A 57,671-nucleotide genomic window follows, 5' to 3' on the forward strand; every position below is an offset into this window, starting at 1 on the left:
AAAGAGCTTCAGGAAGACCTTGGGTTAGATCAGTATGATTAGGGGGCGAGGTTTTATGATGCTCAGATTGGCAGATGGCATGTAGCGGATCCGCTATCGGGGGAAGGCAGAAGGCTTTCTCCATATAACTATGGAGCAGATAATCCACTTCGGTTTATAGACCAGGATGGGATGCAGAGTGTAGCCTTCCAGGGAGCGGATGCTGTTGAGGTTTTTAAACAATGGCAGCAGATGGGAAAATCTGAAGGGGGCGGGACGATAAAACTGATGGAGATCAAGATCAAGACGGGGATGATGATAAAAAGAAGAAAAAATATCCGCCTCCTCAATATACAATATCGGAATACCATCCTGGCTTTTGGGAACAACTGAGGGACAAAAATAATATTGTTTCAAATTTTTTGTACTCTATGTTCGATGATGTCTATGTCGCAGCCCAAACTTTTCGAAATAGGGATGAAAAGCAGCATTTGGGTAGCGGCTGGGTAACCCCTAATGATGCTGTTGCAGGAATCGCAGGAACAGCTCTAATGTTTTTGCCTTTCGGGCCGGAGGCTGCTAAAGGAGAACGAGTTGTCAAGGTAGGGGTGGTTACTGCTGAGGACGCTGCTAAGGGGGGATTTTCTGTAAACCCTAGCAAATTTGATTACTTCTTTGGGCGTGTTGTAAGTGGCTCAGAACACAACATTGCTAGGTCAGCACAAAATTTAAAAGACTTAACAACTCTTGGGATTAAAAGTGAAAGTCAGTTAATGAATGTCTTTGGACAAGCTCTGGAAAGTGGAACAGTTATATCAACTAAGACTAGTCAATATGGAACAACTGTTATGAGAAGTATTAATATTGGAAATCGGGGAAGTATTAATGTCGGCTTCTTTTACTAAGGCGGAAATATGAGTGCTACACCTTCTGTTTCAACAATGATCCCTAAAATTTTTAAATAAAAATGGAGATAAGTATAAATGAAATATCAGAATCGGAGTTCAAAAAACTAGAGATTCCCGTCTTATTTGAGGATGAATCGATAGATAGAATCTTTGGAGTTATATCAGATGGCAAAAATGAATACAAACTAGGATGGCAAAGTGAAAATATTAAACCAGTAGTAAAGTGGATAAACACAATACTTTGTTCAATAGGTGTAGATCTAGTATTTGTAATATTTGAATTTAATACAGGTAGAATATTATATAAGCTTTCTTTGGATTACTATTTTTACGACACTAGAATATATAATGGAGCTATCTATGTAATTACTCAACTTGAAATCATTAAAATTAGCATTACGGATTTAACAATAGCAGAAACATATTCTTTGCCTGATTACTTTGAAAGTATTGAATTTAAACAAGGAATTCTAATAGTCAGATGTATAGGGAATGAGGTCGTAAATATAGAATGAACACAAAGCCGCTAAGGGGGGAAAAGAATTATTTAAGTTCACAGATACAGCCGCTAAGAATATGAATATGAAGCAGGGCGTATGATACCTATTCAGACTTTAGATGACATAATAAAAGCCCCAATGTCAGTAGTTAAAGACCCTCAGCGTAAAAAGGCACTAATGCATTATTCACAAATGTGGAAGAATGGCAAGCTATACAATGTAGAAGTGTTATACGACAAAGGAGCTAATACAATAATGCACTTTAAATATACCAAAAAGCCATTAGGTTCTTTACCTGCAATAAAGTGATAGTAAGTTATGTTTGAAAAAAATGATAAAAGAAGGTTGTATTGGCTTATTGACCAATATTTTTCGAAACAAATAAATGGTTGGACATTTTGTAATGAATATTACTACTCTTATAGTTTAGAGATTAAAAGCGATGATTTAACAGATATAGAACAGTCTGCATTTTCTGAATTGGATAAAATAAGCAGTAGATATACTGATGTTGAAGAAGATTTAATTAAATATCCAGGCACTTATTACAATGAAGAACAACTAAAACAAAAGATACTCGAAACCAAAGAGAAGTTACAAGAGCAAAGGAGAGTATGAAATAGATTGTGTAAACAGGTTTAAATAAAGATCTTATAGCCGACATCTATCTTCAAAGATAGTCAAAAATGGGAGTGTAAATCTAAGTGTGTCAGGGGTGGGTTCCTTCTGAGGGTAGTTTTGGTATTGGCCGCCAGCGGGTGACCAATACCAAAACTACCCTCAGAATTGCTTAAAACATTTTTACCTCGTCAAACATCACTCCCATTTTTTAGTTGTTCAAATTTATCTCTTTCGAGTTGCAGCAGACCGCCGTAGAGTTCGATGACTTTGTGGGGAGTGGTAATGAAATATAACCAGCGATGCCAATAAAAATATTTCCGGGATTGCCTACAATTATCTAAATTTACCTGAGCGTATTACGGTAACGGGTAACGGTACTGTTAGTTACATTTACGACGCATCTGGTAATAAGTTGCAGAAGAAAAACGTAGATAATTATGCATAACATGAGTTATTCTTTTTTTTTTGCAACGATGATTAAAATGCTAACAATTATTATACTGGTCTCATGGAGCGTAAAGCTTATACTTCATTTTCATTTAGATTTTAAAAGCAGCCGAATAAAAGGGCTCGCCCCAGCGGGTATGCTGCCTTTTTTATTATTTTTTACCATACTTTCAACCTTTAGCTGACAAATATTCAAATGAGGCAAAAATCTGCAATATATTTTATTTAATTGCTGTTGCAAGCACAATATTTTTTTTAATTATTAGAGGTTATTGATATGGCTGGGGAATACCTAAGGATGCAGTAACTGTACTAGCAGGCATTACATTAGAACAGGTCGTCAAAAAGGGACTGTTGCTACTGAAGGGGGAAATGAATTATTCAATTTCGGAAAAGCATCAGCAAAGCATATAACAGAGTAAGAAAGGTTGTTCCTTTTCAAATTTTAGAACAGGCAATTAAAGGTTCAAAAGGAGTTGCTATTCCTCAAGGTTCACGAGCTTTAGTGCATAGCTTAGAAATGATAAAGCCTATAAATTAGATTTGCTCTACAGTAAGGGGACTAATTCAATTTGGCATTTTCATTATAGTCAAATAAAACCGTAGCGAAAATGTACAATAAGATCGATAAACGAAAATTATATTGGCTTATATATTCTCCCAATAGAATCTACTGTTATAACAATTATCCGACGCTGGCATTTATAGAAACATTGAAATTAGAAAAGGTTCAGTATTCAGAACACCGTTCGTTGCATAAACGAGGCCGCTTCGCAAAGTCTGCCGGAAAATAATTGTTAGTAAATCCGTGAAGAGAACATGGAGGCTCTACCCTACCCCAGCTGATAGATCTCTTTTAAGTTCCGGCCCAGACCGTCATAGTCCAATCCATATCCCACTACAAATTTATTGGGGATAGAAAAGCATAGGTAATTAATATCAATCGGGTGTGTTTTTGCTTCCGGCTTGGTCAGCAAGGCGGCTAGTTTGATTGACGCAGGACCTTGGTGTTCTAATTGTGGCAGAAAACTGCTAAGTGTTTTGCCGGTGTCTACAATATCCTCAATAATGACTACGTGGCGGCCATTGATGTCTGCATCCAGACCGATGGCGGTCAGGACTTTTCCGGTTGATTTGGTGCCGGAGTAAGAGGCCAGTTTAATGAAAGAAATCTCGGCCTCAATCGTCAGTTCCTTAAACAGATCGCTGGCAAACATAAAGGCGCCATTCAGGATGGCAATAAACAGTGGCTTTTTATCTGCATAGTCCCGGGAGATGATGGTGGCCATTTCCTTTATTTTCTCCTTAATTTCTGTCTCAGATAAGTAAGGAACAAAGTTTTTTCCGTGGATTTGTACTGATTGGTCTGCCATATGCTTATTTAAGGAATTGAAAGGATGTATTGTACTTTATTAAATAATGTAATAAATTGAACTAAGCCTGTAAATCTTCTTTGGATAATTTACGTGGAATAGATTAATTGGAAAAAGTTTTCTGGAATACCTTTTCTTTCGGATTACCGGGACTTTTTGAGTCTTTTTATTTTGATAAGGTTTTAGGTGCCTCGTTGCTTTTTTCCCTTAAATAGACCTTTTGACCTGCGGCGAGCGGGGTTTCCGCGGCTACTTTATTATAACCGACCAGGCTTTTTAACGCAACGCCCTGTTCAGCCGCAATTTCCTTGAGGGTCTGGCCATACTTACTGTTTACATATTCTTTCTCCCCTTTTTTAGGCCTTTTTTCCAGGTATATCAATTGCCCGGGTGAAACGACGGCTGTTGGGCCTAAGTCATTTAATGTAAGTAGTTTATGGAAGTTTATATTATTTTTTGAAGCGAGCGCCATAAGAGACATTCCTTTAGGGGCGTATATTACCTTGGAATGATTGATGGAAAACGGAGCTACCGGGTAGCTGGGCCCCTGTACCATGGTCTGGGCTACCCGCATGGCGGGTGCACTGGAGCGGTTGGTTGTTGCAAATGAGGTGTTGTCATTTAGGGCGGCCAGACTATTATTGTTACCCGGCTTCTGGTCTTCGTCTTGCTGGTTAGCTCTGTTACCAGTTGGAGAAGCGGGCCGGCCTTGTTGAGCCTGATTGTTATTGAAGGCTATTCTGCTGTTTTCATCCTGATAAGGCTGTTCCCCGTTTTTTAATTTGGTGATGGCTAGATCCGTATAGCTCTCCAGATTATACGTTTCAATGAGTTTAATCAGGTTTTGCGGGTAATCTCTTTCTGTGGCATAGCCATCTTTTTTAAGGCCATAAGCCCACGCTTTATAATCTGTTGGATTCAGTTCAAACAGATCCGTATAATAAGGCCGGTTTTTTAAAAAGTCAGAGTGATCCTTATAGGAGTCCTCTACACTGTTATAGACCCTAAAGCACTCCCCTTTCTTGTCATCATCGTGGTAGGTTTTAGCACCAGTCCACTCGGTCTTGCATTTAATGCCAAAATGGTTATTGGAACTTTTAGCAAGCGTGCTTTGTCCACAGCCGGATTCCAGGATGCCTTGGGCCAGGGTAATGGAGGCAGGCACACCGGTTCGCATCATCTCAGAGACGGCCAGCGCCTGATATTGTTGTATATAGGCTTCTACCTGGGGGCTTCGGGTCTGCGCTTTTACGGCGTTAAAGGCCAGAGTGCCTAATGTCATTGAGAGTAGCAGGGCATACTTTCTCATGGTTGTATTTTGTTTAAGCTTCGACTTTTTTAATCATTAATAATCCGTCACGGATAGAGAGCAGTACTTGCTCGGTTCTGGGGTCCTTAGCTACGTGTTCATTAAATGCCTGAATAGCTTTGGCGCTTTTGCCTTTGACGGGTTCCTCAAATATCTGCCCGTGGAACAGGACATTGTCTGCCAGGATAATCCCGTTAGGATTTAATCTTGTCAGTACCAATTCATAATAATCAATATAACCGGTCTTATCGGCATCGATAAAAACCAAGTCCCACTGGCAATCTAGTGTAGGAATAATCTCCAGGGCATTTCCCTGATGCAAATATATTTTATTTTTATAATTACTTTGGTCAAAATAAGACTGGGCCAGCTTGGCATCTGCTTCTCTTAGCTCTAAGGTATGTAGTTCACCATGCTCCTGCAGACCTTCTGCCAGACAAAGTGCACTGTAACCGGTAAAAGTGCCGATCTCCAGAATATATTTGGGCTTTTGCATTTGACTCAGAAAAGAAAGAACCCTGCCCTGAACATGACCGCTGAGCATATGAGGTTGGTCATGGCTGGCATAGGTATCCTGTTCTATTTGCTGTAATAATGCATCTGGATGGCTGGTCATCAGATCCGTAAACCCTTCCACTTTTGGGTCAATCAGGTCCATGATATCTGGATTTAAGTTGCTGATTAGTAAATGTTTGTCATAAACATCTACCTGTATTTTTACTTTGTACTATAATACATGGCATTTCTCTGAATCGGATATGCCATTGAATTTACACAGGTAAAGGTACAATAATTCTATGGGAATCAGTTTTTTGTAGTACTTTTTTGAAGCTATTTTAAGCGGCGGGAATTTTATGGGTATCCATACCGGCTGACTCCCAGTCCTTGGTTTTGGAAGGAGTGGAAAACAGCCATAATCCCAGCCAGGTTAAAGCACCATTTATGACAATCAGCTCCAGTCCGATTCTGAACTCCCCGAATAATTGCGCTTGGTTATAATCAATCAGCATGCAGATGATGGGAGCCGCAAAACAGATATATGGTACAAATTTGTCTTTCACTTTCCGCCTGGTGAAAATACCGAATGCAAACAGCCCCAGTAAAGGCCCATAGGTATAGGTGGCCATTTTCAGGATAATGCCGATCATGGAATTATCATTGATCACTTTAAATACCAACACTAATATCAGAAAACTGAAAGCGACCCATAAATGCACTTTCTTACGGATAGACTGTTGTTTTTTTGTGTCCCATTTATCTTGACGCTTCATGCCCATGATGTCAATGCAGATAGAGGAAGTCAGCGCTGTCATGGCCCCGTCTGCACTGGGAAACAGGGCAGATATCAGGGCTATTAAAAAGATAATGCCAATGGAGGTCGGCATATGTTCCAGGGCAATGGTTGGGAACAGCAGATCGCCGGAGGCGGTCAGGTTTTCCCTTGCGCCATATAAATGGATGAGTCCGCCCATATATAGAAACAGGGTGATAACAATTAAAATGATGACAGAAAGCGTGACCATGTTTTTTTGCGAGTCTTTTAAATTGCTGACAGAAATACTTTTTTGCATCATCTCCTGATCGATGCCTGTCATCGTAATGGTAATAAAGGCCCCGGCCACTATTTGTTTGATAAAGTAATTTTTATCATTAAAATCCAGGCCAAATACCCTGGACAGGCCTTTTTCATGCATGGCCGTCAGACTGGCGCCTACACTCATGTCCATATGATAGAGCATATAAATACTGCAGATGATCAGTCCCGCCAGCATGCAGGTTGTCTGCAGGGTATCTGTCCAGACAATGGTTTTTACCCCGCCTTCATAGGTATACAAAATGATCATTACCAGAATGACTACGGTGGTCAGCCAAAACGGAACGCCTAATCTGTCTAAAATAATGGTTTGCAGGATGATGACGACTAAATAAAGCCTGGCGGTAGCCCCTACCCATCTGGAAACAATGAAAAATAAAGATCCCGTCTTATAGGAAGCCATTCCCATCCTGGTTTGTAAGTAACCATAGATAGAGGTCAGTTTCAGGCGGTAATATAAAGGAAGTAGGATAAAGGCAATGGCTATATAGCCGATAGCGTAACCCAGGGTTATCTGCAGATAACCAAAACTGTCATGGCCTACAGCACCCGGAACGCTGACAAAGGTGACCCCGCTTAAAGAGGTGCCAATCATTCCAAAGGCCACCAGCATCCAGTTACTGCTTCTGTTTCCGATGAAAAATGAGTCATTATTGCTGCCCTTGGAGGTCTTCCAGGAGACAAAAAGCAGTAAAAGAAAATAGGCGAAAACAATGGTCAGTAATAAAGATGCAGACATAGCTTTATATATTGAATAATATCATTTAATGTAACAAATATAGCTTTCTCTATTTAAAATCGGGATAGTATGGGGGATTGATTTAATTTTGCGGTATGGATTATACCATTCAAAGCAAAAAATTTGAACAGCTGAGCCTGATGGAACTGTACCGGATTTTACAGCTCCGAAACCAGGTATTCTATGTGGAACAACGCTGTGATGATCTGGATCTGGATGATAAGGATCAGCAGAGTTGGCATCTGACCATTTATGATGGGGATATCCTGGTGGGGTATGCCAGGCTGCTGCCTCCCGGTCTCAGCTATCCTGAAATGTCTATTGGCCGGGTGGCCGTTTCAGCAAGCTACCGTGGTCATCAGATAGGCCGATTACTAATGGAAAAGGCCATTGAACAGCTCGAAGTCTCTTTTGGGAAAGGACCTATCAAGATCAGCGGCCAGCGTTATTTAGAAAAGTTTTATGCATCTTTAGGCTTTGAGACCATCAGTGAGGTGTATCTGGAAGCGGGCATCGAGCATTTGAAAATGCTGCGGCCAGCCTTTTGATCCGGCTCCGGATAATTAGGTCGTTATTGGTCAGTATAGGATTTTAGTTTATTTGCTATTGAATTTCAATTAGATATTGAAATTCAGGTGGTTCCTGGCCCTTATTTATTATTATTTAGATTAATTTTTGGATGAAGCAGTTTAATGTTCCCAGTATATATAGAAGTGATTTAATCAGCGCGATTAAAAACAAAAGAAGGCTTCAGGATAAATTGAAAAAAGATTTCAGCCCGACTTTACTGGATTTTGGGACGGTACAGATTTTTTTAGCCCGTCATTTTGGTTTTTGTTACGGTGTGGAAAATGCCATAGAAATTGCTTTTAATATTATTGAAGCCCACCCCGATCGTCAGATATATCTGCTCAGTGAAATGATTCATAATCCGCAGGTAAATGCAGATCTGGCCCAAAGAGGCGTAAAATTCCTGCAGGATACCTATGGCAGGCAACTGATCGGCTTTGATCAGATCACCGCTGAAGATATCGTGGTTATCCCGGCCTTCGGAACGACACTGGAAGTGGAAGCATTACTACACAGCAAAGGGATTCAGACAGAAAAGTATAATACGACCTGTCCTTTTGTGGAGAAGGTCTGGAACAGGAGTGAACAGATTGCCAGAAAAGGTTATAGCATTGTGGTACATGGCAAACCCCGTCATGAAGAAACCAGGGCTACTTTCTCTCATGCCTCCGCTAAAACGCCTACGGTTATTGTCAATGATATGCATGAAGCAACTTTGCTGGCAGAATTTATCAGAGGTCAGCGTCCCAGTTCGCAGTTCTATGAACTGTTTAAAGGCAAATATTCTGAGGGTTTTGATGTAAATAAGGATTTAATGAGTCTGGGCGTCGTCAATCAGACTACGCAGCTGGCCAGTGAAACGCAGGCGATTTCAGATTTCCTGAAAAAAACAATAAAAGAGCATTATCAGTTAGATGACACCAATCTGGCAGATCATTTTGCGGACACGCGCGATACGTTGTGTTATGCTACCAATGATAACCAGTCCGCGGTTAGCGGTATGCTGGATACGGATGCGGACTTTGCCATTGTGGTTGGCGGCTATAATAGCAGCAATACGTCCCATCTGGTGGAGCTTTGTGCAGAAAAGCTTCCGACTTATTTTATCAATCATGCTTCCCGCATTCTTTCCGCCAGGGAAATTGAGACCTGTGACTGGAAAACGAAACAAATCAGCCGGGTGGCTGATTTTATGGGTGATAAAAGGCCTGCCAAAATCCTCATTACCAGTGGTGCCAGTTGTCCGGATTCCATTGTTCAGGAAGTGATTTACAGATTATTGGATTTGTTCAATTGCAAGGATAAGATTCATCAGGTAGCTGCCCAGTTTGGCTGAGCGGACCAGCGCTGTCTTATTGGTTAATAACGGGTTGCAGGTTGTTATTGAAATAAGGCTGGTCTTAGGTTGCATGCAGCCGGAAAAATCAGACTTCTTTATTAAAGTGCCTGATAATCAGATTGTTTGGATGAACTGATTTATGCACAATGGTTTATAAATATTAATCAATGGTATAACATTTATTGTTACCTTTGCGCCGATTTAAATGGAAACCTACTGGGTAGACCTTAATTTAGAGAGAATTATAGTAAGTTATTTAAAATATTTCATAGCTGACATGAGTGCTAACTAATGGTAGTATTTTGTGTGAATTATGGTGGAATTCTTGCAATGACGTGACTTTGGAGCCTCTACCTGGCATTACAGTTGCGTTAGTTTTCGGCAAGATGACGAAAAATGGCGATGAAAATTTTAAACTATTGGGTAACTTTAAAGAATACTTTCTATTTTTACGCATTATTTGAATGTTATCTTTTTATCCCATATAAATTATATGGATATATAAAGGACAGACTTTAGATAATCCTAAAGATTATGAAAGGAAATCTTAAATTTGAATAGGAAAAGCTGTTATTGTTCATCGCTTATTCAAATGAAAGCACATTATTCAAATTGTTCAACAACCGGAATTATTATTAATAAGATTGGTCACGGATGCAGAAAAAATTAAAATCAAAAATTGAGGCATTTAAAGATGCCACAATTATTAAAGAGAAGGGCCTTTATCCATATTTTAGATCCATTGAATCCGGTCAGGATACGATGGTGTATATAGAAGGTAAACCTGTGCTGATGTTTGGTTCAAACTCCTATTTGGGACTGACCAATCATCCTAGAATTAAAGTGGCAGCACAAAAGGCAGTAGAAAAGTATGGTTCAGGATGTGCCGGTTCCAGGTTTTTAAATGGAACCCTGGATATTCATATCGAACTGGAAAAAAGACTGGCGGCCTTTGTGGGTAAGGAAGACGCTTTATTATTCTCTACCGGATTTCAGGTAAATCTGGGGGTTCTTTCTGCTATAGGTGGTAGGAACGATTATTTACTGCTGGATGAGTATGACCATGCTTCCATCATTGATGGTGCGAGACTCTCCTTTTCCAAGGTATTAAAATATCGGCACAATGATATGGATGACCTGGAGCAGAAACTCAGAATTCTTCCAGAGGATGCCTTAAAAGTAATCGCAGTGGATGGTATCTTTTCCATGGAAGGTGATATCGTTAATTTACCGGAAATTGTAAAGCTCGCCGATAAATACGGCGTTAATATATATGTCGATGATGCCCATAGCCTGGGTGTTATCGGAGAAAAGGGTGCCGGAACGGCTTCCCATTTTGGCTTAACCAATGAAGTGGATCTGATCATGGGTACATTCAGTAAGTCATTGGCCTCTTTAGGTGGCTTTGTTGCCAGCGATGCAGAAACCATTGATTACCTGAAACACCGCGCCCGCTCACTGCTCTTTAGTGCTTCCATGACTCCTTCTGCAGCTGCCAGTGTGATGGCGGCGCTCGATATTATAGAAACAGAACCAGAGCATATGGAACGTCTATGGGCAAATACCAATTATGCGCAAAAATTATTATTGGATGCAGGATTTAATCTGGGACGTACGCAGAGTCCGATCCTGCCCATTTATATCAGAGATTCTGATAAAACGTTTCTGCTGACCAAAATGTTATTGGAACAAGGAGTCTTTGTCAATCCGGTGGTGGCCCCTGCGGTGCCTTCTGAGGAGTCTTTGATTCGTTTTTCATTAATGGCAACCCATACTTTTGATCAGATCAAGGAAGCCGTTGAGAAAATCTCGAATATTGCAAAACAGATTGGTGTAGAGCTGAGCGCGCATGAGGGGATGAAAGTATCCAAGAAAATAGTCTGACCTGAAAAACGCTATTTCAGCACGCTTTAACCAAATCAAAAAATGAAAAAAATAGTACTTGTCTCTTCTAAAAAGGAGTTGAAGGCTTTTGTTGATTTTCCACATGACCTGTATAAAAACGATCCGACCTATGTACCGGAGCTTTTTATCGCCCAAAAGGACTTATTATCGCCCTCAAAGCATCCTTTTCATGAAAATGGACAAATCCAGCTCTATCTGTGTTATGACCAGGACAAGATTGTTGGCAGAATCGCCGGTATTTTAAATGATAACCACAATAGCTTTAATCAGGCAAATGATGGTTTTTTCGGTTTTTTTGATTGTGTGAATAACCAGGAAGTTGCCGACCTGTTATTAGATACGGTTGAAAAATGGTTAAAGGAAAAAGGAGTTACCGGACAGGTTATCGGTCCCATGAACCCTTCAACCAATGAGACTTGTGGTATGTTGGTGGATGGCTTCTCCACTCCTCCTATGGTGATGATGACGCATAATGCCTCTTATTATCCGGCATTAGTGGAAGCGCATGGTTATAAAAAGCAAACAGATATTCTGGCTTATTTATATAATCTGGATCATTACAACGATGCGCGTGTCAGAAGGCTCCATGAACTCACGCAGAAAAAGTTAGACAACCGAAAAATAGTGATCCGCAAAATCAATATGAAGGATTTCAAAAATGAGGCGGATAAAATTAAAAAAGTATATAATTCGGCCTGGGACAAAAACCTGGGGTTTTATCCCATGACGGATAAAGAGTTTAATTATACAGCCAAGGATCTTAAAATGATCCTGGATCCCGATTTTTGTATTGTCGCGGAGCATGAAGGAGAAATCGTAGGCTTTGCACTGGCCTTACCTAATATCAATGAAGTGCTCCGCAAGATAAAAAGAGGCCGGCTGTTTCCAACCGGAATCTTTAAACTGCTGGCCGGTAAAAGTAAAGTGACCAGCATGCGTATTATCATGTTGGGGGTCATTGAAGGTTACCGCAAGATCGGAGTAGAGATGGCCTTTTATACTTCTATTATTGATGAAGTAGTAAAAAGAAAAAGGATTAAACAAGTGGAGGCTTCCTGGGTATTGGAAGATAATATTCTGATGAATAAAGCGATTCAGGATATCGGAGGGGTACCTTATAAAAGGTATAGAATTTACGATAAAGAAATATGATAGAAAAAAAACTATTGATTACGGGAGCCAATGGATTTGTAGGCTCACATCTTGCTAAGTTGGCCCTGGACAATGGTTATAAGGTATTTGCTGCAGTCAGAAAGACCAGTGACCTTTCGGCTCTGGAAGGACTAGCTGTTACACTGGTATATCCGGATTACCGAAATATAAACAGCATCACGGCACTGCTAGATCAGGCCGGCATCACGCATATTGCGCATGTGGCCGGTAAGACCAAGGGCCGGAACTTAGATGAATATATGGAGGCGAATGCCACCGTTACAGTGAGTCTGGCACGGGCAGCACTGGAGTGCAGACAGGTCGTGGAAAAATTTGTTTTTGTCAGCTCCATGGCCGTTATGGGGCCGGCCCCGTTTGGCAAAGAACTGACGGAGCTGGATGCGCCTCAGCCGGTTACCCTGTACGGAAAGAGTAAATGGCAGGCGGAACAGTATTTGGCAGACTATGGCAGTTTGCCATTAATAACACTTAGACCTACCGCAGTCTACGGTCCCAGAGATAAGGATATGAGGCTCGTTATCGATATGGTGGCCAAAGGATGGGAACTCTATCTGGGAAAGGGACCGCAGCAACTTAGTTTTATCTATGTCAAAGATCTCTGCCAGGCGATCTTACTGGCGTTGGCCAGTAAGTCTAACCAGCAGACTTATATACTTAGTGACGGCGTGAATTACAGCCGATATGATTTTGCAAATCAGGCAAAAAAGGTATTAAAACGTAAAACCCTTAAGTTGCACTTGCCGGTAGGCGTAATATCTTTTGCTCTGGGGGTTCTGGAAAAAGTATGGCCATCCAGGACATCCATCCTGAACAGGGATAAATTAAAGGAACTGACCGGCAATTGGGCCTGCAGTATCCAAAAGGCCAGAAAGGAACTGGGCTACTCGCCTGTATATCCTTTATCCACAGGCATGGAAAAGACCATTGCCTGGAACCAGGCCCCTGAAAAGGCTCATTAAAAACGCGACGTTTTTTTGTAAGTTTTAGATCATTGTTTAAACAATGTCTTAAAATTTACAAAAAGTCTAATTTAAACGTTTGTTTGTTTTAAACAATTGTTTAATTTTGCAGCGAACTTTTAATGACATGCGGATCTGGAAAGTTTTGGTTTGGTAATTTTTACTAATATAACACATAAAATAGTACTCAATGAAACAAAAAGTTCAACCCGCTGAGGGGAAGTTGGGAATACTCATTCCTGGTTTAGGCGCAGTTGCCACTACATTAATTGCCGGCGTTATTGCCAGCAGAAGAGGCCTGGCTGAGCCGGTGGGTTCCCTGACACAAACTGGTCATATCCGTATTGGAAAAAGAACTGATAATAACTACCCGAAAATAAAGGATTTTGTTCCGGTTGCAAAACTGGAAGATATCGTATTTGGTGGCTGGGATGTATACGAAGATAATGTATATCAGGCAGCCAGCATTGCTAAGGTACTTGATCAGCATTTACTGGATTCTATCAAAGACGAGCTGGAACAAATCGCTCCAATGAAAGCTGTTTTTGATAAAAGTTATGTAGAAAACCTGGACGGACATCATGTTAAAACCGGTGAATCAAAATGGGATCTTGCACAGCAGACCATCAAAGATATTCAGGATTTTAAAGAAAAAAATGGCCTGAACCGTATCGTTGTTATTTGGTGTGGCTCTACAGAAAAATACTTTGAGGCCTCTGAAATTCATGAAACCGTAGAAGCCTTCGAAGCGGCTTTAAAGGCAAATGATGACAGAATTGCGCCAAGTATGATCTACGCATATGCTGCACTCGTACAGGGTATTCCATATGTAAATGGCGCACCTAATCTGACAGTTGATACCCGTGCTTTGGTGCAGTTATCTAAAGATACCAATACGCCGATTGCCGGTAAAGACTTTAAAACAGGTCAGACTTTAATGAAGACCATCCTGGCTCCCGGTCTGGAAGCACGCTCTTTAGGCGTCAGAGGTTGGTTCTCCACTAACATCCTGGGTAACAGGGACGGGCTGGTACTGGACAGACCGGAAAACTTTAAAACCAAGGAAGTATCTAAACTGGGTGTATTAGAAGATATTCTGCGCCCGGATCTGCATCCTGAGTTATATGGTGATCTGTACCACAAAATCCGTATTAACTACTACCCTCCTCATGGTGATAACAAAGAAAGCTGGGATAATATCGACATCTTTGGCTGGTTAGGTTATCCTATGCAGATTAAGATTAATTTCTTATGCCGTGATTCCATCCTGGCAGCACCGGTCGCTCTGGATTTAGCATTATTTGCGGATCTGGCCAAACGTGCCGGCATGAAAGGCATTCAGGAATGGTTATCCTTCTATCTGAAATCTCCTCAGACCAAAGAAGGGCTTCGTCCTGAAAATGACATCTTCAAGCAATTGATCAAATTGCAAAACACGCTCCGCTATATGATGGGTGAAGAATTAATCACGCACCTGGGGCTGGATTATTATGAAGAAGATGAAGCCTAGTATTTAATCAATACTTGCGCTGAAACAAGGTAACAAAATGCATATGCCTTTAGGATTTCAAAATTCCTGATAGCATAGGTTTTTATAAGATAATTAAAAACAGTTGGACAGATCCGCCATCTGTTCAGCAAAGGGAATGGAGCCCTGCGCTGAAAATAACCTGGATGGCGGATTACCTTGTTTTTAAGAAGCTGTTTTGGACAGGAGTCGACTCGTATCTTTTTGACCCTTAATTATATTCGGGATCAGTATGATACACTTGATCTAAAAAGGGATTAGATTCATTTTATGGCAAGGGTTACATATCATGGCGTAAAATGAGGTAGGGCATTTGAGTAGTTTTTAATTGAAGAAAAAATCTTACTGAATTATCTGCCAGGATGATGCAGGTATGCGGCAGATAAAATATCCGGCGTTTGCAAGTAATAGGAAGCGCCGTTTAATAAAAGTAGTAAATTGGTATAATAGGTTGATAGTCTGTACTTAGGGCGGTTTAAAGAATTATTGGTTTTGAAAATAATCCAGCTCTTCCCCAATTTCTAGGTACGGTTCTTGAAAAATTATTTTACACCAGGTGATGACCGGGCAAATCAGTTGAGGATGACTCACGGATCAGGCAAGGGTGTTAAACATCACTACAACGTTAGAAGCAAAAACAAATGTCTTTTAAGATCAACATAGAAAGAAAACTTCTGTTATTTATCGTGCTGCTGGTTTTTGGCGGCGCAGTTCTGGCACAAAATCCCAGCGGATCCATTGTGATTAAAGGTGTCGTTACCGATGCGGCTGGCGGTGCTCCGATTGCTAATGTGAGTGTCTTTTTCAGTGGTTCTGCAGGCGTACTGACAGATTCCACCGGACACTATAGTTTGTTTGCCTCCAGACGATTTGTGAAGGACAATCACCTGAAATTTGTTTATGTCGGATATAAAACCGGCTCAGTAGACGTTAATTTTGATGTGCCTGAACAAAACGTGGATATGCAGCTGGAAGAAAGCGGCCACGCTTTGGCAGATGTCATTGTGAAAAATCACCGGGAAAAATACCGGAACAGAGATAATCCGGCAGTCGCCCTTATTAAACAGGTCATAGCACATAAGGACGAGAACCGTATGAATGCTTATAATACGGCTTCTTATAAACAATATGAGAAGATGTCCGTCTCTGTCAGTAATTTCTCAGAAAAGATTAAAAGCAAAAAAGCTTTAAAAAAATACCAGTTTTTATTAAATAATGTAGATACCACCAAGGTAAAGGGCCAGAGCCTGTTGCCTATTTATCTGGAAGAAACCAGCTCTGATAATTATTATCGCAATCATCCAAAGGATGAAAAAAAGATCATTACCGGTGCCAGAAAAGTGGATTTTGGTGAATTTATAGATACCAAAGGGGTGACTAAATATCTGGGGAGTCTGTATGCTGCCATTGATATTTATGATAATAATATAACCTTATTGTCCAATCAGTTTTTAAGCCCCATTGCGGGTTCGGCTCCGACTTTTTATAAATTTTATATCCGGGATACCGTGGAGCGAGATGGTATTAAAATTGTACACCTGGCCTTCTCTCCCAGAAATCCGCAGGATATGTTATTCAGGGGAAATCTGGATATCACCCTGGACGGTCATTACGCTGTACAAAGAGCCAGACTGTTCTCCCCTATTGGCATTAATGTGAACTTTTTAAGATCCATGAATATCTCTTTGGATTTTGTCAAAGCAGACAATGGCCGTTATCTGTTGACCAAAAGCGATATGATGGCTGATTTTGGTATTTCTAAAAAGGGAATGGGCCTGTACGGGGAAAGAGTCATCTCATTTACGGATTTTAAAACAGATATGCCACTGGCAGATTCTGTATTCAATGGCGGACAGATTGTGGAAGCAGACTCTGCGGCTCACAGGGATCAGCAGTTCTGGGCGGAAAACCGACTGGATACTTTAAGTACCGCAGAATCCAAAACCTATATGAACATTGACTCTTTAAAGAATATGAAATCCTTTAAAAGGACAATGGACTGGATTACTTTCCTGTTTGCCGGTTATAAACAGGTGGGACCTGCTGAAATTGGACCGGCCAATACATTTTACAGCTTTAATCCGGTAGAAGGGTTCAGACTGCGCCTAGGCGGCCGTACCACTACCCGGCTGAGCGACAGATTGTTTTTTGAAGGGTATGGCGCTTACGGGTTTAAGGATCAAAAATTTAAATATTTCGGGAGTGCCACTTATTCGTTGAACAATAAGTCTATTTATAAATTTCCGCAGCATTACGTTCGGGTAAGCTATCAGCATGATACAAAAATCCCCGGTCAGGATTTACAATTTGTGCAGGAGGATAACTTCTTCTTATCCTTTAAAAGAGGCAATAATGATAAATGGCTTTATAACGACTATTTTAATATTAATTATAAAAAGGAATTTGAGAATCATTTTTCCTATGATTTTAATGTACGCTACTGGAAACAACAGCCGGCAGGAACACTGGACTTTAATTACGCAACCAGTCAGCCGGGACTTTTAAAATCAGTCGATCAGGTAAAAACAGGGGAAGTAGGTGTAACCCTTCGATATGCACCGGGAGAAGTGTATTATCAGACCAAATTATATAGAATCCCTCTGATCAATAAATACCCGATTTTTCAGTTCAGGTATACGGCAGGTATTAAAGGGCTGTTTGGGGGAGAATATAACTATAACAATCTGGAAGCGAATATCTTCAAACGGTTTTATCTGTCTCAGCTAGGGTTTACGGATGTAACCGTGGATGCCGGTTATATTTCCGGAAAAGTGCCCTATCCGCTCTTATCGCTGCCCAGGGCCAATCAGACCTATGCCTATCAGCTGAATTCTTATAACCTGATGAACTTTTTAGAATTTGCCAGCGACCATTATGTTTCTCTGATGGCAGATCACTATTTTAACGGGTTCTTTTTCAATAAGATACCTCTCATCAGACGGTTAAAATGGCGCGAAGTAATTGAAGGGAAAGCCTTATTTGGCGGGCTGAGGGACGAGAATAACCCCATGGTGAATAACGACCAGATGCGCTTTCCTTATACCAATGGTATGATGAGTACATTTGCGCTTCAAAATGAGCCTTATCTGGAAGCGGGGTTTGGTATTACCAATATCTTTAAAATTTTAAGGGTGGATTATGTCCGCCGGTTTACTTATCTGGAACATAGTGATATTGCCAAATGGGGTATCCGGGTCCGGGTTAAATTTGATTTTTAATAATTTATAGTGCAGATAAAGCAAGCAGTTGGACTCCGTCAATCTTTCAACAGGGCGGCAGGCAACTTAAACAGAGGTGAAACAGTAATGGAAGGGACCGTACTTAGTGACATAAACTACAGCAGTGGCAGATCTTGTTTGCGCAGTAATATTTTAAGTTATAAAAGGTTGATCCATTGTATTTTATTGGTAGTTTGCGGTATGTTTGCCTTCAGCAGTGACTTGGATGCTCAGGCTACAATTTCCAGAGAAGGGATCAGCTATCCTATTCCGCCCAGTACCACCAACCGGATGTTCTTTTTACAAAGAACACCCAATACCAATACCATTGCCTGCGACCTGAATATGGGAAGTAACGGCCAGGTGAATGCCAAAAACCCGCTGACCACTTATTGGTTACGTTATGGGGACTCGCCCAAAGGCGAAAAAAAAGAACTGAACTTTGTACAGCGGCACTTTGCCTATGGTCTGAATATTAAACAGCGTGGCGACGGAAAATATGAGTTCTGGTTTGTATCCTATAAAAAGTACCATATGTACCTTTTACAGACCAAGGATGGAAAATGGCGGGTCTATGGAAAAATAAATGATAAACTCACGGTGCTTGGTAGTATCTTTATTTATATAAATGGAGGCTCTTTCTGGAACCCGCATGTTGATTATGTGGAACTCAGGGGCAAGGATCTCTCCAGTGGCAAGGAAGAGGTGGAAAGGCTGACAGACGTTAAAAAAGACCCCGATGAGGGGCATGACAAAGAAGGCTAGAGAAAATTGATTAAATTTGTAACAGCGAATTAAATTATAGGGTTATGGCAAAGAATTTCGTTTCAAACTCAACGGAGTCCATAAGGATGTTCAAGAGTAGTTTTTTAGAGCGTTTATCCAAGGTGCATTTCACCGTACCATTGTTTATTTTTATCCCTGCAATTGCCGTTTTTATTTATAGGGCTTTTGCAGTATATCAGGTTAGTTTTTTGTATTTTCTGGGGTATTTCGCCCTGGGTATATTTATATGGACCCTGACGGAATATGTCCTGCACCGGTTTATTTTCCATTTTCATCCCAGCTCTAGCTGGGGCAAGAGAATTCATTTTATATTCCATGGCGTGCATCACGATTATCCAAGGGATAAAAAAAGATTGGTCATGCCGCCTTCCGTGAGCATACCACTGGCGCTGTTGTTTTATTTCTTATTTTATCTGATCTTACCGGAAGGAGGTGCGCTTAGCAGCTTTTTTGCGGCATTCTTATTAGGCTACCTGGCCTATGATATGATGCATTATGCCATGCACCATTATAATTTTAAGAGCTCTTTTATGAAAAAGATCAAGCAGCATCACATGCTGCATCATTATCAGGATGAGCATAAAGGGTTTGGCGTGAGCAGCTCTTTATGGGATAAGATATTTATCTCGGGTTTTCCCAAGAAAAAAGACAAGGCAGTTACAGAATAATAAGGAGGTAAAAGGCTTTACAACCAGAAAGGCGTAGTGGAAAATATCTTTTCAGCTACGCCTTTCTGGTTTTTTATTTTTTAAATACAAAGTATTTAAGCAACGGGAAATTCCAGCCAAACCGGACAATCAGTCCTGTCCCCAACCGGCCTACAAATTTGTTCAGTCCCAGTTTATCCACAAAAGCATAGGTGCCGTAAGTGTTCAGGATTAAAGAACCAACCCATACGACCAGATAGCGCGCCACCTGATGACTTTTTTTCTGTTCGAAGCTTTTAAAGGCAAAATTACGGTTCATTAAAAAGTTGATGACTCCGCCACAGATCACTCCGGCACTGGTTGATACCACGATATTTAAATGGAAAACCACGGAACAAAGCGTAAATACCCCAAGATCCACGATGGTGGAACTCAGTGAGGACAGTTCTGATTTCAGGAACTGCATCACGGATACTTTTTTCTGTTCGTTGAGCTGTAATATTTTTTTTGCCATCCTATTGGAAAATATTTTGCGTGATTGGTAAGACTACTTTTGCCTTCTTTTAAACGGGATGCTTATAGCGCCAGAAGTGTTTCCAGTTGCCCTAAGGCCGTTATCGGTGTAACCTGGCAGCGGGCTGCCTGTTGTTTCGCTTCAGGGCTGATGATGGCCGGGTAGACACTTCCAGGGGTATCCTCCCACCCTTTGCCGATTATCCAGATCCCCTGACAGCCGATTTGTGTGGCCGGAGTCATGTCTTTGGTCAGAGAGTCTCCAATGGCTACGGTGGCACTTGGAGCTAAGCCCAGGCTCTGTGCACCTAATTGCCAGATTTTCGGATCTGGTTTTTTAACGCCTACAACAGCCGATTCTGTTACGGTCTCAAACAGATCTCTGATACCAAAATCTTGTAGGACCGTGCCCAGGTTACCATAGAAATTGGAGACCATGGCGATCCTGTATTTTTGCCTGAGCAATTTTAAAATGCCGGCATGCTGCTGGCAGTTGTCTAATGCCTGCTGATAAGCCTCATCTGCTATGAATTTCTGGTCGCGGATGGTACAGGCTATTGCCTGCTGCTTTAAAAAGTCCGCCTGGATGGCCAGTTTTTTTTCCAGCAGGTCTAAAAAGGTATCGTCTTGTTGAATGATTTTTTCCTTAGCCAGACTCCTTTCCCCGTGCGCAAAAGCTTTTTGATACAGCGCCGGATCTAAGCCGGGATGGCGCTGTTCCCATAGCGGATAGAGAACATGTACCCAGTGCAGGCCGCCGGTGTCAATCGTGCCTCCGAAATCAAATAATAATGCCTGTATGTTGTTCGTGTCCAGCATGGGCGGTTAGACGTTTAATAGATTAGGATCCTCAGGAGGCCCTGGCAGGGCTCAGTGCTTTTTTTGAATAGCTTTCCTGTCGGTTAATCAGGTACAGCATAATGGGATTTAAAATCAGGATATCAAAAACAAAATAAAGCCATGGCTGATCCATAAAAAGCCAGATAAATAAAAAGATCACCCGTGTATTGAACTGAATAATATTGGTATATTTCATTAAAGGCCGGTTGGCTTTTAAGAAACCTGCCCTGAGCTCCGGCGTCATAAACCCCGGATCTGTTCTGAGTTTAATAAGGAATTTCTGGAGCCATGGTGAAGTGCTCTCCTGTATTTTCGTATAGTTGTGATAGGTTTTCATGGCAAAGCGTTTAATGCCGGTAAATTCATTAATCTGCTTTTCAACATCCTTACTGTTATCAAATTCACTGCCCGTATCCCCTTTTAGGAAAAACAGATACAGGTTCCGGTAATAATCAGCCATGGCCGACTGGATGACATGTGACAATCCGGAGACAACAGCCAGTACCCAAACCCAGGGGGACCAACCTGCATGCATTAATCTAAGCGATAAAGCAATCGCGATTGCTCCGAACCAGAAATCTCCCGCGATACCGTCAAGGATTCTTCCAAATCGGCTTTTATTGTTGGTCAGCCTTGCCAGCTGACCGTCTGCGCTGTCCAAAGAATTGGCAAAGATCAACAGCAACATGCCGACTATATTTATCCAGATATTATCCCAGTAAAATAAAATGCCCGCAACCACCCCTATATATATGCTGGTAATGGTGACGGTGTTAGGCGTAATTTTTAATTTAGCGCATACTTTGGCAATACGCAGCCCAATGGGCCTGTAAAACCAGATATCAATTTTCTCTTCTGTATCGCGGCTTTTTAAGGAGGCGGCAAATTCACTGGCTGCCGCTTCGGCTTGTTCTTTTTGATCTATTTGTAATTGTTCTTCAACTTGTAGGCTCATCACTTAAAACATGTATTAGGATCTAACTTTGGGATATAAAATTTGAAACGGAGCTTTAGCTCAATTCTTGGTGTGCCCTGGCAGTGGGGCGGTTCATGGCCTCCAGTGCCTGAATCAACCGCCGGGTAATGGCTGATGCCGCCTGGTCCCTGCAAGGCGCAAAACTAGGCCAGTCATTAAAATCTATGATGGCGATATCTCCTTTGTCATTAATGACTGCATCCCCCCCATATATGGGGACTTCTGCTGCAACCGACGCCTGGTCTGCCATCGATTTTAAAAGCTGATGGTCAAAGTCAAAATAATGGGTAGCGCCATTAATGGCTTTAAATTCCTTGTATTTATAATGTCCTTTATCATAAGGATAGAGCCAGTGAAAGAAATTGGTACCGCTGACCCCGTAGAATTTGATCAGATCTCCTTCCAGATGCGTGGAGACGACTACTTCCGCAATCGATCTGCTATGAAAGTTTGCCAGTAATTGTGCGGCTTCATCGCTGTTTTTTGCAAAAACGACATCTTCTTTGATAATTGCATGAAAATCACCTCTTTTTAACCAAAGTCCGTGCCCCTGATCCAATTTTTTTAAGTCGTCCGGTGCATAACCTGCAGTCGGGATAATCTGACTTGGAGCCGTGGCAATCTGCTGATTGAGTAAAATTCTGGTAATATTGGACCTGAAACAGTTGGAAATGCCTCTCGGGCTGTTAATCATCTGAATCTGCCCCCGGAAACTTTGTTGAATACCGGATAATATAGCCAGTAGTTCCCGGTTGCGGGACATGGAAAAAATGAGCGCAACATCCTTTAGCGCCGCTGTATCCGGCTTTAGTTTTAAAAATTCATGTTCATGATAAGTGGTCAGCTGGTGGCCTTTTTGCTGCAACTGATCGGCAACCATCTGAAAAATGGTTGCATCATTATTTATATGATTGGGAGAATGTTTAACGGCTCTTTTTATACCAATTATCTGCATGTACAATTCTTAAGTAAGCTAAAAGGTTTGCTGGTCGCTAAGGTCTTCTGAAAGAAGTGCTTCTGCCAGCTCAATATCACTCAGATGGTCAATATCAATGATCCTGCCTAAATCAAAGGCTTTTAAATAAAGGCCACGATCTAATAATGTTTGTTGAAAATTCCGCATTTTATGGATACCGGCTTTAAATGCGGGGATAGCCTCAGCCAGGGCCGGGGCTCTTAATAAATATATTCCCCCGGAAATCCAGGGCTCACCGGCTTTGGGCTGGTTGGCAAATTGTGTAATCCGGCCATCTGAATCCGTATAAACATGTAAGGGTTTGTCGTCTTCAATAAAACTGGTCACGGCCATCAGTCCATCCAGTTGGGGCGCTGATACAAAAGCCTCTATATAGCTTTGGAAAAGTTCCCCGGAAAAAACCGGATCAATAGTGGAAATGCAGACCTCCTGTTTATCTGCAGCGGGCATGGATTCTAGTAAGGCGAAAAGGCTGTGAAAAGAACTGGGGGTATCCTTATAAATAATATGAATAGGCGCTGAGGATATTTTCCCGTCAGGCAAAGCTGCCTGCTGATTTTCAATAAATTCTCCGACCTCTTTTTCGGAACTGTTTAAAATGATGTAAATGGCCGTAGCGTCATTGCTTTGAAAGAGGCGAATCAGTCTTTCGATCAACGTTTCTCCCAGCAGTTTCACCATGGGTTTAAACCCGTGGTAGCCATCTGCCTTTAATCTGGAGCCTTCTCCTGCCGCTATAATGCCATAAACCATATCTAAAATTTGTGTGCAAAGATAAGTCAGACTGGCTTTTTTACCCCACTTTTTAAGGGATTTAGCAAAAATAATCGTTTAAACATCGTTTTTAGTCGGTAAACGGTAGTGCCTGCTAATTTTTAGGCGCGTATTCCACCCCGGCTATAAACCGGACTCGAGTTCCAGAATCTGCTCAAACAATGATTCATAATCGTTTTCTGCCTTCTCCAGCTGCTTTTTAACCTCATTATAATTTTTCTCCAGCTCACTGAATTTATCCGGCTGAGCGTACGTATCGGGGCTGGACATCTCCAGCTCAATACCCGCTTTCTTCTTTTTCAGACCATCAATCAGTTCTTCGGTTTTTTCCAGCTGACGCTGTTGGCGTTGCAGGTTTTTTTTCTGTTCTCTGTCCAGTTGAGGCTGTACCGGGTCGTTTTTAGGGGGAGCCGCAACCGCTTTGGGAATATCCTGTTCTTTGACCTGTTCTTTTTGTTGTTCTTTTAATCTGCTGGCCATCAGTTCCTTCCATTCCATGTATTCCTGATAGCTGCCTTTAAATTCCTTGATCTCGTTGTTTTCAATTTCCCAGATCTTATTGGCCGTCTTGGAAATAAAATAACGGTCATGGCTAACAAAGATTAAGCTGCCCTCATATTTATTGAGTGCGGTGGCCAGCAGGTCCACGGAGTGCATGTCCAGGTGGTTGGTCGGTTCATCCAGCATCAGAAAGTTGGATTTGCTGGCAATGACTTTTGCCAGGGCCACGCGTGCCTTTTCCCCCCCGCTCAGGATTTTAATCTTTTTATCGATTTCCTCCCCGCCGAACATAAAGCCGCCGAGCAGACTGCGCAGTTCAAGTTCTGTTTTACCGCTGCCGCAAAGCTGCATCTCTTCAATAATGGTATTGTCCAGGTTTAAACTTTCCAGCTGGTGTTGCGCATAGAAACTCTCCTCCACATTATGGCCCCAGATACGTTCTCCCTCAAAGGATTCCGTATCCGCTATCATTCTAAGTAAAGTAGATTTACCCTTTCCATTGGCTCCTATTAGGGCGATTTTATCCCCGCGGTCAATTTCTGCGGACGCATTTTTGACGATAATGCGCTCACCAAATGCTTTGGAAACGTTTTTTAAGGTGACCAGGATTTTTCCCGGTTGTTTATCAATCTGAAAATTAATTCTAAGATTAGGCCTTTCCATTTCCACCTGCTCAATCCGGTCGATTTTGTCCAGTCTTTTCATTGCGGACTGTGCCTGAGCCGCCTTGGTGGCCTTGGCCCGGAACCTTTCAATAAAACGCTCCTGTTGTTTGATGTATTCTTGTTGGTTCTCATAAGCCCTTTGCTGCATTTCTATGCGTAACTCCTTTTCTTTTTGATAATAAGCGTAGTCACCAGTATAGATATGTAGTTGTTGCTGATAGAGTTCTACAATTTTATTCACCATTTTATTTAAGAAGAACTGGTCATGGGAAACGATCACGACGCTGCCCTTATATCCGGAAAGATATTTTTCCAGCCATTCAATGGAAGGTAAATCCAGGTGGTTGGTCGGTTCATCCAGTAGTAATACATCGGGTTGTTGCAGGATCATTTTGGCTAGTAGTACCCGCATGCGCCAGCCACCCGAAAAGGTTTTATAGGGCCTGTTCAGCTCTTCATTACTGAATCCCAGGCCGTGCAGGACTTCCTCGGTCCGGTGCTGGATGGTATAGCCATCCAATACGTCCATTTCATGCAAATAATCCGTATATTTTTCCAGGAGCTTCTCATCACTGTCGTTTTCCAGGATAATGCCCAGGCGTTCAATCTCTTTTTCTAAAAACCGTATTCTTTCAAAGGCACCCATGGCCACCTCCAGAATACTTTCCTGCGTATCAAAGCTTAAAAGATCCTGATGCAGATAGCCGATGGTCGTGGACTTGCCTCTTTCAACCGTTCCGGAAGAAGGCTGGTATTGTCCTACCATGACCTTTAAAAGGGTGGATTTACCGGTGCCGTTATAGCCAATCAGGCCGATTCTTTCTCCCGGATGGATATGCCAGGTGGCATCGGCTACTATAGTACGGGCACCAAATTCAAAGGTGACATTATTAAATCCAACGAGCATAGCTGATTTTTTTGTGGGGCAAAAGTAAGCATTTTACGGCGGTCAAAAAATCAGAGATACAAAGAGGCCATTCTCTTTAGGTAAAAGAGAATAAAAGGGAGGTAATCACCGGTTTATTTTACCTTGCCCAGCGGTAGTATAGTTCTGCCAAAGGATTCATTTATAATTTCTGCAAGAGCGGTGTAAATGGCTGATAATCCGCAGATAATACCTTCATGACCTGCAAATTTAGTAATCGCGGCATTCCCGGTGAATTCTGCTGCAGCCAAAAGAAAAAATAAAATAGTCAGGGTGCCAAATACAACCTGCAGGGCCCGGCTGGATTTAAGCGTGGGGAAGAACATCCCAAAAGTAAATATTCCCCAAAATAACAGATACCAGCCCATGGAACTGCTCATATCGGCCTGTGCATCCCACCATCCTATTTTGGGCAACACCAAAAGCCCTACCAGGGTCAGCCAGAAAAAACCGTAGGAAATAAAAGCGGTGGTTCCAAAAGTATTCCCCTTTTTCCATTCCATAATGCCAGCAATTACCTGGGCAATACCACCATAGAATATGCCCATGGCCAAAATCATGGAACTGAGCGGAATGAGCCCCGCATTATGTACATTGAGTAATACAGTTGTCATCCCAAAACCTAAAAGACCTAAAGGAGCCGGATTGGCCGTTTTGTCGACCTGAATGATTTGATTGTCCATTTATTTTTTTCTTAAAAATAATGGAGATTTTCTAATATATATAAAAATACACATAATAAATAATCAATATTTTTCCACATTTACTGTTAGTTTTTTTATTCCGGCAGAAAAGCAGGACCTGATTTATCCGGCGGGCGTAGTTTTCAGTACTTCATGAAAAAAATGAGATAAGTTTTATTTTTTGGGCTTTTTGTTTAAGGGAAGATTTTTTAGTTTATTTAATTTTTTCATGATCGGGCAATCCGGGTCGTGCGCGCCTGGCAGATAACCGGTACTCATTAAAAATTCTCCTGTGATTTCTCCACCGGTAAATTTAAAAGTCTTTTTAAAGAGCTTCACCCACTCGGGCTTAGATAACGGGTGATGGCTATCTAACCAGTTTTTAAAGGAGCCATGTGATTGCTGAAGGGTTAACAGGACCCCTGCATTATAAATCACGGCCTGTATTTTAAGGCGGTTGCGGATAATACCCTCATCTGAGAGCAGTCTTTGAATATCTTTATCTTTATAGCGGGCAATTTTGATGATCTGGTAACCATCAAAGGCCTTTTGAAAGGCCGCTTCCTTTCTCAAAATAGTAGCCCAGGAAAGGCCGGCCTGGTTGATTTCCAGAATCAACCGGCCAAAGAGCTGGTTGTCATCCTCTAAGGGAAAACCATAATACCGGTCATGATAAACTTTATGGATCAGATCTTTTTCGGAGGTGATGGATTGCACAAAACGACAATAACTCATGGTTGCACTTTTTTTAGAAAAAGTAAAATTATCCATTTTTTTGCAAAAGGCGGATTTTCATAATAATGGATTCACAATATTGACTGGCAGGGCTTTTGTTTTGGCAAACGTTTGTCTAGACTGCATTTCTTTTAGGTATTTTGAACTAACTTTACGGCTCACATTCACCCATCAAACTCCAAATTAATTATGAACATGGTTGACTCTTTTGAGAAAATCCCTGTGGAAATTTACAAAACACCGGATGACGGTTCTTTGGCAGTAGCCAGGGAAATCAGTGATCTGATTCGCAAAAAGGCGGCGAATAATGAAAAATGTGTATTAGGGCTTGCAACAGGCTCCACTCCTATTCAGCTCTATCAGGAACTGGTCCGGATGCATAAAGAAGAAGGACTCAGTTTTAAAAATGTCATCTCTTTTAACCTGGATGAATACTATCCGATTAGCCGGGATTCCATCAATAGTTACTGGACATTTATGCACCAGCATTTATTTGATTACGTGGATATAGATCCTGCCAATATTCATATGCCTAATGGAGAATTGGCAAAGGCAGATGTGCGGGAAGCCTGCGAAGCATATGAGAGAGACATCGATGCTGCAGGTGGAATTGATCTGCAGTTACTCGGTTTAGGCCATAACGGTCATATTGGTTTTAATGAACCGGGTTCCAGTTTATTTTCCAAGACAAGACTGTTGATCCTGGATAATAATACGCGTATTGCCAACTGCAGAGACTTTGTCAATCTGTCCAAAGTGCCAAGACTGGCCATTACCATGGGGCTTGGAACTATTATGAAATCCAAACGTATTGTACTGCTGGCCTGGGGCAATAAAGCACCTACGGTTGTTATGGCCGTGGAAGGGCCCGTCACCGATCAGGTGCCTGCCAGCTATTTACAACAACACAGCAACTGCAGCTTTGTAATTGATGAACTGGCGGCTTCTGAGCTGACCCGTTTTAAATCACCCTGGTTATGCGGCAATGTGGAGTGGACAGATAAACTGATGCGCAGAGCCGTGGTAGATATGGCCCTTAAAATCGGTAAACCTATTTTAAGCCTGACCAATAATGATTATAATGAAAACGGTCTGAGTGATTTATTGGCGGACAACGGAGATGCCTATGAAATCAACCTACAGGTGTTTTATATGTTGCGGGATTCTATCACCGGCTGGCCGGGTGGCAAGCCTGAAGAACCCAGAGCAAATCATCCGGAGCGCTCTACCCCATACCCTAAGACCTGTCTGATTTTCTCCCCTCATCCTGATGATGATATTATTTCCATGGGTGGAACCTTTATGCGTTTACATGATCAGGGACATAACGTCCATGTTGCTTACCAGACCAGTGGTAATATTGCCGTGACCGATGAATTTGTAACGCGTTTTCTGGATTTTGCCGTAGGATTTGATCAACTCACCCGCCAGGACGCTTCCACCAGTAATAAGATTCTAAAGGAAGCGCAGGAGTTTATAGCGACCAAAAAATCCAATGATATGGATACGGAAATAATCCGTGCTGTAAAAGGGTTGATTCGCCGCTGTGAGGCTAAGGCCACTGCTAAATACGTAGGTCTTCAGGATGATCAGATTCATTTTATGAACCTGCCATTCTATGAAACCGGCACCATTGAGAAAAAGCCCATGGGCGAGGATGATATCAAAGTAACCATGGAACTATTGCGCAAAATCCAACCGCAACAGATCTATTGTGCCGGTGATTTGGCAGATCCGCATGGTACGCATAAAGTATGTCTGGATATTATTTTTGAGAGTATGAGAAGGCTGAAAGAAGCCGGAGATGCGTGGGTTAAAGACTGCTGGGTGTGGCTTTATAAAGGTGCCTGGCAGGAATGGGATATCGCTGAAATAGAAATGGCCATTCCGATGAGTCCTGATCAGGTGAAAAAGAAACGTTATGGTATTTTTATTCATCAGTCTCAGAAGGACTCCGTTCCCTTCCAGGGTTCAGACAGCCGTGAATTCTGGCAAAGGGCTGAAGAGCGTAATGCCAATACGGCAAGCCTGTATGCACAGCTTGGGCTTACTCAGTATGCGGCTATGGAAGCCTTTGTGCGCTGGCACTATTAATCATAGTTTTTAAAATCCCGGCTTCTTTATTTTAAAAGAGTCCGGTTTTAAATAAAGTCCTGTTTGTTGTCTATTAAAAGATACCGACAGGACTTTTTTATTTTTTGCCAATCTTTGAATCTGCCGATACTTCGCTTGTTTAAAAAACAGTTTGCTGTGATGAGGCTATTGCCGGGAAATCATGCAGCGGCTAAACGAAGACGGCTTTAAATTTTCTAAATTTTCTAGGCCTTAGTTCGGTTTGCCGATTTTCTAAAACTATACAGTAGATAAAAAAGTGCGGGCAGGATAAACAGACTGCCAATGAGCAGGGCTGCCCCCAGTGCATCAATGGTTTTGCCGGTTGCTTCGTGTTCCAAAAGCGAGAGGTAGCCGCCGTCTTTGAGTAATACAATTTTAGGGAAATGAATATAGGTAACGGAAAGCAAAATCATCGTTACCTGAAATCCGGCCAGAACAGGCAGTATCTTTACTTTTCCCTTACTGAGTAAATACCACAGTAGGATCAGGGAAAGGGAGGCCGCCGTTATACTAATTATGCCTACCGGGTTTGCGAATATCCAATCAAGTAGCGGAATATGCTGGTACAAGGATGCAAAAAATACCAGTGCTCCGGCTATAAATGCAGCTATATTTGCCGTTTTTGCCTTGGCAATAAACCGTCTTTTATCTTTTTCTCCCTGGGCCTCTCCTATTAAAAAAACAGCCGCCAAAAAAGCCGCTATGGCCACCGTAAAGCAACCTACCGCCACGCAGAACCAGTTCAGCCAGCTAAATACATAATCTTCCAAAAAGTCCTTAGGCTGTTGTGTTATTTTGCCTGTTACGGTACTGCCTGCAATAATCCCCAAAAACAAAGGGGTAATCAGTGAAGACCAGGTGAAAATGCGGTTATAGACCTGTTGCATGTCATCCACCACCGCGTCATAATGTCTGAAAGCAAAGGCGGTGCCACGGGCAATGATTCCCAGCAGCATGATGATCAGGGGGATATGCATCGCTGTAGACATGGTTGCATAGATCTTTGGGAAACCCACAAATAAAATAACAATGGCTATGATCAGCCACATGTGGTTGGCTTCCCAGATAGGCCCGATTGCCCGGTACATCGTGCGGCGGGTTCTGTCCTTATTATGGGCTCTTGTGAACAGTTCCAGGATGCCGGCCCCAAAATCCGCACCACCAAAAAGCAGGTAAAACCAAAGTGAAACCCATAGAAATGTAATGACGACGTATAGCATAACTTAGGTATTAATGAAGATCATGGCTGAATGTCAGCGCCTCGTTGTCTGAATTGTCATATAACTTGCCCACCATTTTAATCTGCCGGTAGAGCATAAAAACGACAATGGCGGACAGGGAAATATATACAGCGGTAAATAAATAAAAGGTATAGGGTATGCCTGGCATCGGAGTTACCGCATCCCTGGTTTTCATAATGCCATAAATAATCCAGGGTTGGCGCCCCACCTCTGTTACGGTCCAGCCTGCCTCTACGGCAATAAATCCCATAGGTGTTGCCAGCATAAATAATCGGAGCAGCCAGGTCTTATTTTGCCAGCTTTTCTTTTTAAGGATAATAATCAGGTATAAGACCGCAATCAACAGCATAAATATGCCTAAAGCGACCATTATCTGAAAGGAAAAGTGCGTGACCATAACAGGGGGCTGCTCTTCTTTAGGAATCTGATCATAGCCTTTAACGGGATGGTGCATATCGCCATAAGCCATAAAGCTAAGCAGCCCCGGTAGGCGAATGGCATAATTGACCTGTCCCGTAGCGGTATCCGGTATACCACCAATAATTAATGGTGCAGCAGCCTCTGTTTTCAGCACTGCTTCCATAGCAGCCAGTTTAGCCGGCTGCAGTCTGGCGACGTTTTTAGCGGAAATATCGCCACTTAAGGGTTGTAAAATAGCGGCAACCGCTGCAAAAGTGGCCGCAATTTTAAAGGCGGCCGCATGAAAGCGTATATTCTTTTTACGGTAAACCATAAAGGCATGCACCCCCGCCACCGCAAAGCCGGTAGCGGCGAAAGCTGCAATGCACATATGGAGCGCCTGGGAAAACCATGCGTCGTTAAACATGGCTTTAATGGGATCTATATTGATATACTCGCCATTTATAAAATCAAAACCTTTGGGGTTATTCATCCAGGCATTGGCCGCCACGACCAGAATGCCGGACAGCAGTCCGCTGATTCCTACCACCACACCAGTGGCCCAGACAAACCATTTATTGAATTTATCCCAGCCATACAGGTAAAATCCAAGCGCAATGGCTTCAATAAAAAAGGCCGTTCCTTCCAAAGAAAAGGGCATCCCGAAAATAGGTCCTGCTTTTTCCATAAAAGCCGGCCAGAGCAGACCGAGCTCAAAGGATAAAACAGTCCCTGAAACAGCGCCTGTGGCAAAGAAGATCGCCACCCCTTTGCTCCAGGCCCGGGTTATATTTTTATAAAGCGTATTGCCGGTTTTAAGATAAATAAAGTGAGAAACGGCCATAAAAAAAGGCATGACCATGCCAATACAGGAAAAAATAATATGGAAGCCTAATGATAAGGCCATTTGTGAGCGTGCAGCAATAAAGTTATCCATGGGCGGAAATGTTTAGCGTTGATAAGTCCGGAGCCAATATATATGCAAAGCTAACAAAACAGCGCCTAACGTTTGTTTATTTATCATTAAAAAATCGAAAATAAATGGGTCATATATGGTCTAAAAAAAGGTCCGTGGTAGAAACCACAGACCGTCTTCGATTGCTTGCCATATGAAAAAAAGGTAACTGAATAATTACTAAATCCATTCATTAATCAGTGTCAAATATCTTTAATTTGCTGTTGCTTTACGCCACGACAAATATAATAACTTCTTTGTTTTTGAAGACCTGCCTTTGCAAATCTTAAGCGATTTCGCTTTTGTTTTTATTGGACTCAACCGAGTATTCAAGGTTTAATCTGTTTTAAACAATTTTGAAATTTCTTACGGTTCAAAGATATAGTCTTTTTATGAAAACTTCTTAAACCGTTGTTCACCTTATTTCAATGTGGTTTTATATTGATTGGTTGCTTATTCCGCTAAAACCACCGCTTATCGCTATTATTGCACAAAGGTAAGTCAGAAAATGTTAGTAAAAAACTAAGAATATTTAAAAATTAACTAATTCAAAAAGGCTACACAACAGGCTTCCCGGCCGTTCTGTGCGGGTAAATTTTCAGCGCCTGTTCCAGGCAATCCATCGCCTTTTCTATTTCTGCCACATTCAGTACATAAGCTAACCGTACCTCATTTTTGCCTAAACCGGGTGTCGCATAAAATCCAGGTGCCGGAGCCATCATAAGGGTCTGTTGCTCAAATGAAAATTCCTCCAGCAGCCATCGGCAGAAATCCTCTGAGTCTGCTACCGGCAAACTGGCCATTGCATAAAAAGCTCCGCCTGGATTGGGACAGAATACACCTTCCATGGCATTGAGTCTACGCACCAGCGCATCTCTTCGGTTTTTGTATTCTTCTCTTGTGCTGTCAAAATAATCGGCAGGCAAATCGATGGCGGCTTCTCCCAGAATCTGGGCAAAACCGGGAGGACTCAGCCTGGCCTGGGCAAATTTCATCACCGTTTCCAGCACGCCCTTATTTTTAGTCACCAGGGCTCCCATCCTGGCACCGCAGGCACTGTAGCGTTTACTGATGGTATCGGTTAAAATGACATTTTGTTCAGCTCCTTTAAGCGTCATGGCGCTGATATGAGTGCCACCGTAACAAAATTCCCGGTAGGCTTCATCTGCCAGCAGATATAAGTTGTGTTTTAATATAATATCTTTTAGCGTATCCATTTCCTGGCGGCTGTATAAATATCCCGTCGGATTGTTGGGATTACACAGGATGATGGCCTTGGTTTTATCCGTGATAAGTTTTTCAAAGTCACTGACGGGCGGCAGGGCAAATCCATCCTGAATGCTGGAAGGGACGGGAACGACCTGTACGCCTGCTTCAACGGCAAAGCCGTTATAATTGGCATAGAAAGGTTCAGGGATAATCACTTCGTCGCCCGGGTTTAAGCAGGCCAGGAAGCTGAAAAAGATGGCTTCTGAACCTCCGGTTGTAATTAAAATATCCTCAAAACTAACATCAATCCCGATATGATTATAATATCCGGCCAGCTTTCTGCGATAACTCTCATTGCCTGCGCTGTGGCTGTATTCCAATACCCGCATATGGTTATGGCGTACGGCTTCCATAGCCGCAGGCGGCGTTTCAATATCTGGCTGTCCAATATTCAGATGATAGACATGCATTCCTTTTGCCTTAGCCTTTTCTGCAAAAGGGACCAGTTTACGTATAGGTGAAGCCGGCATCTGGATGCCTCTTTGACTTATAGATAAATTAGACATATAATATACTAATTCAATTAGTTAATTTTAATAGACAGGGCTTGTCGTCTGTACTTTTAGTTATCAGGCGGCAAAGGTAGTACAAAATACTACCAGTCATTTGTTTTTAAGAAAAAATTGTATCGGGGAGCGCTTAAGGGTAACAGCAAAGACTTAATCCAACCCCAGGCGCTGTTCTATCAGGTATTTATTACGGTCCGCACCGTTTCTCGCTATGAGTTCACCTATAAAACCCGCTAAAAAGAGTTGCATCCCGATAATCATGGCCGTCAGGGCAATAAAAAACAAGGGAGAATTGGTTAGCCCCTGAAATGGATGTATAAACTTATTGATAATCAATACTATGCTAATTACAAAGCCTATAAAGAAGCAAAGGCTGCCATACAGGCCAAAAAAGTGCATGGGTCTTTTACCAAACCGGCTGATAAAAGAAATAGTACCTAAATCCAGAAAGCCGTTGACAAATCTTTCCAGCCCGAATTTAGTTACCCCGAATTTACGGGCGCGGTGTTCCACTACTTTTTCCCCGATTTTCCTGAATCCTGCCCATTTAGCCAGCACGGGTATATAACGGTGCATTTCCCCGTATACTTCGATGGATTTGACTACTTTTTTATTATAAGCCTTAAGTCCGCAGTTAAAATCATGCAGTTTAATACCAGAGCTGCGTCTGGCGGCTGCATTAAATAATTTGGAGGGTAGATTTTTGGTCAGTTTATTATCAAAGCGTTTTTTCTTCCAGCCGCTGACCAGGTCAAAGCCATCAGTTTTGATCATTTTATATAAATCCGGGATCTCGTCGGGGCTATCCTGTAAATCAGCATCCATGGTGATTACAACGCTACCCAGGGCTGCTTTAAAACCTTCATTCAAAGCGGCTGATTTACCGTAATTGCGCTGAAATTTAATACCCTTGAAGTTTGTATTGATCTTGGCGATAGACTCTATAACGGACCAGCTGTCGTCCGTGGAGCCATCATCTACCATAATAACTTCATAGGTAAAATTGTTGTCTTTCATGACCCGGGTAATCCACTCTGCCAGCTCCGGCAGGGATTCGTCTTCATTGAATAAGGGAACAATTACGGATATATCTATCATAAAACGCTGTATACTAATATTTCTGGTTGCAGACTGTGTTGTCTGTTAGGTATCTATTTTTATTAACCCCCGACTTGCTTCTAAAAACAGGCCAGTTTTAATCGCGAATACTTAAAAATTATGTAATCAACTGAGTGGTTCTTGATTAAAAGGAGAACTGCCTGCTGGAATTCTTTTAGAAAAGGCGCCGCCCAGCAAGGCACCGATAACGCCTAAAACGGCGTAGTATAATAGGGTTCCAGCAATGATAAATACCATAAAGTATTGTTTGGTAACAGCGAGCCCGGCATTGATCTGATCCTCAGTTGCGCCCTTTTTGAGCCCTGCCTCTCTTTGAATCTGGAAGAACTGTTCTTTCATTTCCGGGAAAATTACTTTATACATTAAAATGGACCAGGTGATCATGATCAAGATGACAATGGCTACAATTTTAAACCCATAGGCGAACAGATTGCCAAATGTTACCTGCCCATCCAGGGCTTTACTTTGCTGCATGGTAAAATAGATAATCAGCCCTACAAAAATCAGCATATTTAACCAACCCAGTGGCTTGTTTTTGTCGAGTCCGGTAAAGTGCAAAATCAATTGATATACAATCATTATCAGAGCGATGATAATGCCTTTTTCCCAGAGTTTGCCTTTTTGGTTTTCCATGGAGGATAATTTATATTATAATAATTTAATTTTTTGTCATCTGATTATGGGAGATGGTCGCCAGTACTTTTCCCTTTAATGGTTTGTCAAAATAAGGGCTGTTCTCGGCTTTGCTTTTATTGACCGGTTTTGTAAAAGTACTGCTTTTAGCCGGATGGAAAATAGTAAGATCCGCCTCTTGCCCTACTTCAAAGGAGGCAGCGGACAGACCGAAAATGTCTTTTGCATTTTGGCTGAGCAGCGAAACGACGCTTTCTGCGCTGAGATCACTGATCGCTTCATTTAATGTACTATAAGCCGTTTGGAGTCCGATCATGCCGTTTTTGGCATATTCAAATTCCCGGACCTTATCATCTGTGTGTTGCGGAAAATGCTGGGTGGCGATACAGTCAATGGTGCCGTTTTTAACGCCTGCTCTGAGCGCTTCTCTGTCAACTGCTGTTCTGAGAGGCGGATTGAGTTTCAGATTGGTGTCATAATTTTTTAAATCCTCATCCGTAAATAATAAATGATGTGGAGTGACGCTGCAGGTAATACGAAGTCCTTCTGATTTGGCCTTTGCGATAAGGTCCACCGATCTGGCTGAAGATATACCTGTAAAATGCAGCTTGCTTTCTGTATAACGAACCAGCTCTATATCTCTTTGAATCATCAGTTCTTCCGCTATGGCCGGCAATCCAGGCAGTCCCAGCTGCGTGGATACAATCCCTTCATTGATCAGGCCATAGGTGCCAACAGTTTTATCAAAAGGCATCTGGATCAGCACACCGCCTGTTGCCCGGACATACTGCAGTGCTTTTAATAGTAAGCCTGCTGATTGCAAAGGAGTCTTGCCGTCAGAAAAGGCAATGGCACCACTGGCAGCCATATCATACATTTCTGACAACTCTTTTCCTTCCAGCCCCTTGGAAATCGCGCCAATCGGATAGAGCTCAACGGGAAGGCGGGATGATTTATCCTTAATATAACTGACCTGTGATTTGTTATCTACGACCGGGTGCGTGGAAGGCAATAAAAAGACATGGGTAAAGCCCCCCTGGAATGCGGCGCCGGCACCGGTCTGTAACTCCTCTTTAAACTCAAAACCGGGATCGGCAAAATCTGAGAAGATCTCTACCCAGCCCGGACTCAGAAAACCACCTTCGGCATCCAGTATATCTGTGTTGTCCTCCGCATTTAATGAAATGGACGGGGCAATTTGATCAATTTTCCCGTTTCTGATCAAAAGGTCTCCCCGGGAAAGGTCTTTATATACGTTTGTTGGAAAATTCAGGTTCTTAATCAGGATGTCCATAACTGCAAGTAGAAATTTAACGCAATATACATGCTAATTTGTGAATATTTAGGCATAAAAAAGCCATCATTTGATATTTTGATGGCTTTTTATGAATAAAGTCAATTTTTGATGGATTATAAGAGCTTTTTTAGCTGATCAATGACCAGATCGGCCTCTTCCAGTGTGTTGTATTTGGAAAAAGAGAACCGGACAGGAACAAGATGCTCTGTTGGATATAATGCCTGCATGACGTGTGATCCGACACTGGCACCGCTGGAACAGGCACTGCCGCCGGAGACGCAAATGTTATGGATATCCAGATTAAACAGCAGCATTTCTGTTTTTTCCGTCTCAGGAAAGCTGACACTTAAAACGCTATACAGACTCTCGCCTCTGGTGTCTCCATTAAAGCGAACCTGCTCAAACTCCGATTCCAGCCGCTTAATCATGTGATCTTTTATTGCCTGAATATGGCTCCGCTCCTGTTCATAATGGGCCATGGCCAGTTCCAGGGCTTTGGCAAACCCGACAATTCCGTAAATATTTTCTGTGCCGGCCCGCATATTGCGTTCCTGAGCCCCCCCTTCAATAAAAGGATGGATTTTAATGTTTTCATTGACATATAAGACGCCGATGCCTTTAGGTCCGTGAAATTTATGGCCGGCCGCACTGGTAAAATGCACTTTAAGCTTTTTTAAATCCAGCGGGTAATGCCCTACCGTCTGAACGGTATCGCAATGGAAAATTGCACCATATTGTTCTGCGAGTGTACCAACGGCTTCCACATCCAGCATATTGCCGATTTCATTGTTGGCATGCATCAGAGTGATTAAGGTTTTTTCGGCTGAGCCCGACAGTTTGTTTTTAAGATCTTCCAGATCAACATGTCCGTTTTCCAGTATCGCTACTTTCTCCAGACGCACTTCCCCCCTTTTGCTGAGCGCTTCCGTACAGTGCATGGTCGCATGATGCTCCAAGGGAGAAGTAATAATCCTGGTACACCCTAAATCCCTGACCGCAGCATTAATGGCAGTATTGGTACTTTCCGTACCTCCGCTGGTAAAAAAGATTTCTGCCGGATGAACGCCCAGCGTCTTGGCAACTGATTTACGGGCATTCTCCACAGCCAGTCTGGTTTCACGGCCATAGCTGTAAATAGAGGATGGATTACCAAAATGAGTAGTCAGATAAGGCAGCATGGCGTCCAGGACTTCTTTGTCCAGGGCAGTGGTAGCTGCATTATCAAAATAGATACGCCTTGTCATTTTTCTCTTAGTATTAAATTACAATCCTAACTAAAAAGCGCACCATTTAATCGTGCGCTTTCTAATTAAATTTTTGCAAAGATACTGGCTATTTCCTTATCAGAAAACCAATAGTTTAAGGGAGGTGAACCACCTTGTCTGCGCACTTAAGCTATTGAGCCGTAATCTTACATTGCTTCTTTGATATCCTGCATGATACGCTTGGCAATATTTTCCGCTGTAGTAGGCGAAGAACTCTCGGCATAGATTCTGACAATAGGCTCCGTATTGCTGGTACGCAGGTGTACCCAATCTTTATCAAATTCAATTTTCAACCCATCTTCCTGATTAATAGGGTTGTTTTTGTATTTAGTTTTGATCTGGTCAAAAATGCGGCTGACATCGATACCGTTTTCCAGTTCAATTTTATTTTTGGATATAAAGTAATTGGGATACTGAATGCGTAACTGATGCACGCTTTTGCGTTCTGTCATCATGGACAGGAATAGCGCAATGCCAATCAGCGCATCTCTTCCGTAATGCAGATCCGGCATAATGACGCCGCCGTTGCCTTCGCCCCCAATAACTGCGTTGACTTCCTTCATCTTTTTAACCACATTCACCTCCCCTACCGCACTGGCAAAGTACGCGCCTCCGGCTTTCTCGGTGACATCTCTAAGAGCTCTGGTGGAAGACATATTGCTGACCGTATTACCTTTTTTATGCTGTAATACATAATCGGCAATCGCCACCAAAGTATATTCCTCCCCGAAAAGAGAACCGTCCTCACTGACAAAACACAGTCTGTCGACATCAGGATCAACGGCGATACCCAGGTCCGCCTTTTGTTGTTTGACTTCGTTGCGCAGGCTATTGAGGTGCTCGGGTAAAGGTTCCGGATTGTGTGCGAACTTTCCGTTCACTTCTTCATTTAAAATAAAAATATCGCTTTGATTGACACCCAGCGCTTTTAACAGCTCCGGTACAGCGATAGCCCCGGTAGAATTAATGGCATCCACGACAACCTTGAAACCTTTGGCTTTAATGGCCTCCGGTTTAACCAGCGGATGCTTGACCACCGTATCAATATGTTTGGCAAGCACTGTTTCATTGATGGCATAACTGCCCAATTTATCAACACCTACAAAATTAAAATCTTCTTTTTCGACCATTTCTAAAATGGCAGCTCCATCTGCTCCGCTGATAAATTCACCATCCTGATTGAGCAGTTTCAGGGCATTCCATTCTTTAGGATTATGACTGGCAGTCAGGATAATGCCGCCTGCTGCATCTTCAAATTTTACAGCCATTTCTACGGTCGGGGTCGTACTAAGACCAACATCAATGACATCAAGGCCTACTGCATTTAAGGTTGATACCACCAGGCGTTGTACCATCTCTCCACTGATTCTGCCATCTCTTCCAACTACAATTTTACTATTGGTCTGGTTGTTTTGCTTAATCCATGTTCCATAAGCGGCTGCAAATTTTACGACATCTAAAGGGCTCAAGGTCTCTCCGGGTTTTCCGCCAATGGTCCCGCGGATCCCTGAAATACTTTTAATTAAGGGCATAATGCTTTGTTGTTATTGTAAGTTGATCTATAAAAGGTGTACAAACGTAGGTCCAAAATACTCTTGCATTTTTCATCATGAAAAATCATTCATTAATTCTTAACCTGGAATTTGCCGCTTTCCAGTATCGCCCCGCCAGGGCTTCTAAGCTGATAAACATATAAACCCCGATAATAATTTTCCAGGGTTACTTTTATGACCGAACCGGTAAGGGCCAGCTCTGCCATTTGTTTACCAGTAAAACTAAAGATAAAAAGTTTTGAATCTTTAGCCACGGCTTTGTCTAACTTAAAATTGATATAGGAAACGGCCGGATTAGGATAACAACTGACATGCTTTTCAGCTGTGCCAAGGATATTATCACCCAGATCCATGTTAAAAGGGTCGGTGGAAAAATTGGCAAATAAAGGATTGCCTACGGGTAAGGTAGCGGCTGCCGTTTGGTTCAGCCGACTGCTGCCTAAAAGCATAAGGAAGGATAAAACGCCAAACAATAAAACACGTCCGGCCTTTAACCCTTGACCGGGTCCCGCCTGCGAATTGTTTTGTTGCCTTAATTTATTACGTAAAATTTTATCCATTACCCAATTTGTTAAGCAAAGTTAATACTTTTTGTTCCAACTTGTTCTATCTAAGGGTTAATAATTGCAAAAAACCCTTCGCTGCTGATTTTAAAAATCTTCCAGGCCGTTAAGCCTTCTTTTGACATGGGTCAGCTCCGTTTGCAGCCGCTGCATTTTATGGAGTAAATGCGCAATCGCATCCAAGCCTTCCATATTGATGTTCAGGTCATAATGCAAATGAATCCATTTCTCCACCTCCCGGATCTGCTCGGTTTGTATGCAAGTGGTCTGCTCTACCTGGATAAGGGTAATAAGCCCATAGGATTCCAGCGACTCAAAAAAATGAATATCCGTCTTATAATGCTTACACAGATGTGTAAGTGGTATGGTTTCCATTTCATTATTTGCTTCCATGAGGATTAATTTTTACGAGTTCCTGAAATAATTCTTTTTCTTTATCTGTTAAGTCATTGGGTATCAGTATCTTATAGGTGATAAACAAGTCTCCGAACGCGCCTTCTTTTTTATAGACCGGGAAGCCTTTTTGGGCGAGCTTGACCTTATGGCCATTTTGAGTCTCCGGTTTGACTTTTAATTTAACCTGGCCATCCATCGTGGAGATCAGGACCTCACCGCCCAGAATAGCGGTGTAAAGTGGAATTTCTTTTGTAGCATATAAATCATCGCCTTTTCTTTGAAATTCACTGTCCGGTTGTATAATAAAAGTTATATACAGATCGCCGGCCGGACCTCCGTTAATGCCCGGGCTGCCGTGTCCTTTGAGTTTAATAATCTGGCCGTCCTCCACTCCTGCCGGCACCGTTATTCTGATATTTTTCCCGGCAACTGTAAAGACCTGTTTATGGGTATGAAAAGCCTGTTTTAAAGGCAAGGGAAACTCGGCGTGGATATCCTGGCCTCTAAAGCCTCTGCGGTGGGACTGGGCGCCACCGCCGCCCCTTGCTCCACCGAACATGGAGGAGAAAAAATCGGAAAAATCATAGTCGTCAAACCCCTGTCCGCCCTCTCCCGACGTATAATGACCGCCAAAGCCTCCTGCCTGCCCGGCTCCGGCAGCATTTCTGGCCTGCTGATAAGCTTCTGACTCTTTCCAGTTTTGGCCATATTGGTCATATTTTTTCCTTTTTTCCGGGTCACTGAGCACTTCATGTGCTTCATTGATCTGCTGAAATTGCTTTTTGGCATTTTCATCATCGGGATTTAAATCCGGATGATATTTTCTGGCCAGTTTACGGTAGGCTTTTTTAATATCTTCGGCTGAGGCGGTTTTAGTGAGCCCCAGAATTTTATAATAGTCTATATATTCCATGAATGCAACTGCTTTCTGATTATTTTAAACCGTGCGTAGGCATCGGCTCAATTGTTGACTCTAAGATAGGACATTTGATTAAATAGACCTAGCCTATAAAATCATAAAATGGTGCACCGACATACAGGTTAAGCCATGCCCCAAATATGAAAAGGCAAAGCCTGCTACCTTGCAGACTTTGCCTTTTCATCCTCAAATATTTAATGGATGGCAGATGACCGTGAAACTACCGGTACATCTCTGCACGCAATTCCCTGACCCTGCTGTCCTGAAGATATTCATCAAAGGTCATTAGACGGTCAATGATGCCTTTAGGGGTGAGTTCGATCACACGGTTGGCGACGGTTTCCATAAAGGTATGGTCATGGGAGGTCAACAGAACAACGCCCGGAAAATTAATACAGCTTTCATTGAAGCTCTGAATGCTTTCCAGATCAAGGTGGTTGGTAGGCTGGTCCAGCACGATAACATTAGGGTTTTGCAGCATCATGCGGGATACCATGCACCGGACTTTCTCTCCCCCGCTCAAGACATCCGTCTTTTTCAGGATATCGTCACCGGCAAAAAGCATTTTACCAAAGAAGCCTCTGAGAAAGGGCTCATCAGCCTCGGTCACGTGGGCAGGGACATACTGGCGCAGCCAGTCTAAAAGGGGCAATCCTTTTTCAAAATACTTACCATTTTCAATGGGTAAATACGCTTTTGTAATGGTGGTTCCCCATTGAAATTTTCCGCTGTCGGCCTGGGCCTCATTATTAATAATATCAAAGAAGGCGGATACTGCCAGCGGGTTTTTACTTAAAAAGGCGATTTTTTCTCCTTTTTTAATATCAAAAGTAACTTTATCAAATAAAGTGTTCCCTTCGACGGCCTTTTTTAAATTTTCAACATGTAAGATCTCATTACCTACTTCGCGCAAAGGTTGAAAGATAATACCTGGATATTTTCTGTTGGAGGGCTCTATTTCTTCAATGGTAAGTTTTTCCAGGGCTTTCTTTCTGGAGGTTGCCTGCTTGGACTTAGAAGCATTGGCACTAAAGCGGGCGATAAAGTCCAACAGGTCTTTACGCTTGTCTTCCATTTTTTTATTCTTGTCGGCAATCTGACGGGCCATGAGCTGTGAACTCTCATACCAGAAAGAATAGTTACCGGTGTATATCTTGATTTTCTGGCGATCGACATCCGCCACATGGGTACAGACGGCATCCAGGAAGTGACGGTCGTGAGAAACAACCAATACAATATTCTGATAATCAGCTAGAAAGTTCTCCAGCCAGCCAATTGTCTCAATATCCAGACCGTTGGTCGGTTCATCCAGCAACAAGATATCCGGATTCCCGAATAAGGCCTGTGCCAACAAAACACGTACTTTCATATTGGAGGGTATATCGCGCATATACATCTGGTGCATATCGTCTTTAATACCCAGAGAACTTAAAAAGTTGGCAGCATTGCTCTCTGATTCATAGCCCCCCATCTCCCCGAACTCTGCTTCCAGCTCACCGGCTTTCATATAATCGGCCTCCGTGGCATCCGGATCAGCATAGATGGCATCTTTTTTATGCATGATATCCCACATTTTTTTGTGGCCCATCAGAACGGTATTCAGAACCGTCTCATTATCAAACTCAAACTGGTTCTGTTTTAAGAACGAGAGTCTTTCTCCCGGGGTGATCTCCACATGTCCCTTATTGGGCTCAATTTCACCACTGAGGATTTTTAAAAAGGTGGATTTACCGGCCCCGTTGGCTCCGATAACCCCATAACAGTTACCTTTTACAAAATTAATATTTACTTCGTCAAAAAGGACCCGTTTGCCGTAAGCCAGGGTAATATTTCTTGCGCTAATCATGGAGTCTTTGCTTATAATTTTTGAGCCGCAAAGGTACTAAGAATTACCCAAAGGTAAAAATGCGACAGGAGTTCTTTATCCGGGCTATTTGCCAGGGCCTTTGACAGCTGCTGAAAGCCTTATTAAATCTGCTTAAGATTCATTAGATTTGCCAGAATAGACAAAAATTTAACAGTTAGCGTAAAGATATGATTGTTCCATCTTTTTTAAATAAAGCCCGTGGAGCGGCACTTTTAAGAGGTTCCGTTGTTTCATTTGTCCGGCTATTGGCTAAGACCAAGTCACTGTTTCTCACCCGGCCCTTACCAGGCGTGATCACCCTTTGCCTGATCGCGCTCGCTTTAACGGGTTGTAAATCGAATCATGCACAAAATAAAAACAATTCCTTAACAGACAGTGGGGCTGCCTCTTCCGCCGCTCATAACCAGGGGAAGATGGCCATGGACTGCACGCTCTGTAAAGAGCCTTCCAGGGCCGGTCTTTTGATGGCCGGTGCAGGGGCCAGCGATGATTTATCCGCTTCAAAGGATCAGAGCGCCGGTCATGGCATGGACAGCGCAAAAATGGTACTCATTCAGGGCGGTAGTTTTCAGATGGGGTCTGATCAGTTTGGTGATGCCCAGCCGGTTCATAAAGTAACGGTCTCCGCTTTTTATATGGATGCCCACGAGGTAACCAATGACCAGTTTGCCAAATTTGTGGATGCAACCCACTACATAACTGTCGCAGAAAGGCCTTTAAATCCAAAAGATTATCCTGGCGTTCCAGTAGATAAATTAGTGCCCGGCTCCGGGGTGTTCACCCCGCCCAGCCGTCCGGTCCCACTTAATAACCCGATGGCCTGGTGGAGTTATGTGCCGGGTGCGAACTGGCGCCATCCTCTGGGACCCGGTTCTTCTATCCAGGGTAAGGGCAATTATCCGGTCGTTCAGGTTTGTTATGAAGATTGCGTGGCCTATGCCAACTGGGCCGGTAAAAGACTGCCCACGGAGGCGGAATGGGAATTTGCTGCCAGAGCCGGTCAGCATTATGAGGATTACTACTGGGGCAAAAGCCTGCATCCGGATGGTAAATATATGGCCAATAATTTCCAGGGACATTTTCCGGACCATAATACCAAGGCAGACGGTTATGATATGCTGGCACCCATTGAGCAGTATCCCGTCAGCCGCTACGGTCTTTATGATATGGAAGGCAACGCCTGGGAATGGTGCAGCGATTTTTACCGACCGGATTATTATGCCCACAGCCCGGAAAAAAATCCACAGGGTCCGAAGGACAGCTATGATCCCGAGGAACCCGGCCAGGTTAAAAGAGTGCAGCGCGGTGGTTCATTTCTATGCAGTGATGAGTATTGTATTAGGTATAAAGCAGGTTCCAGAGGCAAAGGTGAACCTGGCAGCGCCAGCAATAATTTAGGGTTCAGACTGGTCAGATCTAAATAAGACCCCGCTTTACTCAGCGGACCAGACCTTCTATTTTTTCATTTAAGCCCCCTGCTTTTTAAATTCAAGCTGGATCAATGCTTCAACGTCTTGTCTTTATGATACTAGCTATACTGATCTCGGCCTGTCTTTGCAGGGCGCAGGTTAAACTGGCGGCTCAGACGACCGGAGGCTGGGTAAAAGTGAGCGGCACGGTCAAAGACCTGTATTCCGGAGAACTGCTAACAGGGGCAAGCGTTCGGGTGACTGAGGCTAAGAACGCTGCCAAGGAGGGTGCTGTAACCAATAACTACGGCTTTTTCAGTCTGGTGCTTAGAGGAAACGAAAAGCAGGATTCCCTCAGATTATTGATTGCGCATGTGGGATATCAGGATACCGCCATTTGCGTTTTATTCCACAGGGATACCGTTTTGGATGTTGTCTTAAGGCTGCAGACAACTGAACAGCAGGCACTGGACAACGGCGCTGTCCGGGTATATGCCCAAAGCGACCGTAAGATCAGACCAGCTCAAATGGGCGTTAGTCAAATTGATTTAAAGGAAGCCGAAAAGCTGCCGGTTATATTCGGGGAAAAGGATGTGCTGAAAACCCTTTCGCTGCTGCCGGGCGTCAAACAATCAGCAGATGGTAATGCAGGTTTTTACGTACGCGGCAGCAGTGCCGGCCAGAACCTGATTTTACTGGATGAGGCGCCCATTTATAATGCCTCTCATTTATTTGGCTTTTTCAGCACCTTTAACAGCGACGCTATTAAAGATGTTACGCTGATTAAGGGCAGCCAGGATGCCAGGTATGGTGGCCGTCTGGCATCGGTATTGGATGTACATATGAAAGAAGGCAATAATCAAAGTTATCATGCTGCAGGAGGCATCGGTCTGATCAGCAGCCGCCTTAGCCTGGAAGGACCCATTCAGAAAGGGCGGTCCTCTTTTCTAGTGACAGGACGCCGCACCTACGCTGATTTATTCTTACACTTATCCAAAAACAAGGATGTCAAAGATAATTCGCTTTATTTTTATGATTTAAATGCGAAGGCCAATCTGGCCTTAAGCCTTAAATCGCATTTGTATTTTTCCGGATATCTGGGATCAGATAAACTGGGTCTTAAGGACCAGTTTATGATTGATTGGGGCAATAAGGTGGCCACCCTTCGGTTAAACAGTATCCTGGGAGAAGGCCTTTTTTCCAATACAAGTTTAATTGTCAGTGATTACCGTTTTAATATCCTTTTAAAGTCAGGGAATAATACTTTTCATCTAAATTCTCTGATCCGGGATCTGGATTTGAAACAGGATTTTAACTGGAATAGCCCTATAGGTTCATTTCACGCAGGTATTGCCAGCATGTATCACCAGTTTGATCCGACGCATTTTTCAGGAGGCAATGACTCAACGGACTACTCTCAATACAAGTCTTATCAATATAGTCTGGAAAACGCTGCTTATCTGAACTATTCAGGCAAACTGAATAAAAGTCTTGAAATTTCTGCCGGAATGCGTTTTTCCACTTATAGTATTTTAGGGCCGGGGACTTATTATAATTATACCGCTGCCTCCGCGGATCCGGTAGATTCTGTAACGCTTTCCAAAGGGCAATTCGGTAAAACTTATTTTAATCCTGAACCAAGAGTATCGCTGGCCTTTAGCATGAATGAGGTGAGTAGCCTCAAAGCATCCTATAGTCGCAATACACAGCATCTGCATTTATTAAGTAACTCGGTATCTACCAATCCTACGGATCAGTGGATCGGGGATAGTTATAATATCAAGCCCGAGACCGCCGATCAGCTGTCCCTGGGTTATTACCATGATTTTGCTCAATACAGACTCGAAGCAGAGACCTATTATAAATGGATGGGCGGGCAGGTAGATTACAGAAACGGGGCGGATTTGACCACTACTGAAGATGTGGAATCGCAATTACTTTATGGTGTTGGCAGGGCATATGGGCTTGAATTGTACTTAAAAAAGAACCGGGGGAAATTAACGGGGTGGATCAGTTATACCTTATCCAGGACGGAAAAGAAAATTGCGGGTATTAATGGAGGTAATTGGTATAAAGCACATCAGGATCGTACCCATGATTTAAGCGTGGTTGCCCTGTATCCCATCAGCGCCCGCTGGGATGTCGCAGGTGATTTTATGATAGCCACCGGCAATGCGGTTACTTTTCCCGATGCAAAATATCAAATAAACGAACAGACTTTTTTTTATTACGCCAAAAGAAATGATTACAGGATGCCTTGTTACCACCGGATGGATATTAATTTTACCCTGAAATGTAAACCCAGAAAGCATTACCAGTCCTCCTGGAGTTTCGGGCTGTATAATGTTTATGGCAGGGAAAATGCGTATATCATTCAGTTTGAACAGGATAAAAGTAACCCTGACCGGACAATCGCCAAGCAAACCGCCTTATTTAGATGGGTACCTTCGGTAACTTATAATTTTAAATTCTAAAAGGGCTATAACAAGGGCAAGAATCCTGTTTTTGGTGAAAAGACAGTTGGGCAGAAAAAAATAACGTATGCAGGTAAACTTTCAATATATATGGAGCAGATTCACGAACTGCCTTTTAAAAGGCAGCCTGCCATGGTCGGCTTATCTGCTGATTGGCCTGTTTGTAATTCGGATGCTGTCCGGCTGTACTAAAGAAGTAAATCTGGCGCTTCAGTCCACCGCCGCCAAACTGGTCATTGAAGGGGTGGTTTCTAACGGGACCCTGGGAAGTTACGTAAGACTTTCTTATTCACAGGATTTTACAGATCAAAATGCCTTTACCTATTTGTCGGATGCGGTGGTGGTTTTAAAGGATAGTACCAGATCCTTTAAGGATACATTAAAAGTGGGGCTGGATAGTGACGGGCAGCCTTATTTTTATACCAGAAAAATCCACCCTGATGTGGGCCATGTATATCAGCTTTTAGTGCAGGCAAACGGCAATACCTATACAGCAAGATCCGTTATGCCTGATACGGTCAGCTTTGACGGTATTACCCTACTGGCGGAGGCTGGTCAATTGAATAAAGAATCTGTATTTACGGCTGTTCCTAAATACGTAGATCAGCCCGGAGTAAAGAACTACTACCGGTTTGAACAATATATCAATGGGGTAAAGGATCCGGGTATTAGTGTTTTAAATGATAATGTAGGCGACGGTCTGGTTAATGAACGACCGATCTTTACCAAGGATATAGATATACATTTAGGAGATACGCTGTCCGTGGTTATGATTCAGATCACGCAACCTGTTTATCAGTATTTTTATCAGCTGGAACAAAATCAACAGGAACTGGGTGGTACACCCAGCAATCCCACCAGTAATATTTATCTGGATGCTGATAAAAGCACCGGTGGTAATAATAACAACAGCGGGGCGCAGGTGCTGGGATATTTTAGCGCCGAATATCGTCAGTATTTTACAGCTATCATTAAGGAGGATTAAATTGCCTGCTGATAAAGGGATTTTAGTCTTTGCGGAGCTTTGCCGGTCCTAGGGAATGGCCGAGAGGAGTTGTTTTGTGTATTCAGCGCTGGGACGGTAATAGATTTGATCCGCATCTCCTAATTCGGCTATCTGGCCTGCTTGCATGACGGCAATTCTGTCTGAGATATATCTTACGACCGATAAATCATGAGAGATAAATATACAGGTAAATCCGAGCTCTGCCTTTAAATCATTGAGCAGGTTTAATACCTGGGCCTGGACACTGACATCCAGCGCCGATACGCTCTCATCACAAATGATAAAATCAGGCTCGACGATCAGTGCTCTGGCAATGACAATCCTTTGTCTTTGTCCCCCACTGAACTCATGGGGATAGCGGTGATAGTGCTCAGCCGTCAGGCCTACTTTTTCCAGCCACTCACAGACCCTTTCCTTTCTGATTTTAGGGGAAAGGTTGTGATGGATTTGAAGAGCTTCACCTATTGCCTGTCCGATGGGGATCCTGGGATTCAGTGCACTGTAGGGATCCTGAAAAATCATTTGGAGCTGACGGGCCCTGTCTTTTTTGGAGAGGGAGCTTTGATGGATATCTTCTCCTTTAAACATTATGCTGCCTTGATGAATCGGCGTAAGTCCCATCACGGCCCGTCCGAGTGTCGTTTTGCCGCATCCCGATCCGCCGACCAGCCCCAGGGTCTCTCCTTTTTGTATCTCAAGGTTTAAGTCTTTTACGGCTTTATAATACCCGGTAGGCCTGCCCCAAAAATTAAAGTGTGTAGGATACCAGACGTTCAGGTTTTTAATTTCCAGCAGTGCGGGATGATCTGCTGTGGGCAACTTTTCTTTGGAAGCCGCTGGTTCAGAAGCCTGAAGGACCGGGATTGTAGGCTGTTGTTCTTTTGGCGTATTCAAAAAATCACTGACCACAGGCAGCCGCTGTCCTTTTGCATATAATCCTGGCCGGCAGGCCAGCAAGGCCTTGGTATAGGGATGCTGAGGATGTTCCATAATCTGCGCAGCCGGACCGGTCTCCACCAGGTCGCCTTTATACAAAACGGCTATCTGATCGGCTGTTGCTGCAACCAACTGTATGTCATGGGAGATAAACAGCACACTCATGTTATTTTTACGCTGTAAATCATGGATGAGCTGGATGATCTCTTTTTGAACCAAGACATCCAGGGCCGTGGTCGGTTCGTCGCAAATAAGCAGTCTGGGCTGACAGCTCATGGCCATGGCTATCATGACTCTTTGTTTTTGGCCCCCGCTGATCTGATGCGGATATTTATGGAAGATCTGTTCCGGTTCAGGCAACCGGACATCTTTAAAAAGCTGCAGCACTTGCTGCCTCACCTCATTTTTAGCCTGATTTCTATTCCCGGAAGCTGCCGCCTGGTGGTGCGTCAAAATGGCCTCCATGACCTGATCTCCACAGGTTTTCACCGGGTTCAGGCTGGTCATGGGCTCCTGAAATATCATGCCTATCTGAGCGCCTCGGATATCCTGCATGGAGCGGTCGTCCAGAAAAGTGATATCTGTATATTGGTTATTCTGTCCGTCAATATTTGTAAGTAAAATCCGGCCGCTTACATCTGCCTGCCGTGGTAAAAGATGCAAAAGCGATAAGGCGGTCAGGGATTTACCACTACCCGACTCTCCGACAATGGCCAGGGTCTCGCCGCTTTCAATGGCAAGGGTAATATGGCGCAGAACGGATTTGCCGGAAAACTGAATGGTTAATTCCTTCAGCTCCAATACAGGATTGTCAGCATGGGTACAGCCGTCCTGCTGGCCATTTTTGGCCGGGTTTTGTGGAGTCCCAGGTGTTGACAATTGATCTTGCAAAGGCCTTTATTGTTTTACAAGGCAGTCTGCATCTGATCGGCAAACTGCATTTGATGCAATTTCGCATAAAATCCGTTACGTTCCAAAAGCTGGTCGTGGGTGCCGATTTCCTTGATTTCTCCTTTGTCTAAGACAATGATTTTGTTAGCCTTGCGTATTGTTGACAGTCTGTGTGCTATGACGATGGAGGTTCTGCCTACAATCAGTTTTTCAATGGCCTTTTGTACCAGAATTTCACTGTCCGTATCAATGGAGGAAGTGGCTTCGTCCAGAATTAATATGGAGGGATTATATAAAAGAGCCCGGATAAAGGAAATGAGTTGTCTTTGTCCCAAACTAAGGGAGCTACCTCTTTCCATTACTTTGAAATCATAATTTCCTTCCAGCTGCATGATAAAATCATGCATGCCAATAAGCTTTGCCGCATCCATCACTTCGCTTTTGGTGATCTGGGGGTTACGCAGCGTGATATTATCCATAATGGACCCCGAGAATAGGAATACGTCCTGCAGTACGACTCCTATATGCTTACGCAGGTATTCTATATTATAATCCTTGATATCCACCTGATCAATCAGGATGTTGCCGCTTTGTATTTCGTATAACCGGTTAATCAGGCTGATAATTGAGGTTTTACCGCTGCCGGTATGCCCGACAATGGCCACCGTCTCTCCCGGATTTATATGAAAATCCACGTCTTTTAGAACAAAATGGGGTGGATTATAGGCAAAATTGATATGGTCAAAGCGTATTTCCCCTTTGATTTTTTCCGGCAGGAAAAAGCCTTGTTCCGGGCTGGGTTGCATATCCTCGTTTTCCAGTACCTTAAAGACACGTTCTGCTGCAATTAACCCCATTTGCAGCACGTTAAACTTATCGGCAATAACCCGCAATGGACGGAAAATCTGATTTAGATACAGAATAAAGGAAACCAAGAGTCCGGCGTCTAATTTATTATCTGCCACAAACCAGATTAAAAAGGCCATACTAAGCGCCAGGATAATCTCAACTACCGGAAAGAATACTGAATAGGCAAAAATGGCGGAGATATTGGCATTTCTGTGTTCCTTATTGATCTTGTTGAACTTATCGGCTTCTCTTTTCTCCGCCGCAAATGCCTGTACGATGGCCATACCCGAAATATGTTCCTGCACAAAGGCGTTAAGGGCGGAAATCGCATTTCTGACTCTTAAATAACTTTTATTTACGCTTTCTTTAAAGTAATAAGTGGCGATAATAAGAATCGGAAAAGGAATTAAACTGATCAGTGTCAAACGCCAGTCAATATAAAACATGGTGGCCAGCGTTACGACTATGGCAAATAAGTCAGCCAGAATAGGAACCAGACCATCTGAGAAAATATCATTGATACTTTCTATATCGTTAATGGTACGGGTGGTGAGTGTGCCTATGGGCGTTTTATCGAACTGACGTTGATTCAGCCGGGTGATTTTGTCAAATACCTCAATACGCATATCTTTTACGACTGCCTGACCCAGCCAGGAAGTCGTAAAACTGAAAATAAACCGGGTTATGGTCTCGATAAAAATGAAAACTACCTGAAAAATGGTCACAGCCAAAATAAACTGCAAGGCACTAGACAGATGTTGTTCGCTGATGAAAATTTTCAACCAGCCCGGAGCTTCCACTGCCTTACCGGTGGCTTTATTGACCGTTAACTGAATCAGATAAGGGCGCACCGGAGCAAATACTGAAAGTACCAGGGCCAGCACAAGGCTGCAGGTAAATTGGAGCCTATAGGGTTTGACGTATGTAAATACCCTGCTTAGCAGGTGTATGTCCAGCTTTTTTTTCTCGGTTTTTTCCATTTGCCGGGCAAAGATACACCCTTTTTGGCAGGATATATTTGAGGGGCTGGCCGCTATCTTAAAGGATAGGAACCGGGGGCCTTTTTTACGCAAACGTTGCGTAAACGTTTGTTTGTTTTTAACCCCAAATTTTCCGATTTAAAATCTTTTGTTCGATATTTGCACCCAAATTACAATCTGAATGAACCTTTCATTTGACAATACAGAGGTCGCCTTTGCTTATAAAACAACGAAAGACCTTAAATCGGCTAAGACCCTGTTTTCCACTATGAAATACCCGGTACTCACCGGGTTGGGAACACGCTTTACTCCTTTTTTAATGAAAACCGGACTTCCTATAAACGGGCTGATCCGCAATACCATATTTAAGCAGTTTGTGGGGGGGGAATCCCTGGAACAAACCGCCCCTATTTGTGAGATGCTTAATGAATATGGAGTAGGTGTTATTTTGGATTATGGAGTGGAAGGCAAAGAGTCAGAAGCCAGTTTTGATCATGCCATGCAGGAGTTTGTCCGGGTGATCAAGTTTGCTGCCACCCAGAAAAACATTCCGGTTATCGCTATTAAGGTATCCGGAATTGCCAGAATGGAGCTCTTAAGAAAACTTAATGAAGCCCCCAGACTCAGAAGCGGGGTGCATGAGAATGAGGAACAATTAGCTGAATGGGCAAGGGTCAGACAACGGATGATCCAGATTTGCGAAGCAGCTAAAGAATTTAATATCGGCGTACTAGTAGATGCAGAGGAAAGCTGGATTCAGGATCCTATTGACCGTATTACCATGGAGATGATGGAGCTGTATAATAAAGAATCCGTCCTGGTATATAATACCATCCAACTGTATCGTCATGACCGACTGGATTTTTTAAAAATGTCTCATGATATTGCCAAAAGACAAGACTTTTTATTAGGAGTCAAACTGGTCAGAGGTGCCTATATGGAGAAAGAAAGAGCCCGGGCACAAGAGCAGGGTTATCCCTCTCCTATTCAAAAAGATAAAGACGCTACGGATCTGGACTATAACAGTGCCGTTCAGTATTGTGTAGAAAATATAGATACCATCGGTTTTGTGGTCGCCACCCACAATGAAGCAAGCTCCTTGTATGCTGCGGAGTTGTTGGATCAGAAAAATCTGAATCATCATCATCCGCATGTGCATTTTTCTCAGCTTTATGGAATGAGCGATAATATTACCTTTAATCTGGCCAAAGAAGGATACAGCGTCAGCAAATACCTGCCATTTGGTCCCATCAGAGACGTTATTCCATATCTGATGCGCAGAGCGCAGGAAAATTCCAGCGTAAAAGGGCAGACAGGCAGAGAACTTTCCTTGATTCAACAGGAACTGGGCAGAAGAAAGCAGCTGGAAACTGCCTGATTTTCTTAACTGGAAATATGTTTATAAAAAATATATCGGACTTAGTCGGATGAATTCTACCATCAACGTCTGAGTTTTGCATAAAAGTGCTTACTTTCACGCTCCCCTTTCAGTGGGGAGCGTGTCATTTATTGCAGGATCAATACATTAGTTTAAGGAAAAACATTATAAATTAAATAGAAATGGCTTACGAATTAATTGGAAAATTAGTCGCAAAATACGACACTGTTCAGCGGACAGAAACATTTAAAACCAGAGAGTTTGTTGTGGAAAAAACAGATGATATCGGTGGACGTGTGATCAGTAATTATATCAAGTTTCAGTGTGTACAGGACCGTACCTCCCTGCCCGATCGTTTTAATCTGGGTGATGATGTGAAGGTTTCTTTTAACCTAAAAGGCACTAAATGGATGCGTGATGGCAGAGAAAACTATATTACCAACCTGGATGCATGGAGACTCGAGCCTGCCGGCAGTCTGCAGGGCGGTGGTTTTGCACCGCAGCAAGGCGTAGATGCCCCTCCTCCACCATTTGTACCCGATACGGTACCCAGTGACGGGGATGATTTACCCTTCTAGATCATAAAATAGAGGGTTTAATCCCTTCGGAGCAGCCTTCTGAAATATTAAATTTCTGACCGGATTCATTTAAATTGTTCATTCAATTAAATGAATCCGGTTTTTTTATGAATTACCGCTTATATATATTTGATTATAAACGTAATAAGTAAATGCAGATAGCCTGCGCTTCAAATAAGATCTATGAGGTCTTGGACTTGATTTTCTTTAATTTTTAGGGCTTTGGTATAGTTTTAGATAGAAGGGAAATGAATCAAAAATTACATTTTATGAAAAAGGCATTTTTGTTATTTGCAGCCGGACTGTTTTTCGTAGGCGTTTCCCAAGCACAATATGAACGTCCCATTGGATCAGAGTTCAGCGTAGGTATAACTGGTGCTTTACCGGTTGGTGATTTTAGCGATTATTCTTCATTTGGCCTGGGCATTGATGCCAAGTACGCCTATAATTTTGATGAAGTTATTGCCGCTACGGTTTCCGCAGGTTACAATAATTTTTTCGTTAAAGGGGATCTGAAAGATCTTGGGTACAAAAATCAAGGATTTGTGCCTCTGAAAGCAGGTGTCCGCTTTAGCATGGGCGGCCTATATGCTGAACCTCAGATTGGCGCAGCTATCGGAACCAGTAAAGGCAGCGAGACTGTTTTAGATTATGCAGGTCAGCTTGGTTTTATGGCCTCTCCTAATCTGGATTTGAGTCTTCGCTATGAAGGGATGTCCAAAAACAGTATAACGAACAGTTTTATCGGTTTGAGAGTAGCCTACACGATGCCATTCTAAATAACTGAATGGTCTATTAATTAGTTTTCAACCTATGAATGATACCTAAAACCTATGGCCGGCAAATTTTGCCGGCTTTTTTATGATTATCGGTCATGTCCTGAAAATTCCCCTTGAGCGGATGGTGGCTAAAGGTATTTAGTTCTTAAAATTCAGGGCAAAAGCCATATTTTTGTTTAAGGTGAATTGGGAGGATCTGGCCATATCCCGCTATGTGCCCAATCAACCCGCAAATGAGTAAGGCAAATCCTGTAAAATGATTAATTATTATTAGAATTTAAATTATATATGTCAAGTTTAAAGCAACGCATTGAGGACACGGTCCGCTATATACAATGTAAATGTGATAAAAAACCCTTGATTGGTATCGTACTGGGCAGCGGTCTGGGAAATCTGGCTATCGAAATCACCGTTGAGCAGGAACTGAGTTATCAGGACATCCCTCACTTTCCTGTAAGCACCGTCAAAGGCCATAGCGGGAAACTCATTTTTGGCCTGCTGGGCAACGTACCTGTCCTTGCCATGTCCGGTCGTTTTCATTACTATGAAGGTTATAGCCCGGCTGAAGTTTCTTATCCCATTCGGGTCATGAATGGACTAGGTATCAAGACGCTACTGCTATCCAATGCGGCAGGTGCCGTTAATCCGGATTATAAGGTGGGTGATTTAGTGTTAATCAATGATCATATTAGCTTTTTTACGCATAACCCTCTTTTAGGGCCTAATGAGGAAGAACTTGGCCCGAGGTTTCCAGATATGAGTGAGCCTTATAGTAAAAATATTATTGCGATTGCCAGGCGCATTGCTGACGCCTATGAATTTAAGGTCCATGAGGGCGTGTATACCGGAGTAACGGGGCCCACATTTGAAACCAGAGCAGAATATAAACTAATCAAAGCAGTAGGCGGAGATGTGGTGGGTATGAGTACGGTTCAGGAAGTAATCGTGGCTGTTCATGGAGGGATGCAAGTATTTTGTGTCAGCGTAGTAACGGATCTTGGAATCCGGGAAGAGGATAATATCATCACCCACGAAGAAGTTTTAGAAGCAGCCGAGGCAGCTGAACCTAAACTGACCGTCTTGTTTAAGGAGTTGGCATCAGAATTGCAAAGGAATATTAAATTAACATAACATATCTAATTTTGAGAGGGGTTTATTAAATACTTTTTCTACAGATTTTTAACCTTAAAAATTTAAGTTGTATGCTACTAAAAAAAATGTTACCTGCATTTATCATGGCAACTGCACTAGCTGTATCCTTGCCATCCTGTAAATCCAAACCGTCTGATGCCGATATACAGACAAAAGTTCAGACCGCCATTGCTGCCACGCCTGGCGTCTCTGCTGATGTAAAAGACGGAGTTGTTACGCTAAGCGGACTGGTAAGTTCGGATGCTGAGAAGACTGCCGTAGAAACGGCGGTAAATAACCTGAAGGAATCGGGTGTCAAAAGTGTGGTAGATAATATTGAAGTCGAAGCCGCACCTGCTCCTGCAGCTGTTGCACCGGCAGCAGATGCCTTATCACAGGGAGTAGCTGATGCAACCAAAGATTTTCCAGGTATTACTGCTACCGTTGCTGATGGCGTTATTACTGTTACCGGAGAAATTGAAAAATCCAAGGTACAGACTTTAAAAGCATCACTGGATGCACTGAATCCTAAAAAAACAGATATGAGCCAGGTAAAGGTTAAATAATCTTTGAATCCTTGGTTTTTTTTGAACGTAAAAACATAGAACAATGTCAGCTTTACAAGATAAATATAAAGAACTGATTGACACAGTAAATGCCTCAGGTGTAACGGGAGCCCAGATTAATGAAACGGATGGCGTCCTTCACATTACGGGTACGGCTCCCAGTGCCGATGTTAAAAATAAACTCTGGGACATTTATGGTAAAATCGACCCCAATTTTCTGACTGGGGATGTTGTAATGAATGTAAATGTCGCCACAGCGGTAGCGGGAGCGAAAGTGAAAGTTGTGACTGATTCCACCAATCTGAATATCCGCAAAGGACCCGGAACAGACCAGCCTATTGTTGGAAAGGCAGCCCATGGTGAAGTCATTACCTTAGTGGGAAAAGCCAATGATCAGTGGTGGCTGGTCAGAACCAACGATGGCGAAGAAGGCTATAGCTATTCTCAATATCTTACACCGGTTGAATAATCCATTAATGGTCTTTTAGACAATTAAAAAGGAGCATTAAAAAGAAAGAGCGTCCATTTATTGATAAATGACGCTCTTTTTTCGTTATGTGGAATGTTTACACCCCATCTTTTAAAGGCAGAAAAATCGCCGTAAAGCCATCCTGCCTGTAAGTTTTAAACGTGTAATTTGTCTTTTTTGGCCAATAATTCCTCTACGGTCTCCTCATACATCTCATCCGGAACACAACAATCTACAGGACATACTGCCGCACATTGAGGCTCTTCATGAAATCCCTGACATTCAGTGCATTTATCCGGAACTATAAAATAAACATCATTACTGACGGGCTCAAATCTTTTTTCTGCATCTACAACCGAACCATCCATCAAAGTATAATCACCTTTCACGCTGGTTCCGTCTGTGATGGCCCAGTCCACTCCTCCTTCGTAAATAGCATTATTGGGGCATTCTGGTTCACAGGCACCACAATTAATACATTCATCGGTTATCTTAATCGCCATCTGGTTCGCTGGTTTAATTTTTTTTAAATAATTTTGCGCAAAATTACACCAATTTATATGCAATTGTCGCAAAAAGTAGCTTTGGCTGCAAAGTTAGGAAATTATTTGCTGCAAAACAATGAACAGTGGCAGGCTGTTAAGCAGCAGGCCTACCGGGAAAACCCATGGTTTATACCGGAATTTATTGATAATGCTGCCCAAAATATCGCTACGTCTTATCTGGCCGCTAATTTATTGGAAAGCTGGCTGAGGCACTATCCTTTATTAAACCACCAGAAAAGTCCTAAAACCATTGGTGTAATCATGGCTGGGAATATACCGCTTGTTGGATTTCAGGATTTTTTATGTGTCTGGCTGAGTGGCCATAAACAACAAATTAAGCTTTCCTCAAAGGATCAGGTGTTGCTGCCGCATTTATTGGGCAAATTGGCAGAGTGGG

Annotated in this window: 51 protein-coding genes and 1 pseudogene (1 of these 52 running past the window's edge); 25 read left to right on the top strand and 27 right to left on the bottom strand. The window is 42.7% G+C overall.

The annotated features are described in order from the left end of the window. Nucleotides 1–54 precede the first annotated feature (54 nt). The 5 genes and pseudogenes from BLU80_RS20160 to BLU80_RS15760 all read left to right on the top strand — a co-directional run. Nucleotides 55–162, top strand: a pseudogene (locus tag BLU80_RS20160) (hypothetical protein); the annotation flags it as partial. A 9-nt stretch (nt 163–171) separates the two neighbouring features. Then, on the top strand, nt 172–372 hold the full coding sequence (locus tag BLU80_RS19910; protein WP_244518972.1) for a hypothetical protein: 201 nt from the start codon (nt 172–174) through the stop codon (nt 370–372). Nucleotides 373–410: 38 nt separating this feature from the next. Next, nucleotides 411–884 (top strand): hypothetical protein, encoded by a 474-nt coding sequence (locus BLU80_RS15745; protein ID WP_091400400.1) that lies wholly within the window; start codon nt 411–413, stop codon nt 882–884. Nucleotides 885–946: 62 nt separating this feature from the next. After that, the gene (locus tag BLU80_RS15750; protein WP_091400402.1) at nt 947–1,402 is read left to right on the top strand and encodes a hypothetical protein; all 456 of its coding nucleotides are present in this window, start codon (nt 947–949) and stop codon (nt 1,400–1,402) included. Nucleotides 1,403–1,705: 303 nt separating this feature from the next. Further along, on the top strand, nt 1,706–2,005 hold the full coding sequence (locus BLU80_RS15760) for a hypothetical protein (RefSeq protein ID WP_091400405.1): 300 nt from the start codon (nt 1,706–1,708) through the stop codon (nt 2,003–2,005). Between the two features lie 1,283 nt (nt 2,006–3,288). On the opposite strand, the gene hpt is transcribed toward BLU80_RS15760, so the two are convergent. The 4 genes from hpt to BLU80_RS15785 form a co-directional block, all read right to left on the bottom strand. Further along, complete coding sequence (gene hpt, locus BLU80_RS15770) at nt 3,289–3,828, bottom strand: hypoxanthine phosphoribosyltransferase (RefSeq protein ID WP_091400409.1); 540 nt, start codon at nt 3,826–3,828, stop codon at nt 3,289–3,291. A 166-nt stretch (nt 3,829–3,994) separates the two neighbouring features. Then, on the bottom strand, nt 3,995–5,137 hold the full coding sequence (locus BLU80_RS15775) for a glucosaminidase domain-containing protein (RefSeq protein WP_139188175.1): 1,143 nt from the start codon (nt 5,135–5,137) through the stop codon (nt 3,995–3,997). Between the two features lie 13 nt (nt 5,138–5,150). Next, nucleotides 5,151–5,795 (bottom strand): O-methyltransferase, encoded by a 645-nt coding sequence (locus BLU80_RS15780; protein ID WP_091400410.1) that lies wholly within the window; start codon nt 5,793–5,795, stop codon nt 5,151–5,153. A 178-nt stretch (nt 5,796–5,973) separates the two neighbouring features. Beyond that, nucleotides 5,974–7,470 carry a sodium:solute symporter gene (locus BLU80_RS15785; RefSeq protein WP_091400412.1) on the bottom strand — a complete coding sequence of 499 codons (1,497 nt, stop codon included), beginning with the start codon at nt 7,468–7,470 and terminating at the stop codon, nt 5,974–5,976. Nucleotides 7,471–7,565: 95 nt separating this feature from the next. Here BLU80_RS15785 and BLU80_RS15790 point away from each other — a divergent pair, with 95 nt between their 5' ends. The 9 genes from BLU80_RS15790 (at nt 7,566) to BLU80_RS15835 (ending at nt 19,616) form a co-directional block, all read left to right on the top strand. Beyond that, nucleotides 7,566–8,018: a GNAT family N-acetyltransferase gene (locus tag BLU80_RS15790; protein ID WP_091400414.1), complete on the top strand. Its 453-nt coding sequence runs from the start codon at nt 7,566–7,568 to the stop codon at nt 8,016–8,018. 131 nt (nt 8,019–8,149) lie between these two features. Continuing rightward, the gene (locus tag BLU80_RS15795) at nt 8,150–9,376 is read left to right on the top strand and encodes a 4-hydroxy-3-methylbut-2-enyl diphosphate reductase (protein WP_091400415.1); all 1,227 of its coding nucleotides are present in this window, start codon (nt 8,150–8,152) and stop codon (nt 9,374–9,376) included. Nucleotides 9,377–10,033: 657 nt separating this feature from the next. Then, the gene (gene spt, locus BLU80_RS15805; RefSeq protein ID WP_091400419.1) at nt 10,034–11,263 is read left to right on the top strand and encodes a serine palmitoyltransferase; all 1,230 of its coding nucleotides are present in this window, start codon (nt 10,034–10,036) and stop codon (nt 11,261–11,263) included. Between the two features lie 42 nt (nt 11,264–11,305). Beyond that, entirely contained in the window at nt 11,306–12,436 is a 1,131-nt protein-coding gene (locus BLU80_RS15810) for a GNAT family N-acetyltransferase (RefSeq protein ID WP_091400421.1), read from the top strand. Beyond that, nucleotides 12,433–13,416 (top strand): NAD-dependent epimerase/dehydratase family protein, encoded by a 984-nt coding sequence (locus tag BLU80_RS15815; protein ID WP_091400423.1) that lies wholly within the window; start codon nt 12,433–12,435, stop codon nt 13,414–13,416. The genes BLU80_RS15810 and BLU80_RS15815 overlap by 4 nt, the downstream gene beginning before the upstream one ends. A gap of 190 nt (nt 13,417–13,606) precedes the next feature. Further along, a complete protein-coding gene (locus BLU80_RS15820) occupies nt 13,607–14,926 on the top strand; it encodes an inositol-3-phosphate synthase (RefSeq protein WP_091400424.1) in 1,320 nt (439 codons plus the stop codon). A 659-nt stretch (nt 14,927–15,585) separates the two neighbouring features. Continuing rightward, entirely contained in the window at nt 15,586–18,162 is a 2,577-nt protein-coding gene (locus tag BLU80_RS15825; RefSeq protein ID WP_091400426.1) for a DUF5686 family protein, read from the top strand. Nucleotides 18,163–18,171: 9 nt separating this feature from the next. Continuing rightward, on the top strand, nt 18,172–18,927 hold the full coding sequence (locus BLU80_RS15830; protein ID WP_091400428.1) for a DUF4833 domain-containing protein: 756 nt from the start codon (nt 18,172–18,174) through the stop codon (nt 18,925–18,927). Nucleotides 18,928–18,971: 44 nt separating this feature from the next. Then, nucleotides 18,972–19,616, top strand: a complete 645-nt coding sequence (locus tag BLU80_RS15835) for a sterol desaturase family protein (RefSeq protein WP_091400430.1) — start codon at nt 18,972–18,974, stop codon at nt 19,614–19,616. A 73-nt stretch (nt 19,617–19,689) separates the two neighbouring features. Here the strand turns inward: BLU80_RS15835 and BLU80_RS15840 are convergent, their stop codons facing one another. The 8 genes from BLU80_RS15840 to BLU80_RS15875 all read right to left on the bottom strand — a co-directional run bounded on the left by BLU80_RS15840 (nt 19,690) and on the right by BLU80_RS15875 (nt 27,219). Then, entirely contained in the window at nt 19,690–20,109 is a 420-nt protein-coding gene (locus tag BLU80_RS15840) for a GtrA family protein (RefSeq protein WP_091400431.1), read from the bottom strand. A gap of 62 nt (nt 20,110–20,171) precedes the next feature. After that, nucleotides 20,172–20,927: an HAD family hydrolase gene (locus tag BLU80_RS15845; protein WP_091400433.1), complete on the bottom strand. Its 756-nt coding sequence runs from the start codon at nt 20,925–20,927 to the stop codon at nt 20,172–20,174. A gap of 31 nt (nt 20,928–20,958) precedes the next feature. Then, complete coding sequence (locus BLU80_RS15850; RefSeq protein WP_091400435.1) at nt 20,959–21,903, bottom strand: CDP-alcohol phosphatidyltransferase family protein; 945 nt, start codon at nt 21,901–21,903, stop codon at nt 20,959–20,961. 55 nt (nt 21,904–21,958) lie between these two features. Further along, nucleotides 21,959–22,879 carry a hypothetical protein gene (locus tag BLU80_RS15855; RefSeq protein ID WP_091400437.1) on the bottom strand — a complete coding sequence of 307 codons (921 nt, stop codon included), beginning with the start codon at nt 22,877–22,879 and terminating at the stop codon, nt 21,959–21,961. An 18-nt stretch (nt 22,880–22,897) separates the two neighbouring features. After that, nucleotides 22,898–23,653: an NTP transferase domain-containing protein gene (locus tag BLU80_RS15860; RefSeq protein WP_091400439.1), complete on the bottom strand. Its 756-nt coding sequence runs from the start codon at nt 23,651–23,653 to the stop codon at nt 22,898–22,900. 144 nt (nt 23,654–23,797) lie between these two features. Then, complete coding sequence (gene abc-f / locus BLU80_RS15865) at nt 23,798–25,747, bottom strand: ribosomal protection-like ABC-F family protein (protein ID WP_091400440.1); 1,950 nt, start codon at nt 25,745–25,747, stop codon at nt 23,798–23,800. A 113-nt stretch (nt 25,748–25,860) separates the two neighbouring features. Then, nucleotides 25,861–26,448 (bottom strand): acetate uptake transporter, encoded by a 588-nt coding sequence (locus BLU80_RS15870; RefSeq protein WP_091400442.1) that lies wholly within the window; start codon nt 26,446–26,448, stop codon nt 25,861–25,863. A 174-nt stretch (nt 26,449–26,622) separates the two neighbouring features. After that, nucleotides 26,623–27,219 carry a DNA-3-methyladenine glycosylase I gene (locus BLU80_RS15875; protein ID WP_244518974.1) on the bottom strand — a complete coding sequence of 199 codons (597 nt, stop codon included), beginning with the start codon at nt 27,217–27,219 and terminating at the stop codon, nt 26,623–26,625. Nucleotides 27,220–27,372: 153 nt separating this feature from the next. On the opposite strand from BLU80_RS15875, the gene nagB reads away from it, so the two are divergent. After that, entirely contained in the window at nt 27,373–29,277 is a 1,905-nt protein-coding gene (gene nagB, locus BLU80_RS15880) for a glucosamine-6-phosphate deaminase (protein ID WP_091400444.1), read from the top strand. Nucleotides 29,278–29,501: 224 nt separating this feature from the next. On the opposite strand, the gene BLU80_RS15885 is transcribed toward nagB, so the two are convergent. The 12 genes from BLU80_RS15885 to BLU80_RS15940 form a co-directional block, all read right to left on the bottom strand. After that, a complete protein-coding gene (locus tag BLU80_RS15885) occupies nt 29,502–30,518 on the bottom strand; it encodes a cytochrome d ubiquinol oxidase subunit II (protein WP_091400446.1) in 1,017 nt (338 codons plus the stop codon). A 10-nt stretch (nt 30,519–30,528) separates the two neighbouring features. After that, nucleotides 30,529–31,875, bottom strand: coding sequence for a cytochrome ubiquinol oxidase subunit I (locus BLU80_RS15890; protein ID WP_091400448.1), 1,347 nt, complete (start codon nt 31,873–31,875; stop codon nt 30,529–30,531). Nucleotides 31,876–32,450: 575 nt separating this feature from the next. After that, complete coding sequence (locus tag BLU80_RS15895) at nt 32,451–33,668, bottom strand: pyridoxal phosphate-dependent aminotransferase (RefSeq protein ID WP_091400450.1); 1,218 nt, start codon at nt 33,666–33,668, stop codon at nt 32,451–32,453. Nucleotides 33,669–33,821: 153 nt separating this feature from the next. Further along, entirely contained in the window at nt 33,822–34,769 is a 948-nt protein-coding gene (locus BLU80_RS15900) for a glycosyltransferase family 2 protein (RefSeq protein ID WP_244518976.1), read from the bottom strand. 126 nt (nt 34,770–34,895) lie between these two features. Further along, the gene (locus tag BLU80_RS15905; RefSeq protein ID WP_091400452.1) at nt 34,896–35,423 is read right to left on the bottom strand and encodes a DUF4199 domain-containing protein; all 528 of its coding nucleotides are present in this window, start codon (nt 35,421–35,423) and stop codon (nt 34,896–34,898) included. Nucleotides 35,424–35,448: 25 nt separating this feature from the next. Further along, nucleotides 35,449–36,717 carry a dihydroorotase gene (locus BLU80_RS15910; RefSeq protein WP_091400454.1) on the bottom strand — a complete coding sequence of 423 codons (1,269 nt, stop codon included), beginning with the start codon at nt 36,715–36,717 and terminating at the stop codon, nt 35,449–35,451. A 116-nt stretch (nt 36,718–36,833) separates the two neighbouring features. Further along, the gene (locus BLU80_RS15915) at nt 36,834–37,964 is read right to left on the bottom strand and encodes a cysteine desulfurase family protein (protein ID WP_091400456.1); all 1,131 of its coding nucleotides are present in this window, start codon (nt 37,962–37,964) and stop codon (nt 36,834–36,836) included. Nucleotides 37,965–38,131: 167 nt separating this feature from the next. Continuing rightward, nucleotides 38,132–39,517 (bottom strand): phosphoglucosamine mutase, encoded by a 1,386-nt coding sequence (glmM, locus tag BLU80_RS15920; protein WP_091400458.1) that lies wholly within the window; start codon nt 39,515–39,517, stop codon nt 38,132–38,134. A 92-nt stretch (nt 39,518–39,609) separates the two neighbouring features. Continuing rightward, a complete protein-coding gene (locus BLU80_RS15925; protein ID WP_091400460.1) occupies nt 39,610–40,098 on the bottom strand; it encodes a T9SS type A sorting domain-containing protein in 489 nt (162 codons plus the stop codon). 90 nt (nt 40,099–40,188) lie between these two features. After that, nucleotides 40,189–40,494 (bottom strand): chaperone modulator CbpM, encoded by a 306-nt coding sequence (locus BLU80_RS15930; protein ID WP_091400462.1) that lies wholly within the window; start codon nt 40,492–40,494, stop codon nt 40,189–40,191. Then, nucleotides 40,481–41,410 carry a DnaJ C-terminal domain-containing protein gene (locus BLU80_RS15935; protein ID WP_091400464.1) on the bottom strand — a complete coding sequence of 310 codons (930 nt, stop codon included), beginning with the start codon at nt 41,408–41,410 and terminating at the stop codon, nt 40,481–40,483. Before BLU80_RS15935 ends, BLU80_RS15930 begins: the two co-directional genes overlap by 14 nt. 226 nt (nt 41,411–41,636) lie before the next feature. Further along, complete coding sequence (locus BLU80_RS15940; RefSeq protein WP_091400466.1) at nt 41,637–43,262, bottom strand: ABC-F family ATP-binding cassette domain-containing protein; 1,626 nt, start codon at nt 43,260–43,262, stop codon at nt 41,637–41,639. A gap of 188 nt (nt 43,263–43,450) precedes the next feature. Here BLU80_RS15940 and BLU80_RS15945 point away from each other — a divergent pair, with 188 nt between their 5' ends. From BLU80_RS15945 to BLU80_RS15955, 3 genes are all read left to right on the top strand, one after another. Further along, nucleotides 43,451–44,707 (top strand): formylglycine-generating enzyme family protein, encoded by a 1,257-nt coding sequence (locus BLU80_RS15945; protein ID WP_244518978.1) that lies wholly within the window; start codon nt 43,451–43,453, stop codon nt 44,705–44,707. Between the two features lie 77 nt (nt 44,708–44,784). Then, nucleotides 44,785–47,166 carry a TonB-dependent receptor gene (locus BLU80_RS15950; protein WP_211481879.1) on the top strand — a complete coding sequence of 794 codons (2,382 nt, stop codon included), beginning with the start codon at nt 44,785–44,787 and terminating at the stop codon, nt 47,164–47,166. A 67-nt stretch (nt 47,167–47,233) separates the two neighbouring features. Next, entirely contained in the window at nt 47,234–48,151 is a 918-nt protein-coding gene (locus BLU80_RS15955) for a DUF4249 family protein (protein ID WP_091400468.1), read from the top strand. Nucleotides 48,152–48,199: 48 nt separating this feature from the next. Here the strand turns inward: BLU80_RS15955 and BLU80_RS15960 are convergent, their stop codons facing one another. Together BLU80_RS15960 and BLU80_RS15965 are read right to left on the bottom strand one after the other, a co-directional pair. After that, nucleotides 48,200–49,999, bottom strand: a complete 1,800-nt coding sequence (locus tag BLU80_RS15960) for a dipeptide ABC transporter ATP-binding protein (RefSeq protein WP_244518979.1) — start codon at nt 49,997–49,999, stop codon at nt 48,200–48,202. 14 nt (nt 50,000–50,013) lie between these two features. Further along, complete coding sequence (locus BLU80_RS15965; protein WP_091400501.1) at nt 50,014–51,828, bottom strand: ABC transporter ATP-binding protein; 1,815 nt, start codon at nt 51,826–51,828, stop codon at nt 50,014–50,016. Nucleotides 51,829–52,009: 181 nt separating this feature from the next. On the opposite strand from BLU80_RS15965, the gene BLU80_RS15970 reads away from it, so the two are divergent. The 6 genes from BLU80_RS15970 to BLU80_RS15995 all read left to right on the top strand — a co-directional run bounded on the left by BLU80_RS15970 (nt 52,010) and on the right by BLU80_RS15995 (nt 56,729). Continuing rightward, nucleotides 52,010–53,206, top strand: a complete 1,197-nt coding sequence (locus BLU80_RS15970; protein ID WP_091400470.1) for a proline dehydrogenase family protein — start codon at nt 52,010–52,012, stop codon at nt 53,204–53,206. Between the two features lie 182 nt (nt 53,207–53,388). Next, complete coding sequence (locus BLU80_RS15975; protein ID WP_091400472.1) at nt 53,389–53,784, top strand: DUF3127 domain-containing protein; 396 nt, start codon at nt 53,389–53,391, stop codon at nt 53,782–53,784. Between the two features lie 269 nt (nt 53,785–54,053). Then, nucleotides 54,054–54,563: an outer membrane beta-barrel protein gene (locus tag BLU80_RS15980; protein WP_091400474.1), complete on the top strand. Its 510-nt coding sequence runs from the start codon at nt 54,054–54,056 to the stop codon at nt 54,561–54,563. Between the two features lie 288 nt (nt 54,564–54,851). Then, on the top strand, nt 54,852–55,694 hold the full coding sequence (locus BLU80_RS15985) for a purine-nucleoside phosphorylase (RefSeq protein WP_091400476.1): 843 nt from the start codon (nt 54,852–54,854) through the stop codon (nt 55,692–55,694). A 71-nt stretch (nt 55,695–55,765) separates the two neighbouring features. After that, complete coding sequence (locus BLU80_RS15990; protein WP_091400478.1) at nt 55,766–56,260, top strand: BON domain-containing protein; 495 nt, start codon at nt 55,766–55,768, stop codon at nt 56,258–56,260. Nucleotides 56,261–56,303: 43 nt separating this feature from the next. After that, on the top strand, nt 56,304–56,729 hold the full coding sequence (locus tag BLU80_RS15995) for an SH3 domain-containing protein (RefSeq protein WP_091400480.1): 426 nt from the start codon (nt 56,304–56,306) through the stop codon (nt 56,727–56,729). Nucleotides 56,730–56,884: 155 nt separating this feature from the next. Here BLU80_RS15995 and BLU80_RS16000 read toward each other — a convergent pair whose 3' ends face one another. Next, entirely contained in the window at nt 56,885–57,232 is a 348-nt protein-coding gene (locus BLU80_RS16000) for a 4Fe-4S dicluster domain-containing protein (protein WP_091400482.1), read from the bottom strand. 57 nt (nt 57,233–57,289) lie between these two features. Here BLU80_RS16000 and BLU80_RS16005 point away from each other — a divergent pair, with 57 nt between their 5' ends. Continuing rightward, nucleotides 57,290–57,671, top strand: the 5' end (the start) of a protein-coding gene (locus tag BLU80_RS16005) for an acyl-CoA reductase (protein ID WP_091400484.1). It continues 617 nt past the right edge of the window; 382 of the gene's 999 nt are visible here — the first part of the coding sequence; its start codon is at nt 57,290–57,292; the stop codon falls past the right edge of the window.

It is taken from the genome of Arachidicoccus rhizosphaerae (assembly GCF_900107765.1).
Taxonomy (GTDB): Bacteria; Bacteroidota; Bacteroidia; order Chitinophagales; family Chitinophagaceae; genus Arachidicoccus; species Arachidicoccus rhizosphaerae.

Excerpts from the sequence above, each read along its gene's own strand:
- abc-f (WP_091400440.1), bottom strand. The coding sequence starts at position 25,747 with ATGCTCGTTGGATTTAATAATGTCACCTTTGAATTTGGTGCCCGTACT.
- BLU80_RS15970 (WP_091400470.1), top strand. The coding sequence starts at position 52,010 with ATGAACCTTTCATTTGACAATACAGAGGTCGCCTTTGCTTATAAAACA.
- BLU80_RS15890 (WP_091400448.1), bottom strand. The coding sequence starts at position 31,875 with ATGGATAACTTTATTGCTGCACGCTCACAAATGGCCTTATCATTAGGC.
- BLU80_RS15925 (WP_091400460.1), bottom strand. The coding sequence starts at position 40,098 with ATGGATAAAATTTTACGTAATAAATTAAGGCAACAAAACAATTCGCAG.
- BLU80_RS15895 (WP_091400450.1), bottom strand. The coding sequence starts at position 33,668 with ATGTCTAATTTATCTATAAGTCAAAGAGGCATCCAGATGCCGGCTTCA.
- BLU80_RS15915 (WP_091400456.1), bottom strand. The coding sequence starts at position 37,964 with ATGACAAGGCGTATCTATTTTGATAATGCAGCTACCACTGCCCTGGAC.
- BLU80_RS15815 (WP_091400423.1), top strand. The coding sequence starts at position 12,433 with ATGATAGAAAAAAAACTATTGATTACGGGAGCCAATGGATTTGTAGGC.
- BLU80_RS15790 (WP_091400414.1), top strand. The coding sequence starts at position 7,566 with ATGGATTATACCATTCAAAGCAAAAAATTTGAACAGCTGAGCCTGATG.
- BLU80_RS16000 (WP_091400482.1), bottom strand. The coding sequence starts at position 57,232 with ATGGCGATTAAGATAACCGATGAATGTATTAATTGTGGTGCCTGTGAA.
- BLU80_RS15785 (WP_091400412.1), bottom strand. The coding sequence starts at position 7,470 with ATGTCTGCATCTTTATTACTGACCATTGTTTTCGCCTATTTTCTTTTA.
- BLU80_RS15940 (WP_091400466.1), bottom strand. The coding sequence starts at position 43,262 with ATGATTAGCGCAAGAAATATTACCCTGGCTTACGGCAAACGGGTCCTT.
- BLU80_RS15780 (WP_091400410.1), bottom strand. The coding sequence starts at position 5,795 with ATGGACCTGATTGACCCAAAAGTGGAAGGGTTTACGGATCTGATGACC.
- BLU80_RS15775 (WP_139188175.1), bottom strand. The coding sequence starts at position 5,137 with ATGAGAAAGTATGCCCTGCTACTCTCAATGACATTAGGCACTCTGGCC.
- BLU80_RS15820 (WP_091400424.1), top strand. The coding sequence starts at position 13,607 with ATGAAACAAAAAGTTCAACCCGCTGAGGGGAAGTTGGGAATACTCATT.
- BLU80_RS15930 (WP_091400462.1), bottom strand. The coding sequence starts at position 40,494 with ATGGAAGCAAATAATGAAATGGAAACCATACCACTTACACATCTGTGT.
- BLU80_RS15850 (WP_091400435.1), bottom strand. The coding sequence starts at position 21,903 with ATGAGCCTACAAGTTGAAGAACAATTACAAATAGATCAAAAAGAACAA.
- BLU80_RS15810 (WP_091400421.1), top strand. The coding sequence starts at position 11,306 with ATGAAAAAAATAGTACTTGTCTCTTCTAAAAAGGAGTTGAAGGCTTTT.
- BLU80_RS15910 (WP_091400454.1), bottom strand. The coding sequence starts at position 36,717 with ATGGACATCCTGATTAAGAACCTGAATTTTCCAACAAACGTATATAAA.
- BLU80_RS15990 (WP_091400478.1), top strand. The coding sequence starts at position 55,766 with ATGCTACTAAAAAAAATGTTACCTGCATTTATCATGGCAACTGCACTA.
- BLU80_RS15965 (WP_091400501.1), bottom strand. The coding sequence starts at position 51,828 with ATGGAAAAAACCGAGAAAAAAAAGCTGGACATACACCTGCTAAGCAGG.
- BLU80_RS15875 (WP_244518974.1), bottom strand. The coding sequence starts at position 27,219 with ATGGATAATTTTACTTTTTCTAAAAAAAGTGCAACCATGAGTTATTGT.
- BLU80_RS15860 (WP_091400439.1), bottom strand. The coding sequence starts at position 23,653 with ATGGTTTATGGCATTATAGCGGCAGGAGAAGGCTCCAGATTAAAGGCA.
- BLU80_RS15900 (WP_244518976.1), bottom strand. The coding sequence starts at position 34,769 with ATGATAGATATATCCGTAATTGTTCCCTTATTCAATGAAGACGAATCC.
- BLU80_RS15885 (WP_091400446.1), bottom strand. The coding sequence starts at position 30,518 with ATGCTATACGTCGTCATTACATTTCTATGGGTTTCACTTTGGTTTTAC.
- BLU80_RS15795 (WP_091400415.1), top strand. The coding sequence starts at position 8,150 with ATGAAGCAGTTTAATGTTCCCAGTATATATAGAAGTGATTTAATCAGC.
- BLU80_RS15995 (WP_091400480.1), top strand. The coding sequence starts at position 56,304 with ATGTCAGCTTTACAAGATAAATATAAAGAACTGATTGACACAGTAAAT.
- BLU80_RS15760 (WP_091400405.1), top strand. The coding sequence starts at position 1,706 with ATGTTTGAAAAAAATGATAAAAGAAGGTTGTATTGGCTTATTGACCAA.
- BLU80_RS15935 (WP_091400464.1), bottom strand. The coding sequence starts at position 41,410 with ATGGAATATATAGACTATTATAAAATTCTGGGGCTCACTAAAACCGCC.
- hpt (WP_091400409.1), bottom strand. The coding sequence starts at position 3,828 with ATGGCAGACCAATCAGTACAAATCCACGGAAAAAACTTTGTTCCTTAC.
- glmM (WP_091400458.1), bottom strand. The coding sequence starts at position 39,517 with ATGCCCTTAATTAAAAGTATTTCAGGGATCCGCGGGACCATTGGCGGA.
- BLU80_RS15905 (WP_091400452.1), bottom strand. The coding sequence starts at position 35,423 with ATGGAAAACCAAAAAGGCAAACTCTGGGAAAAAGGCATTATCATCGCT.
- BLU80_RS15975 (WP_091400472.1), top strand. The coding sequence starts at position 53,389 with ATGGCTTACGAATTAATTGGAAAATTAGTCGCAAAATACGACACTGTT.
- BLU80_RS15985 (WP_091400476.1), top strand. The coding sequence starts at position 54,852 with ATGTCAAGTTTAAAGCAACGCATTGAGGACACGGTCCGCTATATACAA.
- BLU80_RS15750 (WP_091400402.1), top strand. The coding sequence starts at position 947 with ATGGAGATAAGTATAAATGAAATATCAGAATCGGAGTTCAAAAAACTA.
- BLU80_RS15870 (WP_091400442.1), bottom strand. The coding sequence starts at position 26,448 with ATGGACAATCAAATCATTCAGGTCGACAAAACGGCCAATCCGGCTCCT.
- BLU80_RS15825 (WP_091400426.1), top strand. The coding sequence starts at position 15,586 with ATGTCTTTTAAGATCAACATAGAAAGAAAACTTCTGTTATTTATCGTG.
- BLU80_RS15835 (WP_091400430.1), top strand. The coding sequence starts at position 18,972 with ATGGCAAAGAATTTCGTTTCAAACTCAACGGAGTCCATAAGGATGTTC.
- BLU80_RS15745 (WP_091400400.1), top strand. The coding sequence starts at position 411 with ATGTTCGATGATGTCTATGTCGCAGCCCAAACTTTTCGAAATAGGGAT.
- nagB (WP_091400444.1), top strand. The coding sequence starts at position 27,373 with ATGAACATGGTTGACTCTTTTGAGAAAATCCCTGTGGAAATTTACAAA.
- BLU80_RS15855 (WP_091400437.1), bottom strand. The coding sequence starts at position 22,879 with ATGCAGATAATTGGTATAAAAAGAGCCGTTAAACATTCTCCCAATCAT.
- BLU80_RS15955 (WP_091400468.1), top strand. The coding sequence starts at position 47,234 with ATGCAGGTAAACTTTCAATATATATGGAGCAGATTCACGAACTGCCTT.
- BLU80_RS15845 (WP_091400433.1), bottom strand. The coding sequence starts at position 20,927 with ATGCTGGACACGAACAACATACAGGCATTATTATTTGATTTCGGAGGC.
- BLU80_RS19910 (WP_244518972.1), top strand. The coding sequence starts at position 172 with ATGCAGAGTGTAGCCTTCCAGGGAGCGGATGCTGTTGAGGTTTTTAAA.
- BLU80_RS15945 (WP_244518978.1), top strand. The coding sequence starts at position 43,451 with ATGATTGTTCCATCTTTTTTAAATAAAGCCCGTGGAGCGGCACTTTTA.
- BLU80_RS15980 (WP_091400474.1), top strand. The coding sequence starts at position 54,054 with ATGAAAAAGGCATTTTTGTTATTTGCAGCCGGACTGTTTTTCGTAGGC.
- spt (WP_091400419.1), top strand. The coding sequence starts at position 10,034 with ATGCAGAAAAAATTAAAATCAAAAATTGAGGCATTTAAAGATGCCACA.
- BLU80_RS15840 (WP_091400431.1), bottom strand. The coding sequence starts at position 20,109 with ATGGCAAAAAAAATATTACAGCTCAACGAACAGAAAAAAGTATCCGTG.
- BLU80_RS15950 (WP_211481879.1), top strand. The coding sequence starts at position 44,785 with ATGCTTCAACGTCTTGTCTTTATGATACTAGCTATACTGATCTCGGCC.